General features: G+C 69.4%; 52 protein-coding genes (2 of these 52 cut by a window edge). 32 read left to right on the top strand and 20 right to left on the bottom strand.

The genetic code is table 11. The features are described from left to right. The 4 genes in view from ACWAUG_RS04985 to ACWAUG_RS04970 are tightly spaced (at most 26 nt apart) and all read left to right on the top strand, a layout consistent with a single transcriptional unit that may run on beyond the window. A protein-coding gene (locus tag ACWAUG_RS04985) for a shikimate dehydrogenase (RefSeq protein ID WP_460801665.1) crosses the window boundary here: on the top strand, positions 1-371 show its end. 547 nt of this gene lie to the left of the window's left edge; 371 of the gene's 918 nt are visible here — the last part of the coding sequence; its start codon lies beyond the left edge, outside the window; its stop codon occupies positions 369-371. A 26-nt stretch (positions 372-397) separates the two neighbouring features. Continuing rightward, a complete protein-coding gene (locus tag ACWAUG_RS04980; RefSeq protein ID WP_460801663.1) occupies positions 398-1420 on the top strand; it encodes a DctP family TRAP transporter solute-binding subunit in 1023 nt (340 codons plus the stop codon). A 9-nt stretch (positions 1421-1429) separates the two neighbouring features. Continuing rightward, complete coding sequence (locus tag ACWAUG_RS04975) at positions 1430-2404, top strand: phosphotriesterase family protein (protein WP_460801661.1); 975 nt, start codon at positions 1430-1432, stop codon at positions 2402-2404. A 13-nt stretch (positions 2405-2417) separates the two neighbouring features. Then, a complete protein-coding gene (locus ACWAUG_RS04970; protein ID WP_460801660.1) occupies positions 2418-3056 on the top strand; it encodes a TetR/AcrR family transcriptional regulator in 639 nt (212 codons plus the stop codon). A gap of 16 nt (positions 3057-3072) precedes the next feature. Here the strand turns inward: ACWAUG_RS04970 and ACWAUG_RS04965 are convergent, their stop codons facing one another. The 3 genes from ACWAUG_RS04965 to ACWAUG_RS04955 are packed head-to-tail and all read right to left on the bottom strand — an operon-like array spanning position 3073 to position 4945. Beyond that, positions 3073-3771 (bottom strand): ribonuclease H family protein, encoded by a 699-nt coding sequence (locus tag ACWAUG_RS04965; protein ID WP_460801658.1) that lies wholly within the window; start codon positions 3769-3771, stop codon positions 3073-3075. Positions 3772-3818: 47 nt separating this feature from the next. Next, complete coding sequence (locus tag ACWAUG_RS04960) at positions 3819-4034, bottom strand: hypothetical protein (protein ID WP_298041260.1); 216 nt, start codon at positions 4032-4034, stop codon at positions 3819-3821. An 8-nt stretch (positions 4035-4042) separates the two neighbouring features. Continuing rightward, positions 4043-4945, bottom strand: a complete 903-nt coding sequence (locus ACWAUG_RS04955) for a VOC family protein (protein WP_460801656.1) — start codon at positions 4943-4945, stop codon at positions 4043-4045. Between the two features lie 103 nt (positions 4946-5048). Between ACWAUG_RS04955 and ACWAUG_RS04950 the strand changes: the two genes are divergently transcribed. Further along, the gene (locus ACWAUG_RS04950; RefSeq protein ID WP_460801655.1) at positions 5049-6119 is read left to right on the top strand and encodes a mechanosensitive ion channel family protein; all 1071 of its coding nucleotides are present in this window, start codon (positions 5049-5051) and stop codon (positions 6117-6119) included. Between the two features lie 30 nt (positions 6120-6149). Then, positions 6150-7667, top strand: a complete 1518-nt coding sequence (locus ACWAUG_RS04945) for an SDR family NAD(P)-dependent oxidoreductase (RefSeq protein ID WP_460801653.1) — start codon at positions 6150-6152, stop codon at positions 7665-7667. A 119-nt stretch (positions 7668-7786) separates the two neighbouring features. Here the strand turns inward: ACWAUG_RS04945 and ACWAUG_RS04940 are convergent, their stop codons facing one another. From ACWAUG_RS04940 to ACWAUG_RS04930, 3 genes are all read right to left on the bottom strand, one after another. Next, complete coding sequence (locus ACWAUG_RS04940; protein ID WP_460801652.1) at positions 7787-10291, bottom strand: DEAD/DEAH box helicase; 2505 nt, start codon at positions 10289-10291, stop codon at positions 7787-7789. A 141-nt stretch (positions 10292-10432) separates the two neighbouring features. Continuing rightward, positions 10433-10957, bottom strand: coding sequence for a DNA alkylation repair protein (locus tag ACWAUG_RS04935; protein WP_460801650.1), 525 nt, complete (start codon positions 10955-10957; stop codon positions 10433-10435). Positions 10958-11117: 160 nt separating this feature from the next. Further along, a complete protein-coding gene (locus ACWAUG_RS04930; RefSeq protein ID WP_460801649.1) occupies positions 11118-12149 on the bottom strand; it encodes an FUSC family protein in 1032 nt (343 codons plus the stop codon). Positions 12150-12212: 63 nt separating this feature from the next. On the opposite strand from ACWAUG_RS04930, the gene ACWAUG_RS04925 reads away from it, so the two are divergent. From ACWAUG_RS04925 to ACWAUG_RS04860, 14 genes are all read left to right on the top strand, one after another. After that, the gene (locus ACWAUG_RS04925) at positions 12213-14069 is read left to right on the top strand and encodes a helix-turn-helix domain-containing protein (RefSeq protein ID WP_460801648.1); all 1857 of its coding nucleotides are present in this window, start codon (positions 12213-12215) and stop codon (positions 14067-14069) included. Positions 14070-14180: 111 nt separating this feature from the next. Further along, positions 14181-15446, top strand: a complete 1266-nt coding sequence (locus ACWAUG_RS04920; RefSeq protein WP_460801646.1) for a hydroxymethylglutaryl-CoA reductase, degradative — start codon at positions 14181-14183, stop codon at positions 15444-15446. Beyond that, a complete protein-coding gene (locus ACWAUG_RS04915) occupies positions 15446-16390 on the top strand; it encodes a hydroxymethylglutaryl-CoA lyase (protein WP_298041190.1) in 945 nt (314 codons plus the stop codon). The genes ACWAUG_RS04920 and ACWAUG_RS04915 overlap by 1 nt, the downstream gene beginning before the upstream one ends. Before the next feature lie 12 nt (positions 16391-16402). Next, on the top strand, positions 16403-16837 hold the full coding sequence (locus tag ACWAUG_RS04910) for a hypothetical protein (protein ID WP_298041188.1): 435 nt from the start codon (positions 16403-16405) through the stop codon (positions 16835-16837). Beyond that, on the top strand, positions 16837-18222 hold the full coding sequence (locus ACWAUG_RS04905; RefSeq protein ID WP_298041186.1) for a tripartite tricarboxylate transporter permease: 1386 nt from the start codon (positions 16837-16839) through the stop codon (positions 18220-18222). The genes ACWAUG_RS04910 and ACWAUG_RS04905 overlap by 1 nt, the downstream gene beginning before the upstream one ends. A gap of 165 nt (positions 18223-18387) precedes the next feature. Next, complete coding sequence (locus tag ACWAUG_RS04900) at positions 18388-19422, top strand: iron-siderophore ABC transporter substrate-binding protein (protein ID WP_460801644.1); 1035 nt, start codon at positions 18388-18390, stop codon at positions 19420-19422. Then, positions 19419-20483: a FecCD family ABC transporter permease gene (locus ACWAUG_RS04895; RefSeq protein ID WP_460801643.1), complete on the top strand. Its 1065-nt coding sequence runs from the start codon at positions 19419-19421 to the stop codon at positions 20481-20483. The genes ACWAUG_RS04900 and ACWAUG_RS04895 overlap by 4 nt, the downstream gene beginning before the upstream one ends. Before the next feature lies 1 nt (position 20484). Then, on the top strand, positions 20485-21555 hold the full coding sequence (locus tag ACWAUG_RS04890) for a FecCD family ABC transporter permease (RefSeq protein WP_460801642.1): 1071 nt from the start codon (positions 20485-20487) through the stop codon (positions 21553-21555). After that, positions 21552-22352 (top strand): ABC transporter ATP-binding protein, encoded by an 801-nt coding sequence (locus ACWAUG_RS04885; RefSeq protein WP_460801640.1) that lies wholly within the window; start codon positions 21552-21554, stop codon positions 22350-22352. Before ACWAUG_RS04890 ends, ACWAUG_RS04885 begins: the two co-directional genes overlap by 4 nt. Further along, complete coding sequence (locus ACWAUG_RS04880; RefSeq protein ID WP_298041584.1) at positions 22342-23286, top strand: siderophore-interacting protein; 945 nt, start codon at positions 22342-22344, stop codon at positions 23284-23286. Before ACWAUG_RS04885 ends, ACWAUG_RS04880 begins: the two co-directional genes overlap by 11 nt. Before the next feature lie 45 nt (positions 23287-23331). Next, complete coding sequence (locus ACWAUG_RS04875; RefSeq protein WP_298041580.1) at positions 23332-24387, top strand: DUF998 domain-containing protein; 1056 nt, start codon at positions 23332-23334, stop codon at positions 24385-24387. Between the two features lie 118 nt (positions 24388-24505). Further along, a complete protein-coding gene (putP, locus tag ACWAUG_RS04870; RefSeq protein ID WP_460801638.1) occupies positions 24506-26041 on the top strand; it encodes a sodium/proline symporter PutP in 1536 nt (511 codons plus the stop codon). A 50-nt stretch (positions 26042-26091) separates the two neighbouring features. Next, positions 26092-27195, top strand: a complete 1104-nt coding sequence (locus ACWAUG_RS04865; RefSeq protein WP_298040876.1) for a VanZ family protein — start codon at positions 26092-26094, stop codon at positions 27193-27195. After that, positions 27192-27884: a GTP pyrophosphokinase gene (locus ACWAUG_RS04860; protein WP_298040878.1), complete on the top strand. Its 693-nt coding sequence runs from the start codon at positions 27192-27194 to the stop codon at positions 27882-27884. Before ACWAUG_RS04865 ends, ACWAUG_RS04860 begins: the two co-directional genes overlap by 4 nt. Before the next feature lie 12 nt (positions 27885-27896). Here ACWAUG_RS04860 and ACWAUG_RS04855 read toward each other — a convergent pair whose 3' ends face one another. Next, positions 27897-29111: an amidohydrolase gene (locus tag ACWAUG_RS04855; RefSeq protein WP_298040880.1), complete on the bottom strand. Its 1215-nt coding sequence runs from the start codon at positions 29109-29111 to the stop codon at positions 27897-27899. A gap of 83 nt (positions 29112-29194) precedes the next feature. On the opposite strand from ACWAUG_RS04855, the gene ACWAUG_RS04850 reads away from it, so the two are divergent. Next, on the top strand, positions 29195-30685 hold the full coding sequence (locus ACWAUG_RS04850; RefSeq protein WP_460801635.1) for a SulP family inorganic anion transporter: 1491 nt from the start codon (positions 29195-29197) through the stop codon (positions 30683-30685). 25 nt (positions 30686-30710) lie between these two features. On the opposite strand, the gene nhaA is transcribed toward ACWAUG_RS04850, so the two are convergent. The 6 genes from nhaA to ACWAUG_RS04820 all read right to left on the bottom strand — a co-directional run bounded on the left by nhaA (position 30711) and on the right by ACWAUG_RS04820 (position 36471). Continuing rightward, positions 30711-32009 (bottom strand): Na+/H+ antiporter NhaA, encoded by a 1299-nt coding sequence (gene nhaA / locus ACWAUG_RS04845; protein WP_460801633.1) that lies wholly within the window; start codon positions 32007-32009, stop codon positions 30711-30713. 105 nt (positions 32010-32114) lie between these two features. Next, positions 32115-33773, bottom strand: coding sequence for a glycoside hydrolase family 13 protein (locus tag ACWAUG_RS04840; RefSeq protein WP_460801631.1), 1659 nt, complete (start codon positions 33771-33773; stop codon positions 32115-32117). Between the two features lie 37 nt (positions 33774-33810). Continuing rightward, positions 33811-34737: a 2-hydroxyacid dehydrogenase gene (locus tag ACWAUG_RS04835; protein ID WP_460801630.1), complete on the bottom strand. Its 927-nt coding sequence runs from the start codon at positions 34735-34737 to the stop codon at positions 33811-33813. A 178-nt stretch (positions 34738-34915) separates the two neighbouring features. Next, a complete protein-coding gene (gene purQ / locus ACWAUG_RS04830; RefSeq protein ID WP_298040888.1) occupies positions 34916-35623 on the bottom strand; it encodes a phosphoribosylformylglycinamidine synthase subunit PurQ in 708 nt (235 codons plus the stop codon). Beyond that, positions 35620-35868, bottom strand: coding sequence for a phosphoribosylformylglycinamidine synthase subunit PurS (purS, locus tag ACWAUG_RS04825; RefSeq protein WP_460801628.1), 249 nt, complete (start codon positions 35866-35868; stop codon positions 35620-35622). Before purS ends, purQ begins: the two co-directional genes overlap by 4 nt. Positions 35869-35940: 72 nt before the next feature. Then, the gene (locus ACWAUG_RS04820; RefSeq protein WP_298040891.1) at positions 35941-36471 is read right to left on the bottom strand and encodes an adenine phosphoribosyltransferase; all 531 of its coding nucleotides are present in this window, start codon (positions 36469-36471) and stop codon (positions 35941-35943) included. Positions 36472-36545: 74 nt separating this feature from the next. Between ACWAUG_RS04820 and ACWAUG_RS04815 the strand changes: the two genes are divergently transcribed. Beyond that, a complete protein-coding gene (locus ACWAUG_RS04815) occupies positions 36546-37997 on the top strand; it encodes a GH1 family beta-glucosidase (RefSeq protein ID WP_298040893.1) in 1452 nt (483 codons plus the stop codon). 21 nt (positions 37998-38018) lie between these two features. Next, positions 38019-39014, top strand: coding sequence for a LacI family DNA-binding transcriptional regulator (locus ACWAUG_RS04810; protein WP_460801625.1), 996 nt, complete (start codon positions 38019-38021; stop codon positions 39012-39014). A 10-nt stretch (positions 39015-39024) separates the two neighbouring features. On the opposite strand, the gene ACWAUG_RS04805 is transcribed toward ACWAUG_RS04810, so the two are convergent. Both ACWAUG_RS04805 and ACWAUG_RS04800 read right to left on the bottom strand, forming a co-directional pair. Beyond that, entirely contained in the window at positions 39025-39888 is an 864-nt protein-coding gene (locus tag ACWAUG_RS04805; RefSeq protein ID WP_298041559.1) for a VOC family protein, read from the bottom strand. A 28-nt stretch (positions 39889-39916) separates the two neighbouring features. After that, a complete protein-coding gene (locus tag ACWAUG_RS04800; RefSeq protein WP_298041561.1) occupies positions 39917-40564 on the bottom strand; it encodes a GntR family transcriptional regulator in 648 nt (215 codons plus the stop codon). Between the two features lie 107 nt (positions 40565-40671). Between ACWAUG_RS04800 and ACWAUG_RS04795 the strand changes: the two genes are divergently transcribed. The 6 genes from ACWAUG_RS04795 to ACWAUG_RS04770 all read left to right on the top strand — a co-directional run bounded on the left by ACWAUG_RS04795 (position 40672) and on the right by ACWAUG_RS04770 (position 48936). Next, positions 40672-42699, top strand: a complete 2028-nt coding sequence (locus ACWAUG_RS04795) for an FUSC family protein (RefSeq protein WP_460801623.1) — start codon at positions 40672-40674, stop codon at positions 42697-42699. A 137-nt stretch (positions 42700-42836) separates the two neighbouring features. Beyond that, positions 42837-44096 carry an NRAMP family divalent metal transporter gene (locus tag ACWAUG_RS04790; protein ID WP_460801621.1) on the top strand — a complete coding sequence of 420 codons (1260 nt, stop codon included), beginning with the start codon at positions 42837-42839 and terminating at the stop codon, positions 44094-44096. A gap of 2 nt (positions 44097-44098) precedes the next feature. Continuing rightward, on the top strand, positions 44099-44875 hold the full coding sequence (locus ACWAUG_RS04785) for a LamB/YcsF family protein (RefSeq protein ID WP_460801620.1): 777 nt from the start codon (positions 44099-44101) through the stop codon (positions 44873-44875). A 1-nt stretch (position 44876) separates the two neighbouring features. Then, positions 44877-45677 (top strand): putative hydro-lyase, encoded by an 801-nt coding sequence (locus ACWAUG_RS04780; RefSeq protein ID WP_460801618.1) that lies wholly within the window; start codon positions 44877-44879, stop codon positions 45675-45677. After that, positions 45677-47227 (top strand): 5-oxoprolinase subunit B/C family protein, encoded by a 1551-nt coding sequence (locus ACWAUG_RS04775; RefSeq protein WP_460801616.1) that lies wholly within the window; start codon positions 45677-45679, stop codon positions 47225-47227. The genes ACWAUG_RS04780 and ACWAUG_RS04775 overlap by 1 nt, the downstream gene beginning before the upstream one ends. Beyond that, positions 47224-48936 (top strand): acetyl/propionyl/methylcrotonyl-CoA carboxylase subunit alpha, encoded by a 1713-nt coding sequence (locus tag ACWAUG_RS04770; protein ID WP_460801615.1) that lies wholly within the window; start codon positions 47224-47226, stop codon positions 48934-48936. Before ACWAUG_RS04775 ends, ACWAUG_RS04770 begins: the two co-directional genes overlap by 4 nt. Positions 48937-48959: 23 nt before the next feature. Here ACWAUG_RS04770 and ACWAUG_RS04765 read toward each other — a convergent pair whose 3' ends face one another. Together ACWAUG_RS04765 and ACWAUG_RS04760 are read right to left on the bottom strand one after the other, a co-directional pair. Further along, positions 48960-49625 carry a LuxR C-terminal-related transcriptional regulator gene (locus tag ACWAUG_RS04765; protein WP_460801613.1) on the bottom strand — a complete coding sequence of 222 codons (666 nt, stop codon included), beginning with the start codon at positions 49623-49625 and terminating at the stop codon, positions 48960-48962. After that, positions 49612-50802 (bottom strand): ATP-binding protein, encoded by a 1191-nt coding sequence (locus ACWAUG_RS04760; protein WP_460801612.1) that lies wholly within the window; start codon positions 50800-50802, stop codon positions 49612-49614. Before ACWAUG_RS04760 ends, ACWAUG_RS04765 begins: the two co-directional genes overlap by 14 nt. Positions 50803-50907: 105 nt before the next feature. Here ACWAUG_RS04760 and ACWAUG_RS04755 point away from each other — a divergent pair, with 105 nt between their 5' ends. Both ACWAUG_RS04755 and ACWAUG_RS04750 read left to right on the top strand, forming a co-directional pair. Further along, on the top strand, positions 50908-52656 hold the full coding sequence (locus tag ACWAUG_RS04755; RefSeq protein WP_460801610.1) for a PspC domain-containing protein: 1749 nt from the start codon (positions 50908-50910) through the stop codon (positions 52654-52656). Next, complete coding sequence (locus tag ACWAUG_RS04750) at positions 52653-53006, top strand: hypothetical protein (RefSeq protein WP_460801608.1); 354 nt, start codon at positions 52653-52655, stop codon at positions 53004-53006. Before ACWAUG_RS04755 ends, ACWAUG_RS04750 begins: the two co-directional genes overlap by 4 nt. 192 nt (positions 53007-53198) lie before the next feature. Here the strand turns inward: ACWAUG_RS04750 and ACWAUG_RS04745 are convergent, their stop codons facing one another. The 3 genes from ACWAUG_RS04745 to ACWAUG_RS04735 form a co-directional block, all read right to left on the bottom strand. Further along, positions 53199-54539, bottom strand: coding sequence for a uracil-xanthine permease family protein (locus tag ACWAUG_RS04745; protein WP_298039240.1), 1341 nt, complete (start codon positions 54537-54539; stop codon positions 53199-53201). Between the two features lie 83 nt (positions 54540-54622). Then, positions 54623-55483: a phosphoribosylaminoimidazolesuccinocarboxamide synthase gene (locus ACWAUG_RS04740; protein WP_460801606.1), complete on the bottom strand. Its 861-nt coding sequence runs from the start codon at positions 55481-55483 to the stop codon at positions 54623-54625. A gap of 68 nt (positions 55484-55551) precedes the next feature. After that, entirely contained in the window at positions 55552-56388 is an 837-nt protein-coding gene (locus tag ACWAUG_RS04735) for an Ltp family lipoprotein (protein WP_460801604.1), read from the bottom strand. A 132-nt stretch (positions 56389-56520) separates the two neighbouring features. On the opposite strand from ACWAUG_RS04735, the gene ACWAUG_RS04730 reads away from it, so the two are divergent. Further along, positions 56521-57671, top strand: the 5' portion of a protein-coding gene (locus tag ACWAUG_RS04730; protein WP_460801603.1) for a sensor histidine kinase. Its footprint extends 103 nt past the window's final position; only the first 1151 of its 1254 coding nucleotides appear in the window; the start codon lies at positions 56521-56523; the stop codon falls past the right edge of the window.

The following is a 57671-nucleotide window of genomic DNA, read 5'->3' as shown; positions in this document are numbered from 1 at the left end:
TCGGCCGCGCGGTGCGCACCGTCGCCCCCGACTCCCTGCCCGACGAACTCGCCGGCGCCGACCTCGTCGTCAACGCGACCCCCGTCGGCATGGCCGCCCACCCGGGCACTTCGTTCGACCCGGCGCTGCTGCCCACCGGCATCCGCGTCGCCGACATCGTCTACCGACCCGTCGACACCGCACTGCTGCAGGAGGCCCGCACCCGCGGCATCCGCACCATGTCCGGATTGGGCATGGCCATGCACCAGGCGGCCGATGCCTTCGAGATCTTCACCGGAGAGCGCGCAGACCGCCAGGCCATGCTCGCCGACCTCGACGATCTCGTCGCCGCCGAGGCGGCCGAAAAAACGCTCGAACCGCACCACCCCTGAAACAGCACCCGAAAGAGGAGAGAACCATGGATGCACGACGCACCCGGCGAACGATGTGGCTCGCCGCCCTTGCTGCACCGGCAATGATGCTGGTCGCCTGCTCCGGAACCGGAGACGGCGCCACCGGCGACGCGACCAGCACGCAGAAGCTGACGCTCGCCCACAGCTACAACGAGGACCAGCCCCAGCACCGCTGCGGCGCGCAGGTCCTCGCCGATGAGGTCAACGCCGCCGGTGTCGGCCTCGAGGTCGAGATCTTCCCGTCGAGCCAGCTCGGCGGCGACGCCGACCGCATCGCCTCGGTCGCCTCGGGCGACATCGACATCGACATCCAGGGCGCCTCGGCGCTCGGCGCGGTCTACGAGCCCATCAGCGTTCTCGACGCGGCGTACGCCTTCGACGACGCCGAGCACCTCGCCCGCTTCATGGACAGCGACGCCTCCGACACGGTGGTCGACGCCTTCGCCGACGCGACCGGCGTGCGCACGCTCGGCGCATGGTCGGCCGGCGCCCGACAGTTCACCGCGAACACGGCGATCCGCACCCCCGATGACCTGTCGGGTCTGCGCATGCGCTTCCCCGGATCGCCCCAGTTCCTCATGAACGCGAAGGCGCTCGGCGCGCAGGCGACCGAGGTCGCCTACGAGGAGCTATACCTGGCTCTGCAGCAGGGCACGGTCGACGGCCAGGAGAACCCGATCACCAACATCGTGGCCTCCAACCTCCAGGAGGTTCAGGACTACGTGAGCATGAGCTCGCACCAGCTCAACACCAACCTGGTCATCATGAGCGACATCTGGAACGACCTGAACGAGGAGCAGCAGGAGGCGCTGACCGCGGCGACCGATAAGGCGATCGCCGAGGTCACGGCGTGCGTGGCATCCGATGAGGAGGAGATCCTCGAGGAGTGGCGCACCGGAGGCAACTGGGAGGTCGTCGAGGACGTCGACCGCGATGCGTTCAGCAAGCAGGCCGAGGAGTACCTCTCGGGTGTTCTGACGGGCGACTCGCTCACGGTCTACGAGGCCATCCGCTCCACTTCGGAGTGACGCTGCCCCATGGTGCATTCGATCCCGACGTTCACGGGCGATGTGGACGCAGACGAGCTGGGGATGACCCTCATCCATGAGCACGTCTTCGTCACCGATCCCGAACTCGACGTCAATATGCCGCATCCGGAATGGGATGAGCGGCAGATGATCGAACGCGCCGTGCAGACGCTCACCGATCTGCACGCCCGCGGCGTGCAGACGGTGGTCGATCTGACAGTTGTGGGTCTCGGCCGCGATGTGCGCCGAGTCGCCGAGGTCGCCGCACGGGTTCCCGTTCGGCTGATCGCGGCGACCGGATGCTACGCGGCCGAGACCCTGCCCACCTTCTTCCGTCTGAACGGTCCGGGGCTCGTCGTCGACGGCCCCGACCCGCTCGTCGAGCTGTTCGTCGGAGACATCGAACGGGGCATCGCGGGCACCGATATCCGAGCCGGCATCATCAAGATCGCGACGGATGCCGCGGGCCTGACACCCGACTCCGCACGGGTGTTCGCGGCCGCCGCCGAGGCGCATCGGCGCACCGGCGTTCCGATCACGACCCACTCGCATGCTGCATCCGGCGGAGGCGCCGATCAGCAGGACGAGCTCGAGCGGCTGGGGATTCCGCTCGACCGGGTCGTGATCGGACACAGCGGAGACTCCACCGACCTCGCCTACCTGCGCCGCATCGCCGATCGCGGGTCGTACCTCGGCTTCGACCGCTTCGGCATGGAGCACCTCGCCCCGGACGCCGACCGGGTGCGGATGCTGCTCCAGCTCCTCGACGCGGGCTATGCCGATCGCATCGTCCTCTCGCACGACGCCGCGGTCTTCAGCCGTGTCACGCCGCCGTCGTGGCGGGCGGAGCACGTGCCGAATTGGCACATGCAGCACCTCTTCGACATGATTCTTCCGACACTGAGCGATGCGGGCGTCGATGACGCGACCCTGCGCCGCCTCATGATCGACAACCCGCGCCGGGTCCTGACCGGCGCCGACTGATGGGGGAGTGGACATGACCGAACCCGTCGTCCGCAAACGCGACGCCGAACGTACCCGCGCCGATCTGCTCGCCGTCGCGACCGAGGCCTTCGCCGAATCCGGCTACGCGGGAACCCGGGTCGATGAGATCGCCGAGCGCACCCAGACGACGAAGCGGATGATCTACTACTACTTCGGCGGCAAGGAACAGCTCTACCTCGCCGTGCTGGAGAACGCGTATCGCGGCATCCGCGAACGCGAGCAGTCGATCCACGCCGGCGACCTCGCGCCCGTCGAGGCTCTGAGGCAGATCGCCGAGCTCACCTACGACCACCACCTCGATCACACGGCGTTCATCCGGCTCGTCTCGATCGAGAACATCCACCATGGCGAGTTCATCAAGCGACTCGATGGCCTGCGCACCCTCAACCAGCCCGCGGTCGCCGTGCTCGAAGAGGTGCTCGAGCGCGGCCGTGCCGAGGGCACGGTTCGCGCCGACGTCGACGCGCTCGACGTGCACCTGCTGATCAGCTCGTACTGCTTCTTCCAGGTCGCCAACCAGCACACCTTCGGCTACCTGTTCGGCCGCGATCTGCTCGCCGAGGAGCGCCGCGAGCACCTGCGCTCCATGATCGGCGACGTCGTCGTGGCGTGGATGACCGCGGGGCGCTGAACCGGTCCGGCGCCGCTCAGATGAGCCGGCGCAGCGCCTCGACGAGGGAGATGCTCTGCGCATCGGCGCGATCGCGCAGACGTGCGTGCTCCTCGGCGGTGAGCGTCAGCGAGAGATCGATGGGCTCTGCGGGAGCGGCGTCCCAGCCGTCGAAGAGATCGGATGCCTCGGCCCACAACGGTTCGGACGCGGGGGCTGCCGCCGCACTCGCGAGATCGCTCGCGGGGACCGTGGTTCCGGCATCCACCGAACCCATCGTGAAACCGGGCCCGCGGTTCGGCTCACGCTTGGCCTGATAGGCCTTGGAGGCGGCGTTCGCCCGCTGGTCGGCGGCCTCGTTCAGCTCGTGGCCGGCGTGCCCCTTCACCCAGACGAAGTCCACGTCACGCCCCTGCATAGCAGCGTCGAGCGCCTCCATGAGGTCGCGGTTCAGCACGGGGGCGCCGTCGGCCTTGCGCCATCCGCGGCGCTTCCATCCCGGCATCCACTTCGTGATCGAGTCGATCACGTACTTGCTGTCGCACATGATCTGCAACGGTTCGTCGACCTCGGCGGTCGCCCGCAGCAGCTCGAGCACCGCCTGCAGCTCGCCCTGGTTGTTCGTGCCATGCGGTGAGCCGCCCGCGGCCCAGTTCGCGTCGTCGATGTACCAGGCCCAGCCGTTGGGGCCGGGGTTTCCCAGAGCGGATCCGTCTGCCGCAGCGGTGATCGTCATCCCTCCAGGGTATCCGCGGGCCCGACATCGCCCGCGCGTCGGGATGCCTATTCGGCGCCGGCGTCCGTCCCGTCGCCGGTCGGAACGACGACATCCACAGAGATCGACACGGTCGAGCTCGTCTCGTCGCCCGGCAGCCCCAGTCCGAGCGGGTCGGCAACGGCATCCGGCAGGCGATCGACCGAACCGTCGCGCTCATCCGGCTCACCCGGCAGCGCCGCCCAGGCGCTCTTCTGCTCGGGCTTCTGCGTGAACAGTCCCATGGTCCCCCTCAGAAATCGGCGATGACGAGCTTCTTCATCTCCATCATCTTCTCGTACGCGCCCGGACGCTCCATCAGCGCGCCCATCGTCTCGGGAACGATCTGCCAGCTCAGACCATAACGATCGGTGAGCCACCCGCACTGCTCCGCCTCGGGAACGGCGGACAGCGCATCCCAGTACTCGTCGATCTCGGCCTGATCGGCGCATCGCACCTCGAGGGAAATCCCCGGAGTGAATGTGTAGTCCAGTGCGATGGCCGAGTCCATCATCGAGAACCACTGCCCGGCCAGACGGAACTCGCCGAACATGACCGTGCCCGGTTCTGCCGGCCTGGTCTGCACGCGATGCTCGGCGATGAACCCGACGCCCGAACCCGGAAGCACACCCGAGTAGAAAGACGCCGCCTCGCGCGATCGGTTCTGCACGGGTCCGCAGAACATGAGCTGCGGGATGACGAACGGCCGCGGCTCACCTTCGGGGTTGGTCAGCAGCAACTGCCAGCTGACTCCGAAGCGATCCTCGACCCAGCCGTAGTGGGGGCTGAACGGGTAGGCGTCGAGTGCCATGATGATCCGTCCGCCCTCGGCCAGGCGCGCCCAGGTCTCATCGAGGGCCGCCCGCGCGTCATCGGCGCTGCCGTCGAACATCAACGGATCGAAGTTCAGCATGAACGACATCGATGGGTTCGGGCTGAACTCGTCGCCCGCGTTGATCAGCGTGATCTGGAACCCATCGATCGACACGTCGACGGTGAGAGTCCTGCCCGCGAACTCGGCCTGCCAGTCGGGCAGCTCCATCGGGTAGCGGGCGCTGGTCTCCGCCGTCGTTCGCGGAAGCGCATCAGCATAGAATTCTCCGGCCTCATCGGCGTTTCGTGTGCACCAGATGTTTGGGACGATCTTCTGCGACATGGCTGCTCCTTTGCACCTCGACCCTCCTTCTCCATGGTGAGACGAGCGGATGCCGGATGCAAGAGGTTGCGTTCAGGGGCGGCCCCGTGCCTAGGGTGGTTCGATGGCTTCTCTCCTGGACATGGACATCTCCGGCGACACCTGGGTGGGAGCGCTCATCGGCGTTCTGATCGGCGTCGCGATCGCCGCGGCGGTCGTCATCGTCGTGCGCCTCGTCGTGGGGCGAGCGCGCGGCCGATCGGCCTGGCTGGCCGCGCTCGAGCGCCGATTGCGGGTTCCGGGGACCACCCTCGCCCTGCTGATCGCCCTGTGGGCGGCGTGCGCGGCGACCGCCCCGTCGCTCGAGCCGTGGTGGCCCGCGGCCGAGCGCGTCCTGCAGATCGTGGTCGTCCTCACCGGGGCCTGGATCCTGTCGATCGTCGTCACCTTCGGCATGGAGCGGCTCATGCAGTACGACGGCCAGCGCGACGGCACGAGCTTCGAGGCGCGCCGCCGCCGCACCCAGCTGACCGTGCTGAACCGTCTCGCGGTCGTGCTCATCGGAGTCCTCGCCGTCGGCGTCGTGCTGTTCTCGTTCCCCGAGGTGCGGGCCGTGGGCACCAGCATCCTGGCCTCCGCCGGCGTCGTCAGCATCGTCGCCGGCCTCGCGGCGCAGTCGACACTCGGCAACCTCATCGCCGGGATCCAGGTGGCCTTCACCGACTCGATCCGCGTCGGCGACGTCGTCGTCATCGAGGGCGAATGGGGCACGATCGGCGAGATCAACCTGTCGTACGTGGTCGTCTACATCTGGGACGAGCGGCGGCTGATCCTGCCCTGCACCTACTTCACGACGAACCCCGTCGAGACGTGGACGCGGCGCTCCGACAAGATCCTCGGCACCGTCTACATGGATCTGGACTGGCGGGTGCCGGTGGATGCCGTGCGCGCCAAGTTCGAGGAGATCATCGACGAGTCGCCGCTCTGGGACCGGCGTTCGGCGAACGTGCTCGTCACCGGTTCCGAGGGCGGGTACGTCTCTCTCCGCTTCAAGATCTCCGCCGCGAACTCCGACGATCAGTGGGATCTGCGGTGCCTCGTGCGGGAGAAGATCATGACGTGGCTGCAGCAGGAGCATCCCGAGGCCCTGCCCGTCACGCGCATCGCGCTCGAGGAGCGCACCGACGCCCGCTGATTCCCAGGTCGGTCGCGTAAAATCGGCCCAATGACTGATGTGTCCACCGATACCGCCGCAGATCTCGGCGACGGCCTCGACCCGAACGACCTCGAGACCACGCTGCGGGTTCTGGCCTCGATGGACAAGATCAGCGAAGAGCATCCCGATTACATCGCCGTGCGCCGTGCGACGGCCGCGATGTTCAAGGCCGTCAAGCGCGTGCGCCGCAAGGAGATCCGCGATGCGATCGCCGCCGCAGACAAGGCGGTCGTCGCCAAGACCGCGACCGGTGCGCCCGACCGCATCGACGACGAGACGCGCGGCCTCGACCTCGCCTCGAGCGTGGATGCCCCGATCGCCGGCGAGCTGCTCAAACCCCGCAACTGCTACATCTGCAAGCAGCCGTACACGATCGTCGATGCGTTCTACCACCAGCTGTGCCCCGAGTGCGCGAGCTTCAGCCACGGCAAGCGCAACGCGCGCACCGACCTCACCGGCCGCCGCGCGCTGCTCACCGGCGGCCGTGCGAAGATCGGCATGCACATCGCGCTGCGCCTGCTGCGCGACGGCGCGCACCTGACGCTCACGACCCGTTTCCCGCGCGACGCCGTGCGCCGCTTCTCCTCTCTGCCCGATTCCGCCGACTGGATCGACCGACTGCGCATCGTCGGCGTCGACCTGCGCGACCCCGCCCAGGTGATCGCGCTCGCCGACTCGGTCGCCGCCCAGGGACCGCTCGACATCCTCATCAACAACGCGGCGCAGACCGTGCGGCGCTCGCCGGGCGCCTACTCGCTGCTCGCGGATGCCGAGATGCAGCCCCTGCCCGACGGGCCCCTGCCCGAGATGGAGACCTTCGGGCACACGGTCGATCCGCACCCGCAGGCTCTGCAGGCATCCGTCGACGCGAACCCGCTGCTGTCGGTCGCGGCACTCGGCGGCACGGTCGCCGAGCAGGGCGGACAGGCCCTGACCGCAGAAGACCTCGCACGCCTCGCGATGGCTCCGGGTTCCTCGTCGCTCGCGAAGCACGCCGATGGCACCGCGATCGATGCCGGCGGCCTCGTCCCCGACATCAACACGGTCAACAGCTGGGTGCAGTCGGTCGAACAGGTCGACCCCCTCGAGATGCTCGAAGTTCAGCTGTGCAACACGACCGCGCCGTTCCTGCTCATCAGCCGTCTGCGGGCGTCGATGGCGGCATCCGATGCCCGTCGCAAGTACATCGTCAACGTCTCCGCCATGGAGGGGCAGTTCTCGCGCCGCTACAAGGGCCCGGGGCATCCGCACACGAACATGGCCAAGGCTGCGCTCAACATGCTCACGCGCACCAGCGCCGGTGAGATGTTCGAGACCGACCGCATCCTCATGACCGCGGTCGACACCGGCTGGATCACCGACGAGCGCCCCCACCAGACGAAGGTCCGCCTGGCCGAGGAGGGCTTCCACGCCCCGCTCGACCTCGTCGACGGCGCCGCCCGCGTGTACGACCCGATCGTGCAGGGTGAGGCCGGAGTCGACCAGCTCGGCGTCTTCCTCAAGGACTACAAGCCCAACCCCTGGTGAATCCGGGCGCGCCTGCCCGTTGCGCCTGACGGACGTTGTTGCACGTGGCGGACTTTTCGACGGGAATCATTCGCTGAGTGCAACAACCTCCGCTGTGCGCAACAGCGGGCCGGATGCCGCTACAGCCGGTCGACGCCCGTCACCGTCACGACGGCCTCGCCGGCCTCGTCGGATGCCGCGAGGTCGATGGTCGCCGAGATGCCCCAATCGTGATCGCCCGCGGGGTCGTCGAAGATCTGCCGCGCGGTCCACTCCGAGGCCCCCTCGGTGAGGATGAGCAGCTTGGCGCTGCGGGCATCCGGGCCGGTGAGGATCTCGTCGTGGTCGGCGAAATAGCCGTCGAGCGCGGCATCCCACCCATCGGCTCCGATGCCGGGATCGAGCTCGGCCAGGGCATCCACGTCCTCGCGGGCGGCGAGCTGCACGCGGCGGAACAGCTCATTGCGCACCAGGGTGCGGAAGGCGCGCACGTTCGACGTGAGGCGCTTGGGCGCGGGAGGAACGATCGCGGCCTCATCGGGGCGGTCGAAGGTGCCGTTGTCGACGCCGGCGCGCAGCTCCTCCCACTCGTCGAGCAGTGACGAGTCGACCTGGCGCACGAGCTCGCCGAGCCATTCGATGAGATCGCGCAGATCCTCGTTCTTCATCTCATCGGGGATCGTGTGCGCGGCGGCGCGGTACGCGTCGGACAGGTACCGCAGCACCACGCCCTCCGAGCGGGCGATCTTGTAGAACGCGACGTATTCCCCGAACGACATGGCCCGCTCGTACATGTCGCGCACGACCGACTTGGGGTGCAGTTCGAAGTCGCGGATCCAGGGCTGCGCGGCGCTGTACGTCTCGAACGCCTGCCCGAGCAGCTCGTCGAGCGGCTTCGGGTAGGTGATCTCCTCGAGCAGCTCCATGCGCTCGTCGTACTCGATGCCCTCGCGCTTCATCTCGGCGACGGCCTCGCCTCGGGCCTGGAACTCCTGCTGGCCGAGGACCGCGCGGGGATCGTCGAGCGTCGACTCGACGATCGAGATCATGTCCAGCGCGTAGGTCGCAGAATCGGGATCGAGCAGCTCGAACGCCGCCAGGGCGAACGGCGACAGTGGCTGGTTGAGCGCGAAGTTCGGCTGCAGATCGACGGTGAGGCGGATGCCGTCGGCGTCATCCTCGACGACGCCGGACTCCCGCAGCGTGCGGTAGATGCCCAGGGCCCGGCGGGCGAGTTCGAGCTGGCGCTTGCGCGGCTCGTGGTTGTCGTACACCAGTGCGCGCATATTGGCGAAGACGTCGCCGCCCCGGCCGATCACGTTCAGCATCATGGCGCTGGTGATCTGCATGTGCGAGGTCAGCGTCTCGGGCTCGGCGTCCACGATCTTGCGGAACGACGGCTCGCCCCACGAGACGAACCCGTCCGGAGCCTTCTTGCGGATGAGCTTGCGCTTCTTCTTGGGGTCGTCGCCGGCCTTCTTGATCGCGGCGGCGTTCTCCGACTCGTGCTCGGGGGCCTGGCAGACCACGGTTCCCGCGGTGTCGTATCCGGCACGGCCCGCGCGACCTGCGATCTGGTGGAACTCGCGGGCGTTCAACTGCCGCATCCGGGTGCCGTCGAACTTCGTCAGCGCAGTGAGCAGCACGGTGCGGATCGGCACGTTGATGCCCACGCCGAGGGTGTCGGTGCCGCAGATCACGCGCAGCTTGCCTCGTTGGGCGAGCTGCTCGACGAGACGGCGGTACTTCGGCAGCATCCCGGCATGGTGTACCCCGATGCCGGCTCGCAAGAACTTCGACAGCGTCTTGCCGAACGCCGTCGTGAAGCGGAAGTCGCCGATGAGCGCCGCGATCTCGTCGCGCTGCTCGCGGGTGGCGATCTTCATGCTCGACAGCGCCTGGGCGCGCTCCATGGCGGCCGCCTGCGAGAAGTGCACGATGTAGACCGGCGACTGGCCGGTGTTCAGCAGGTCCTCGATCGTCTCGTGGATCGGGGTCAGCTCGTAGAAGAAGTGTAGCGGGACCGGACGCTCGACTCCCGTCACCACGGCCGTCTCGCGCGAGGTGCGGCGGGTCAGGTCGGCCGAGAGCTCGGTGACGTCGCCCAGTGTCGCCGACATGAGAACGAACTGCGCCTGCGGCAGCGTCAGCAGCGGAACCTGCCAGGCCCACCCGCGATCCGGATCGGCGTAGAAGTGGAACTCGTCCATCACGACCTGGCCGACCGCGGCATCCGGTCCCTGGCGCAGCGCGAGGTTGGCGAGGATCTCGGCCGTGCAGCAGATGATCGGCGCATCCGGATTCACCGCCGAGTCGCCCGTGACCATGCCGACGTTGTCGGCGCCGAAGACGTCGACGAGCGCGAAGAACTTCTCGCTGACCAGGGCCTTGATCGGTGCGGTGTAATAGCTGCGGCGCCCCGCGAGGAGGGCTGCGAAGTGCGCGCCGATCGCGACGAGCGACTTCCCGGTGCCCGTCGGCGTCGACAGGATCAGGTTGTTGCCCTGGACGATCTCGATGACCGCCTCGTCCTGCGCCGGGTAGAGCTGGATGCCGGTGGACTCGGCCCACTCGACGAACGCGAGGTAGACGGCATCCGGGTCGGAACCATCGGGCAGGGTGGCCGGGTCGAGAAGAGAAGACATGGTCTTACGATCATCCCCCATCGCCGCGGCCGACACCTGTCAGTCAGGATGACGGATGTCGGCCGATTCGCTCGGATCGGGCTGACATCCGTCGAATCGACTGACAAGTGTCGGGTGGGCGCATTCAAGCGGGGAAACGGATCAGCCCTGTCGGCGCACCATCGCCTCGATCCAGATCGGGGCGAACGGCGACGTGCTTCCGGGAGCAGTGGGATAGTCAGCGAGAACCTGTAGCTCGTTCCCGATCGAGACGGCTCGGGCGCGCAGCTGCGGGTGATGGATGCCGATCTGCGCGAGCGTCTCGTTCATCGCCCACTGCGGCCGCAGCGGTGCCTGCTGCATATCCTGTTCGATGAGATCGAGCAGGGGCTCCAAATCCAAACCGTCTGGACGCTTCGCGACACGCTCCGCGGTGAGCGACCAGGCGGCCGCGGCGACCGTGGGATCGTCGTTTCCGAGCCAGCGTTCGCGCATCTCGTTCGCGCGCGGCGACTTCTTCGCCACGTAGTCGATGAACCACTGGTTGATTTTCGGGGGTTGTGTCTCACGCAGCATCCGGTCCAGCTCGTCCGCTGAGAAATCGCGGTGGTCGTCGCCGCGCTTGGCGTTCGCCGCGCGCATCTTCCGGTCGTCGAGTTCCGCCAGCGCGGCACGCAGTGCATCCACCGCTTGTCCATGCCCTCAGGATAGGTCCGGCATCCGTCGCGACACTTGTCGGTCTCGATGACGGATGTCAGCCGATTCGCTCGAATCGGGCCGACATGTGTCGAATCGACTGACAGGTGTCGGCGGAAGCGGGCGAACGGATGCTGCGGCATCCGGCCGACTACTCCTCGATGAGCTCCTCGCGGATGCGGCGCAGATCTTCCATGAGGGATCCGATGAGGATCCAGTGCCCGGATGCCGGGGGAGTGATGCGCAGCGGCGCGGTCAGCGCGGGGATCGCCGAGGTGAGCGTCTCGGGCTCGGGGGCGACGTCGGCGACCTGCACGGCGAGTCGGGCGTCATGAGCGGCCCGATGCAACTGCTCGGCGATCGCATGCACGGTCGGCTCGTCCGGCAGGGTTTCGTCGTAATGGTCGAAGTAGGCGCGGGTCATGCCGATGACCTGCGTGACGATGGGGCTCAACCGGCGCAGCAGCGCGCGCATCTCGGTGACCTCGCCGCGCGTCGAGCGGCGCGGGTTCAGGGTGAGGGACTCCTCGGCGGCGGTGACGGATGCTTCGGCGGCCACCTGCATCGGACGCAGCAGGCGCGCCTCGAGCATGATCTCCTGCAGCTGCTGCGGCGACCGCTCCACGGGCAGGGCCGCGGCGAGCCGGTCGAGGCTGGCGGCGATCTCCACGCCGAGCAGACCGAGGTCGCGCCGGGCGGGACCGGTGTGCACGGGCGGCACGATGAGCGCGTTGACGATGATTCCGATCACGACACCGATGAGGGTCTCGAGGATGCGGTCGACCGCGTACTGCGGGCTGTCGGCTCCGAGGGCGAGCACGAGCATCGCCGAGATCGCGACCTGGTTGCCCATGCCCGGCGTCGCCTTGAACGCCCACGCGGTGACCATCGCGACGACGATCGCGAGCAGTACGACCCAGCTCTGCGCCCCGAGCAGCAGGCTGAGGCCCGTGGCGATGACGACGCCGACGATCACGCCGATGCTGCGTTCGATGGCCTTCGTGAACGACTGGTTCACGCTCGGCAGCACCACCAGCAGCGCGGCGATCGCGGCGAACACCGGCAGGGGACCGGGGATCAGCCATCCGGCGATCATCCACGCGCCGATCGTCGCCGCGGCCGACTTGACGACCTGCAGCAGCGGGCCGCGCTTCGCGCTCCGCACCGCCGATGTCACTCGCATGCCTCAACGTTAGCCCGGTGGTCGCCGCCATCCCACCGCCGACGACCTGCGACGATGAATCCCATGGATTCCCCTCTCGCCGCACAGCTGCGTGCGCTGTCCGACGGCATCCGACTCGACCCGGCGCTGGTGAGCGCAGCGCTCGCCGCAGACCCTGCCGCGGCCGAGGCGATGCTGACGCTCGAGGGGCGCGTGGAGGGGCTGCGTCAGCGCAGCGCAGAGCTGCGAGCGGTGATGTCGTCGACGCGCGACCTGCTGTCGATGCCGGATGCCGACCTCATGCTGCAGCGCATCGTCGACCGCGCGCATGAGCTGGTCGACATCGACATCACCTATCTGTCGGTCTACGACGCCGATCACGATGAGCTGTATGTGCGCGCGGCGAGCGGCACGACATCCCCGCGGTTCCTCGCGATGGTCGTGCCCGCGGGCGTGGGCGTCGCGAGTCTCGCGGTGCACACCCGTCAACCCCAGTGGGTCGAGGATTACGCCTCGGTGACCTCGGTGCCGCACGATCCGACGATCGACGCGATCATCGGCGAGGAGCAGTTGCGTTCGCTGCTGGGCGCACCGCTCGTCGTCGGCGATGAGGTGCTCGGGGTGCTGTTCGCCGCGAGTCGGGATGCCCGAAGCTTCCGTCCGGACGAGGTGTCGCTGCTCGCGGAGTTCGCCGGCCACGCCGCCCTCGCCCTGCACTTCGCGCAGCTGTTGAAGCAGGCCCAGGATGCCACGGCCGAGGCGGCCTCCCGCCAGCGCGAGGCCGAGTGGGCGGCCGCGCTGCACGGCGAGCTGACCGGAATGGTCGTCGCGGGGCACGGAGCGGATGCCGTCGTCACAGCATTGGCGGATGCGCTCGGCCGTCGCGTCTGCTTCGTCGACGGGGATGCCGGGACCATCACCGACAGTCGGGCCGTGCCGACCGCGACCGAGTCCGATTCGGCCGAGGAACCACCCTTGACGGCGGCGGCCCGCCGCGGGCTGCGCCCGGTGATCGCGGCCGCGGCGGCGAGCGGCCGGGGCATCGATCTCGACGACGGCCCGATCTCCTTCGTGGCGCCTGTGGTGACGGCCGCCGAACGCGCCGGGGCACTGCTCATCCGCCGTTCCGGCCGCGATCTCTCCCCGGTCGAACGGCGCACGATCGAGCGCTCCGCGTCGACCCTCGCCCTGCTCATGCTGCGCCGGGACGCTCTGGCGGATGCCGAGGAGCAGGTGCGCGGAGAACTCGCGGCCGAGCTGCTGGACACCCCCGCCCGGCGTCGTGCGGCCGTGCGTCGCGCCGCTTCCCGCGGGCTCGGCGTCGATGAGCCGTGGATCGCGCTCGCCGTGCCGGCCGATGCGGAATCCCGGCGTCGGATCAGCGAGCGCGCCCGTCGCCGGGCGCACGCGCTCGTCGCCCCGCATCCGGACGGCATCACGGTGCTGCTGCCGGGTGCGCATGCCGTCGACCTGGAGATGCTGCTCGTCGACCTCTCGGCGCCGGTCGCCGCCGTGGCCTCGGCGGACGGGCTCGACGCGGCGGCGGCGCAGGCCGAGTCGCTCTGGCGGAGTGCGCGCATCGCGCAGGGCCTCGGTCTCACCGGCGCGGTGACGGGATCGGTTCTGGCCCCCTATGCGCTGCTCTTCGACGGGGATGCCGCGCGCCTGCGCGGCTTCGTCGACGGGATGCTGGGGCCGGTGCTCGAATGGGATGAAGCCCGCGGCACCGACCTCTTCGAGACGCTGTCCGCTCTGTTCGACGCGCACTGGTCGCCGGTCGCCGCGGCCCGGAGTCTGCAGGTGCACGCGAGCACCGTGAAGCAGAGGCTCCAGCGGTTGCGGCTGCTGCTGGCCGACGATCTCGACAGCGGCGAGGCCCGGTTCCGTCTGGAGCTCGCGCTGCGCATCGAGCGCGCGCGGCGCCTGCTCGAGAGGACATGATCAACCGCTGAACTGTGTCCGATCCGGACCTGCTCTGCGCCAGCATCCGCGTGGTTGGCTGTCCTCGGCACCGTGGCCTCCCCGGCCTGGCGCCGGGAAAGGACCCCGCACGTGGCAACCACATCTCGACTCAGCGGACTGCGCAATCTCTCGATCGAGGAGCGGCGCTCGGCCGTCGCCGAGGCGATCGGCGCGTCGGCCGATCTGCTCGCCCCCCTCTCCGGTTCCGGCCTCGCCGATGACCAGGCCGACCGCATGATCGAGAACGTCATCGGCCAGATCGGCATCCCGGTCGGCGTCGCCACCAACGTCATCGTCAACGGTCGCGAGGTGCTCGTGCCGATGGCGACGGAAGAGCCGTCCGTCGTCGCAGCCGCCAGCAACATCGCCCGCATGTCCCGGGCGCGCGGCGGCATCACCACGACCTCGACCGCCCCGATCATGCAGGCGCAGATCCAGCTACTCGACGTCGCCGACCCGCACGGCGCCCGCGCCCGCATCCTCGAGCGCCGCGACGAGGTGCTCGCCCTCGCCGATGCCCAGGACCCCAAGCTCGTCGAGTTCGGCGGCGGCGCCCGCGATCTCACGGTGCGCACCGTCCATGGACTGCTCGACGATCACCTCATCGTGCATCTGCTCGTCGATGTGCGCGATGCCATGGGCGCGAACGCCGTGAACACCATGGCCGAGGCCATCGCCCCGCTGCTGGCCGAGATCGCCGGGGGCCGTTCGCTGCTGCGCATCCTCACCAACCTCGCCGATCTGCGCCTCACCCGCGCCCGCATCGTGATCGGCGCGGACGAGCTCGGCGGCGCCCGCGTCGTGGACGACATGATCACCGGTGCCGCCCTCGCCTACGACGACCCGTACCGTGCGGCCACCCACAACAAGGGCATCATGAACGGCATCTCCGCCGTCGTGCTCGCCACCGGCAACGACACCCGCGCGGTCGAGGCGGGCGCGCACTCCTACGCCGCCCGCGACGGCCAGTACCGGGCCCTGTCGCGCTTCGAGAAGAATGCCGACGGCGACCTCGTCGCCACCCTCGAGCTGCCGATGGCCGTGGGCCTCGTCGGCGGCGCCACCAAGTCGCACCCCGCCGCCCGCGCCGCCGTCGCCCTCACCGAGGTGACGACGGCCAACGAGCTCGCCCAGATCGTCGTCGCGGTCGGCCTCGCGCAGAACGTCGCCGCCGTGCGCGCGCTCGCCGCCGAGGGCATCCAGCGCGGCCACATGGGCCTGCACGCCCGAAACGTGGCCGTGGCGGCCGGCGCGACCGGCGCCGAGGTCGATCAGATCGCCGCGGCGCTCGTCGCCGGCGGGGCCGTGCGCGCCGACGTCGCCGAGACGCTGCTCGCCGAGCACCGGAAGCGCTGATGGCCGGCATCCGGGGGCTGGGGCTTCCCGTCGTCGATCCGCTGCCGAAAGTTTCGGGCGACAGCGTCGAGATCTGGGAGGTGTCCCCGCGCGACGGCCTGCAGGCGGAGTCCCGCACGCTCGACGTCGACACCCGCGTGGCCCTCATCGAGCGCCTGGCGGCGGCCGGAGCATCCGTGATCGAGGCCGGCAGCTTCGTGCGCGCCGACCGGGTGCCGCAGATGGCCGGCTCCGATGAGGTGCTGCGCCGTGTCGCCCACCTGCCCCAGCGCACCCCCGTGCTCGTGCCCAACGTGCGCGGCTACGACCTGGCCCGCGCGGCCGGCGCCGACGACATCGCCGTGTTCCTCAGCGCGACCGAGAGCTTCTCGCAGGAGAACCTCGGCGCCTCGCGCGAGCGCATGGAGCAGCACGCCGCGGCCGTCGTCACCCGCGCCGCCGAAGACGGTGTGCGCGTGCGCGGCTACCTGTCGATGGTCTTCGCCGACCCCTGGGAGGGCGCGACACCCGTCGCCGACGTCGTGGGTCTCGCGACGCGGATGCGAGGATGGGGCGTGCGCGAATTGTCGCTGGGTGACACCATCGGCGTCGCGACTCCCGGCCAGGTGCGCACCGTGGTGCGTGCTCTGACCGATGCCGGCATCCCGGTCTCCGACCTCGCCCTGCACATGCACGACACGTACGGCATGGCAGCGGTGAACGTCTACGCCGGTCTCGATGAGGGCGTCCGCGTCTTCGACGCGGCGGCCGGCGGGGTGGGCGGATGCCCCTTCGCGAAGTCTGCGACGGGGAACCTGTCCACGGACGATCTCGTGTGGATGCTGGAGGGAATTGGCATCCGCACCGGAATCGATCTCGACGCCCTTGTCGAGACGAGCGCCTGGCTCGCACACGAGCTGGGCAAGAACCCGATGTCACGAGTGGCAACGGCGCTGACCCGGTAGAGAGGAAGAACCGTGCAAGAACAACGACTGCTGGAGGTGTGGGGGGATACGGTCGACGGCCGTCATCTGCTCGGCTCCATCGGACTGGGCATCGGCATCGCCGTCCCGGTCTTCCTGGTGGCGCAGTGGGGGTTCGGCGAGCTCACCGGCGGTGACGCGCTCGCCGATTCCTACGCGCTCGTGGCGGGGCTCGCCGCCTGCGTGCTCGCCGCGGTGATCGCCGCGAACATCTTCAAGCCCAAGCGCATCGTGACGATCGGCGAGAATCATGCCAGTTCGCGCGAAGCGGCCATGGATGCGATCGAGGACGAGATCGGGCCGCTCGGCGACCCCGACGAACTGCCCGCGGCCGTGCTCCGCGAAGTGAAGGAGCTCGGGCTGTACGACGACTTCGTCGCCCAGCACCGCAAGAACGTCGCTCGTGCCGAGGCGGGTGACAAGCTCTGATGGAGTCCCTCCTCGAACCCACCCTGTGGGCACTGGGCATGGCCCTGATCGGCACGATCGTCTTCGCCCTCATCGGCCTCGTCTCGGGCACGGATGAGACGGCCACGATCGCCCCGTTGACGCTGCTCGTCATCCTGCTGGGCGTGCCCCCTGCCGGCGTCTTCGCCTTCTTCATGGCATCCATCGCGGCGAAGCACATCACCCACGCGATCCCGACGACACTGCTGGGCATACCCGGCGATACGCTCGCGGCGCCCATGCTGCGCGATGCGCAGATGCTGCGCGAGCTCGGAGTTCCGCACATCGCGCTGCGCAAGGCGATCTCGGGCGGCGTCGTCGCCGCGATCATCGCCGTGCCGCTGGCGGTCTTCTTCGCCTGGGTGATCACTCCGTTCTCGGACGCGATCAGCGCTGTCGCGCCCTGGCTTTTCCTCGCCGCCGCAGCACTCATCGCCGTGCTGTCGAAGGGCCGCTGGGCGGCGCTGTTCGCCCTCATCCCGTTCGTGCTCATCGTCGTCGGCATGCAGAACTTCGCCACCGGCGCGCTCGGCAAGGGCCTGTCGGTGAGCTTCTTCCTCGGCATCGCGATCGGTCCGCTCATCGCGGACCTGTTCCTCGCGTCCAGCCCCATCGGCCGCAAGTCCATGATGCGCGACGCTCCCCGCGAGTTCGAGCTGGCCGCGGATGTGCGCACCTGGAAGGGGCGCATGCCCAACCCGGTGAGCGTGCTCGACCGCACACAGCTGAGCAGCACGGCCGGGGCCGCCGTGATCTCGAGCGCAACGTTCGTCTTCTCGCCGGTCGCCATGACGGTGCTCATGGGCGAGATGTTCGCCGGACGCATCAAGAACGGCTACCGGCGCCTGACCACGATGATGTCGGTGAAGAACGGAACGACCGAGTCGACGTACATCGCCGAGACGCTCATCCCGCTGATCGCGATCGGACTGCCGCTGTCGCCGATGGCCGCGGGCCCCGCGAACCCGCTGTTCAACGCGCCGCCGATCTTCACGATCGATGCGGAGACCGGGCAGACCAACAACCTGCACGACCTGCTCGCACCGTGGCAGTTCCTCGTCATCGGCCTCGCGGCCGTGCTGATCGCCCTGGCGATCACGTACCCGTTCGCGATGACGCAGGCGCACCGCGCGGCGGCCTGGATCATGAAGAAGATCTCGCACGAGGCGATCATCGGCGCCTTCGCCGGTCTCATCGCCGTGATCTGCCTGTACGAGGGCGGCGTCATCGCGCTGCTCGTGTCGGTCACGATCGGTCTCGTCGGCGGGCTGCTGAACAAGCTGTTCAACATGCACACCGGAGTCCAGTTCATGGGCTACTACGTGGCAGTCCTCACTGTTCCGGCGATCACCGCGCTCTTCGCCTGACAGCTGCCGGATCGGCTCAGGGCCGTCGTCCCCTCGGGGGCGGCGGCCCTTTCCGTCACAGAACGGCATCGATATATCAGGGCACCCTTACCCGGGTGTACATTAGGTCAGGCTTACCAAAGCTCAGCGGCTGTCGCCGCATCCTTCCCCCCGAACCCGAAAGGGATGACTGTGCGCATCTCCCGTGTCCTGAGCATCGGCGCCGTCGCGGCCCTCGCCCTCGGCCTCGCCGCCTGCTCCACCTCCTCCGCCGAGACCGATGGCGACGCCGGCGGGAGCGCGGCATCCGAGGGCGTCTTCCCCGTGACCGTGACGCACGCCCTCGGCGAGACGGTCGTCGAGTCCGCGCCCGAGCGCGTCAGCACGATCGGATGGGGAAACCAGGACGTCGCGCTCGCGCTCGGCATCGCGCCGGTCGGCGTCGACGACCAGACCTGGTCGATGGACGGCAGCGACGGCCTCGGCGTCTACGACTGGACTCTCGATGCGTACAAGGCCCTCGGCGCCGAGGAGCCGGTCGTGTTCTCGACCGCCGACGGCACCGACTTCGAGACGATCGCCGATACCGCCCCCAACCTCATCCTCGCCGGCTACTCCGGCCTGGACGCCGACAGCTACGCGACGATCAGCGAGATCGCGCCGACCGTCGCCTACCCGGACGCTCCGTGGATCACCCCGTGGCGCGATGTCATCCGCGTGGATTCGGCCGCCCTCGGCCTCGCCGATGAGGGCCTCGCGCTCATCGACGACCTCGAGGCGCAGATCGCCGACGCGACCGCCGACTCCGACTACACCGGCACGAAGGCCGCCTTCTTCTTCATGAACGCCGCCGACCTGTCGACGATCTCGATCTACGGTCAGGGCGACTCCCGCACGGCGTTCCTCCACGACCTCGGCTTCGAGCTGCCCGAACTCGCCGGCGGTCTCGACACGTTCTACGCCGACATCAGCGCCGAGAACGCCGACCAGATCGCCGACGTCGACATCATCGTCAGCTACGGCGATGGCGACGACCTGCTCAAGGCACTGCAGGCCGACCCGCTGTGGAGCACCCTCGACGCCGTCAAGAACGGTGCGGTCATCTCGGTCGGCACCGGTGATGCGTTCAGCGGTTCGGTCACCCCGACCGCCCTGTCCATCCCGTGGATGATCGAGGACTACGTCGCTCTTCTCGACGGCGCCGTCTCGTCGGTGAAGTGACCTCGACCCCGACGACGGTCGACGACCGGCGCCGCGACTCCGCCTCACAGGCGGGGGCGCGGCGCCGTGTCGTGATCGTCATCGCGGCGGTCATCGCCGTCATCATCGCGGTGCTGCTCTCGCTCGCCTTCGGTTCCCGGCCCGTGACCTTCGACGAGATCGTGGAGGGCATCGGCTCCTGGTTCCAGGGGAGGGTTCCCGACGAGATCGGGGCGATCGCCGTGCAGCAGCGCATCCCGCGCACGGTGCTCGCGGTCATCGCCGGCGCGGCCCTCGCCCTCTCCGGCGCGCTCATGCAGGCCGTCACCCGCAACCCGATCGCCGACCCCGGGATCCTGGGCGTCAACACCGGCGCTGCGCTCGCGGTCGTCTGCGGCATCGCGTTCTTCGGCATCACCTCCGCCTTCGAGTACCTGTGGCTGGCCCTTTTCGGCGCCATCGTCACGGCGATCTTCGTCTACATCGTCGGATCGGTCGGCCCGGGCGGATCGACGCCGATCAAGCTCGCCCTGGCGGGCGCCGCCACCACGGCGGCGCTGTCCTCGCTCGTCAGCGCCGTGCTGCTGCCGCGCCTCGCCGCCATGGACACCTTCCGCTTCTGGCAGGTCGGCGGCGTCGGCGGAGCCGACTGGGCCACGATGGGTCTCATCGCACCCCTCCTCGCCGTCGCGGCGGTCGCCGCCTTCATCTCCGCCCCCGCACTCAACGCGATCGCCCTGGGCGATGACGTCGCCGTCGGCCTCGGCGTGCGCATCGGCCGCACTCGGCTCATCGCCGCCGCCGCGGGCGTGCTGCTGTGCGCAGCGGTCACCTCGGTCGCCGGCCCCATCGCGTTCGTCGGGCTCATGGTTCCCCATGTCGTCCGGATGCTCGTCGGACCCGACCAGCGCTGGGTGCTGCCGATCTCCGCGCTCGGCGGGACCGTGCTGCTGCTGCTCGCCGACACCATCGGCCGCCTCATCGGCTACCCGGGAGAGACCGAGGCGGGCATCCTCACCGCCTTCGTGGGTGCACCCGTTCTCGTCATCATCGCCCGTCGCACCCGGATGAGGGCACTCTGACATGACGATCCTGCAGCCCCCGGCATCCGCCGCCGCCGACATCGCCGCCCGCATCGCGGTCGTCCGCGCCGGTCGCCGCCGACGTTCGCGCCGCCGCGTCATCGCGGTCACGGCGCTCTCCGTCGCACTCGTCGCTCTCATGGGCGCGATGATCATGCTCGGCAACACGATCTATCCGCTCTCCGACGTGCTCGCCGTCATGCGCGGCGAGACCGTGCCCGGAGCATCCTTCACCGTCGGCACCCTGCGCATCCCGCGGGCGATCATCGGCGCCCTCGCCGGTCTCGCCTTCGGCGCCGCCGGCGCGACGTTCCAGACCATGCTGCGCAACCCGCTCGCCAGCCCCGACGTGATCGGCATCAGCTCCGGCGCCAGCGCCGCAGCGGTCATCTCGCTCGTCGTGCTGCACTGGAGCGGGACGGCGACCATGCTCGTCGCCCTCATCGCCGGCATCGTCACCGCCGCGCTCATCTACCTCGCCGCCCGCGGCGGGGAATCCACCGGCGGCCGGCTCATCCTCATCGGCATCGGCATCGGCGCGATGCTCGAAGCCGTCGTGTCGTACACGATCCAGCGCGCCGCCGAGTGGGATGTCGCGGTCGCCATGCGCTGGCTCACCGGCAGCCTGAACGGCGTGCGCTGGGAGAGCGTCGTGCCGCTGGGGCTTTCGGTGCTCGTGCTGCTGCCCGTGCTCGTGCTGCTCTCGCGCGACCTGCGCGCCCTCGAACTCGGCGACGCCGCGGCATCCGCCCTGGGCGTGCGCGTCGATCTCGTGCGCGTTCTCCTCATCATCTCGGCGGTCGCGCTGACCTGCTTCGCGACGGCGACCACGGGGCCGATCGCGTTCGTCGCGTTCCTCGCCGGGCCCATCGCCACGCGCATCGTCGGTCATGGCGGAACGGTCACGGTGCCGGCGGCGCTGACCGGTGGATGCCTCGTGCTCGCGGCCGACCTGATCGGCCAGTTCATGTTCGACACGAAGTTCCCGGTCGGTGTGATCACCGGCATCCTCGGCGCTCCGTTCCTGCTCTACCTGCTCATTCGCACATCCCGACGCGGAGGATCCTCATGACCGCCCAGCATCTGCTCGCCGCCGAGGGGCTCTTCTCGGGCTACGGCGGGCGAACGATCGTCGACGGCATCGACCTCGAGGTGCCCGCGGGGCGGATCACCGTCATCGTCGGCGCGAACGCCTGCGGCAAGTCCACGCTGCTGAAGACCCTGTCGCGTCTGATCAGCCCGAGCGGCGGCGCCGTGGTGCTCGACGGCAAGAAGATCACCGAGGTGCACACCAAGGAACTCGCCCGCACGCTCGGCCTGCTGCCGCAGCAGCCGATCGCCCCGGAGGGCATCGCCGTCGCCGATCTGGTCGGCCGTGGACGCCACCCGCACCAGAAGATGTTCCGCTCGTGGGATGCCGACGACGATCGCGCGGTCGTCGAGGCGCTGCAGGCGACCGACACGATCGAGCTCGCCGACCGCAGCGTCGACGAGCTCTCCGGCGGTCAGCGCCAGCGGGTCTGGATCGCGATGGCACTGGCGCAGGAGACCGACATCCTGCTGCTCGACGAACCGACGACGTTCCTCGATGTGGCGCACCAGGTCGAGGTGCTCGACCTGCTCACCGACCTCAACCGCCGCCGCGGCACGACCATCGTCATGGTGCTGCACGACCTGAACCTGGCGATCCGCTACGCGGACTGCATCGTCGCCGTGAAGGACGGCCGCCTGCACGCGATGGGCGATCCGGCCGATGTCGTCACGGCCGACCTCATCGAGGAGGTCTTCGGACTTCCCAACACCATCACCACGGACCCGGTCTCCGGCAAGCCGATGGTCACCCCGATCGGAAGGCATCATGTCCGCTGAGACCCAGACCCGCTCCCCGTTCATCCTCGCCCGCGCAGAGGTGCGCGCCGTCGAGAGGGTGTCGCCGAACTTCGTGCGCATCACGTTCGGCGGTGACGACTTCGACCGCTTCGGCACCCCCGGCGACGTCTACGACGTGCGCATCAAGATCGTCTTTCCGCCGGCATCCGGTGCGCTCCCCGCGATCGATCGCGACACGGATGACTGGTGGGGCGCCTACCAGGCCTTCGGCGAGGAGGAGCGCGGGTCGATGCGCACCTACTCGGTGCGCGAGCTGCGCGTGAACCCCGAGGGCACCGAGGTCGTCGTCGACTTCGTGCTGCACCTGGAACCCGGACTCACGGGCCCCGCCTCGCTGTGGGCGAGCGCCGCGCAGGCCGGCGACGAGGTGCTGATCGTCGGTCCGCGCCGCGGGCGCGAGAGCCGCGGCGGCATCGAGTACGCGCCGGGCGAGGCGTCGAAGATCGTGCTCGTCGGCGATGAGACCGCGGCTCCTGCGATCGCGCGCATCCTCGAGGATGCTCCGCGCGACACCCGCGGCATCGCGTTCATCGAGGTGCCCGTGGCGGAGGACGAGTTGCCGATCGACGCGCCCTCGGGCGTCGAGGTGCACTGGCTGCCGCGCGGCGGCGCCGCGCACGGACAGCGGCTGCTCCCCACCGTGCTCGACTTCCTCGGCGACACGGGGCACCAGGAGATCGTGGTGCAGGATGCCGAAGGGGAGGACCTCGTCTGGGAGACGCCGATCTACTCCGGCAGCGGCGAGGATCTCGCCGACGATGCCGGCACGCACGGCGACCGCTACTTCTGGATCGCGGGGGAGAGCGGCGTCGTCACGACGCTGCGCCGCCACCTCGTCAAGGACCTCGGCATCGACCGCGCACAGGTGGCGTTCATGGGCTATTGGCGCCGAGGCGTCGCGATGCGCGGCTGAGTCTTCGGCGTCATCGGTGTCGGTGGCTCGTGGTTCGATAGAGGAATGGATGATGACGACCGGATGCTGCGGGAGAGCCGTGCCATCTGGGCGACGCTCATCTGCTTTTTGATCAGCGCATCGGCCGGGGCCTTCGTCCTCTGGGGAGGAGCGCCGCGCCCGATCGTCGGCGAACGATCCATCGGCCTGCCCGCTGCGATCGTGGGCGGCCTCGTGGCCGCCGGAGCGTTCCTCATCAGCAGCTTCCTGCACCGGCGCGGCGAGACCGCGGCGATGCCGCGCTGGCAGGTGCTCGTCTCGGCTTTCTCGTCGCTCGCGCTGACGATCGCCTTCGCCGGTGTGACCGCCTTCGGCGTCCTCGTCGCCGGTGAAGTGCTCGGCGTCGGTCTTCACGGATTGCAACTGCCGCCCCTCGGAGGCGGGATCGTGATCGGCATCGCCGGCGCCATCGGCGGACGCCTCGCCTTCGAAGCCGGCACTGGACTCTCCACGGGCGATCTCGCGAACCTGCTGTTCAGCTACCTCGTGCTCGGCACACTGTTCGCGATGCTCACGGCAGCCGACCCCGCCTGGTGGCACCTGAACTTCTCGCAGCTGGGCATCGGAGACGACGCCTGGGTGTTCAACGGAACGCTCATCGTCGGCGGACTCCTCATCGCCACCGTCGGGTTCTACATCGGCCGCGACCTGCACCGACTCCGCGGCGACGGCTGGTTCGGGCGGATCGTCGCCGTCGTCCTCCTGTGGGCTGCCACCGGCGTCGCGCTCGCCGAGGTCGGGCTCTTCCCGCTCGAGCGCAATCTGCTGATCCACAACATCGCGGCCGTGTCGACGCTGGTGCTCTTCATCGCGGCGGGAACCGTGACGACGTTCATGATGCCGGGCCCGCCGAAGCCGCTGGTGGTGACGTCTGCCGGAACCGTCGTGCTGCTCGTGGTCGCCTTCGTGCTCACCGACCGGTTCCACATCTTCTCGCTCACGGTGCTCGAAGCCATCGTCATCGGGATGGGGCTGCTCTGGCTCACCACGCTCGTGCGCATCCTCGCCGTGCTCGCACCGGTCGACGCGCGACCGGCCGAGCGCGGGTTGCTGCACGCCTGATCGCGGCATCCCGGAATTCCGGTCGGCGCGCCCCGTGAGGTGTGGATAACTCTGGCGTGGGGTCGGCATCTCTGTCAGGCTCGGGGCTACACCGCACCATAAGTACGGAGGGACGACGATGTCCGACCAGATATTCATCTTCATCGCGCTGGCGCTGTATTTCGCCGCCATGCTCGTGATCGGCTACGTGGCGTTCCGGCGCACGAAGAACCACGAGGACTATATGCTCGGCGGGCGCGATCTGCCGCCGGGCGTGGCCGCGCTCAGCGCCGGTGCGAGCGACATGTCGGGCTGGCTGGTCATGGGCCTGCCCGGTGCCATCTACCTCTCCGGACTCATCGAGGCGTGGATCGCGATCGGCCTGACGATCGGCGCATATCTGAACTGGTGGCTCGTCGCTCCGCGACTGCGGGCCTACACAGAGGTCTCCCGAAACTCCATCACGGTGCCGAGCTTCTTCGAGAACCGGCTGCGCGACTCGTCGCGACTGCTGCGCATCCTCGCCGGCATCGTCATCCTCGTCTTCTTCACGCTCTACATCTCCAGCGGCATGGTCGCCGGAGGCGTCTTCTTCGAGAGCTCCTTCAACTCGGACTACCTGCTCGGCATGGCGCTCGTCGCCGGGGTCACCCTGATCTACACGCTTTTCGGCGGCTTCCTCGGAGCCTCGTTCACGGACGTCGTGCAGGGCCTCATGATGGTCATCGCCCTCATCGTCGTCCCCGTCGCGGCGGTCATCGCGGTCGGCGGATTCGACGAGGTCGGCACCTACATCGACGACCTCGCCCCGAACCACCTGTCGCTCATCGGCGGCACGGCGATCACCGGCGGCACGGTCCTCGCGATCGTCTCGGCGCTCGCCTGGGGGCTCGGCTACTTCGGCCAGCCGCACATCATCGTGCGCTTCATGGCGCTGCGCAGCCCGCGTGAGGCCAAGAGCGCTCGCCGCATCGGCATGTCGTGGATGATCCTCTCGCTCGCCGGCGCCGTCTTCTCGGGCATCGTCGGCATCGCCTACATGGCGCAGAGGGGCATCGACCTGGGCAACCCCGAGACCGTGGTGCTGGTCATGTCGCAGACGCTGCTGCACCCGTTCATCGCCGGTCTTGTGCTCGCCGCGGTTCTCGCGGCCATCATGAGCACCGTGTCGAGCCAGCTGATCGTCTGCTCCTCGGCGCTCGTCGAAGACCTCTACAAGGTCATGAAGAAGACTCCGCCCGAGGGCAAGCGCATGGTGATGCTCGGCCGTGTCGCGGTGCTCATCATCGCAATCATCGCCGCCGTGCTCGCGCTCGCGCCCGACGACACCATCCTCGGGCTCGTGTCGTTCGCCTGGGCCGGTTTCGGCGCGGCGTTCGGCCCGCTCATCCTGCTCAGCCTGTTCTGGCGCAAGCTCACCAACTGGGGCGCTCTGGTCGGCATGTTCGTCGGTGCGGCGGGAGTGTTCATCTGGGATGTCGTCTGGCCGGAGATGTATGAGCTCCTGCCGGCCTTCGTCTGCGCGCTCGTCGTGGCGGTCGTGGTCAGCCTGATCACCTACCGGCCGGGCTCCGAGCGGCAGAACGAGATCCTGCAGGAGTTCACCGAGACGGGCACACTGCTCACGGTCAACGGCGTCGGCCGAGCCGCTCGCACCGACCGCATGAACCGCTGACCCGATAGGCTGTGCTGTCCCGCGACCGGTCACCCGGATAAGATCTCCGGGTGACCGGTCAGATGTTCTCGGGGGCTGTCGCGATCGGGCTGGGTCTCGTCGTCGGCTTCCTGCTCTTCGTCCCCTTCGTCGCGATCGCCTATCGGCGCCGCGGGCATCTGTCCTTCGGCCGGCTGCTGCTGTGGGGCGCGGCGCTGATCTACTTCTGGGCGATCTGGACGTACACGCTCCTCCCGCTGCCGGACGGCGACGACATCCGCTGCGTCGGCATGGTGACCGATCCGCTGGAGATCGTGCGCGAGCTGCGCGGAACCCTCTCGCAGGGCTCCCGCTTCGTCAGGGATCCGGCGTTCCTGCAGATCGCCCTGAACGTCGTGCTTTTCCTGCCGCTCGGCTTCTTCGTACGGGTGCTCGGCGGCCGAGGGATCTTCGTCGCGTTCGCCGCCGGGCTCGGGCTCTCGATGTTCGTCGAGACGACGCAGCTGACGGGCGTGTGGGGCCTGTACCCGTGCGCCTACCGGGTGTTCGACGTCGGCGACCTCATGACGAACACGCTCGGCGCGCTCGTCGGCTCGGTCATCGGCTTCATCGTGCCCCGAGTGCATCGCGGGTCGGCGAAGGCATCGGATGCCGACGCTCCGCGTCCGGTGACGAAGGGGCGCCGCGCGCTGGCGATGCTCTGCGACGGGATCGCGTTCGCACTGATCGGCTATGTGGCGGGCGTGGGCGTCGCCGCGGTCCGCCTGTACCTGCTCGAGCTGCCGCAGGATGCGAGCGACGGGACGCTCGTGTCGTTCTGGTCGACGCTCGGCACCGCCGCGATCTGGCTGATCGTCGTGCTCGCCACCGGTCAGACGATCGGCGATGCGACAGTGCGCCTGCGCTACCGGGGCGGACGGGTTCCGCAGCCGATCGCGCGCCTGCTGCGCTGGGCCGCGGGCTATGCGGGGATCTCGCTGCTCGGGCTTTTCGTCCCCCTCGCCGTCCCGGCGCTCGTGTTCGCCAGCATCCTGCTGCTTCTGTTCACCCGGCGCGGCCGGGGCCTGCCCGGTCTCGTCTCGGGGCAGCAGCTCACCGATTCCCGCGAGAAGCCGGCACCGGCGCCCGAGCACTCAGCGGATGCCGAACCCGACCGCGTAACGTCGATGTCATGACGACCATCGAGGTCAGCGAAGACGACATCAGCCAGGCGAAGGAGCTGCGCGATCAGTTCCAGCGTTTCCTGCGCGGGTACGAGTTCGGCATGCGCGAGGTCGAGACGAAGATCTCGATCCTGCGCGACGAGTTCCTCCACGACCACGACTACAACCCGATCGAGCACGTCACGAGTCGGTTGAAGACGCCCGATTCGATCGTCGAGAAGATCGCCCGGAAGGGCATCGAGCCCGACTTCGAGCGCATCCGCGATGAGATCACCGACATCGCCGGAATTCGGGTCACCTGCAGCTTCGTCACCGACGTCTACCAGCTGTTCGATCTGCTCACCGCGCAGGACGACATCACGGTGCGCGTCGTCAAGGACTACATCGCCCAGCCCAAGGCGAACGGCTACCGCAGTCTGCACGCGATCATCGAGGTGCCGGTGTTCCTGTCGACGGGGCAGCTGTGCATCCCCGTCGAGGTGCAGTTCCGCACCATCGCGATGGACTTCTGGGCGAGTCTGGAGCACAAGATCCACTACAAGTTCCAGGGCCAGGTGCCGGGGCACCTCGTCGACAGCCTCACCGATGCGGCGCACGCCGCGGGCGAGCTCGACGCGCGCATGGAGCGCATCCACCGCGAGGCGCACGGCACGCGGCCGGCGCTGCCCGCACCGATCGATCCGCGCATCGTCGAGGTCTGAGCGCCCGCTCTCTCAGGCGAGGAACTCCCGCACGGCGATCGCCATCGCGGCGACGCCCGTCTCGAGCGTCGGGTGGATCTCCGGCGCGTAGTAGGGGGAGTGGTTGGTCGGGATGTCCTCCGCGACGGTTCCGGATGCCTCGGCCGCCGCATACGCTTCCGGGGCCACGCCGCCGAAGAACCAGAACACGAGTGGAACATCCGCGTCGCGGGCGAACCAGGAGACGTCCTCGCTGCCGGTGAACATCCCGGGATCGACGACGGTTCCGGCGCCGAGGTCGCGGTTGATGGCCGCGGTGACCCGGGCCGTTGCGGCCGGGTCGTTGATCGTCGGCGGCAGGGTGTGCGCCGTGCGGAATTCGGGTTCGCGCTCGGCGCCGGATGCTGCGGCCTCGGCTCGCACGATGCGCTCGACGCCCGTGAGGATCTTGTCGCGCATCTCGTCGGTCGAGTAGCGCAGGCTCAGCTCGAGCGTCGCCTCGGCGGGGATGATGTTGTTCTTCGTGCCGGCGTGGATCGAGCCGACCGTGACGACGCCGACCTCGCGCGGATCGATCTCGCGCGAGGGGATCGTCTGCAGGCGCATCACGGTGGCGGCGGCCATGACGACCGGGTCGATCGTCGTGTGCGGGCGCGAGCCGTGACCGCCGCGACCGTGCAGGGTGACGGTGATCCCGTCGGCGGCGGCCATCTGCGGGCCGGGCCGCATGCCGATGATCCCGGCGGGAAGCGGCGTGACGTGCTGGCCGAGCACGATGTTCGGGCGGGGCACGCGCTCGAGCAGCCCGTCGTCGAGCATGGCGCGGGACCCGGCGCCGTACTCTTCAGCGGGCTGGATGATCACGACCAGGGTTCCCGACCACTCCTCGCGTTCGGCGACGAGGCGCTCGACCGCGCCGATCATCGCGGTCACGTGCATGTCGTGGCCGCAGGCATGCATCACCGGGACGGTGTTCCCCGCCGGGTCGATGCCCGTCACAGTGCTGGAGTACGGGAGGCCCGTGAGCTCCTCGACCGGGAGGCCGTCCATATCTGCGCGCGCCCAGACGACCGGTCCGTCGCCGTTGCGGAGGACTCCGACGACGCCCGTGATCCCGATCCCCTCCTCGACCTCGAGGCCCAGGTCGCGCAGGTGGCCGGCGGCGATGCCGGCTGTGCGCGTCTCCTGGAAGGACAGCTCGGGATGCCGGTGCAGATCGATGTACAGCGCTTCGAGGTCGATGCTCATGGCCACGACTCTAGTGTCGACCGCCCCGCGGCTACAGTTGATCTGCCTCCCGTCTTCGTCGAGGCATCCCCTTTGGAGCATCCATGACCATCGACGACCGCACCCGCTACCGGTCGAATCCCTCCGTCCTCACGGCGCTGAAGACCCCGCGCATCCTCACCCGCGAGGTGCTCGCGGGGCTCGTCGTGGGGCTCGCGCTCATCCCCGAGGCGATCGCCTTCTCGGTCATCGCGGGCGTCGACCCGAAGGTCGGCCTGTTCTCGTCGTTCATCATGGCCGTCTCGATCGCGTTCCTCGGCGGACGCCCCGCGATGGTCACCGCCGCCACCGGTGCCGTCGCCCTCGTCATCGCCCCGGTCGCCCCGACCTACGGGATCGACTACTTCATCGCGACGGTGCTGTTGGCCGGTGTCTTCCAGATCATCCTCGCGGTGTTCGGCGTCGCGAAGCTCATGCGCTTCATCCCGCGCAGCGTCATGACCGGGTTCGTCAACGCGCTCGCGATCCTCGTGTTCATCTCGCAGGTGCCGCACATGTACGACGTGCCGTGGCTCGTGTACCCGCTCATCGTTCTCGGCATCCTCATCATGGTCTTCATGCCGAAGATCACGAAGGTGATCCCGGCGCCCCTCGTCTCGGTCATCATCGTCACTGCCGTCGTGCTCGCGTTCGCCCTGAAGGTGCCGACGGTCGGCGATCAGGGAGAGCTGCCGCGGAGCCTGCCCGAACTGTTCATCCCGAATGTGCCGTTGACCTGGGAGACCTTCACGATCATCGCGCCGTTCGCACTCGGTGTCGCACTCGTCGGCCTCATGGAATCGCTCATGACCGCGAAGCTCGTCGACGAGATCACCGACACCCACTCCCGCAAGACCCGCGAGGCGTGGGCGCAGGGCGCATCGAACATCCTCTCGGGCATCTTCGGCGGTATGGGCGGCTGTGCCGTGATCGGGCAGACGATGATCAACGTGAAGTCGGGGGCGCGCACCCGCATCTCGACGTTCTGCGCCGGGATCTTCCTGTTCCTGCTCGTGGTCGTCTTCGGAGACTTCGTCGCGACGATCCCGATGGCCGCTCTCGTCGCCGTGATGATCATGGTCTCGATCGGTGCGTTCGACTGGCACAGCATCCGGCCCGCGACCCTCAAGCGCATGCCGAAGAGCGAGACGTTCGTCATGGTCGCGACGGTCATCATCGTCGTGCTCACCGAGAATCTCGCGATCGGGGTCGTCATCGGCGTTCTCATCGCCTCGGTGCTGTTCGTGCGCCGCGTCGCGCACGTCGTGACCGTCACCCGGGTGCTCGGCGACGACACGGTGCATTACACGGTCGACGGGCAGCTGTTCTTCGCCTCCAGCAACGACCTCACGACCCAGTTCGAGTACACGGCGGACCCGCAGCACGTCGTGATCGACATGTCGCGCTCGCACGTGTGGGATGCGTCGACCGTTGCCGCGCTCGACGCGATCGAGACGAAGTACGCCCACCACGGCAAGACCGTCGAGCTCATCGGCCTCAACGACGCGAGCGGCGTGTTCCACGGGCGGCTGAGCGGCGGCTTCCCGCCCGCGTGACGGCCGATGAAAGCGCCCGCCGGCCTCAGGGCTCCGGCGTGATCGAGGACTGCCGGCGGCAGCGCCGGTTGCGGATGCTGAGAAGAACGGATGCCACGACCGCCGCGATGACGGATGCCGTGAGGATCGCGACCTTCGCGTGATCGTGCGCCGGGCTTCCCGGTGCGAAGCTCAGCTCGGCGACGAGGAGCGACACGGTGAAGCCGATTCCGGCGAGCATCCCGATCCCGGCGATGTCGACCCACCGCAGAGCCGGGTCGAGGCCGATGCGCCGCACCCGGGTGATGACCCAGGTCGCGAGCGTGATGCCGAGCGGTTTTCCGACGACGAGAGCGACGACGATGCCGAGCACGACAGGGTCGGCGAAGGCCGAGACGAAGCCCTCGCCGCCGCCGATCGCGACGCCGGCGGAGAAGAACGCGAAGATCGGTACCGCGACTCCGGCGGACAGCGGACGGAAACGGTGCTCGAAGACTTCGGCGAGCCCGGGTCCGTTCTCCGAGGCGCGGTCGGCCTTCTTATGCAGCACGGGAATCGTGAATCCGAGGAGCACCCCGGCGATCGTCGCGTGGATGCCGGAGGCATGGAGCAGGGCCCAGGCGACGACGCCGATCGGCAGGAGGATCAGCCAGGCGGCCGTCGGGCGCAGATGGAAGAACGTGCGGAACCGCTGCGCGATCAGGCCGTAGACGGCGATCACGGCGAGCGCGAGCAGCAGGGGCGTGACGGCGATGCTCTCGGTGTAGAAGACCGCGATGATCGTGATCGCGATGAGATCGTCGACCACGGCGAGGGTGAGGAGGAAGATGCGCAGCGCGCTCGGCAGGTGCGAGCCGATCAGTGCGAGCACGGCTACGGCGAACGCGATGTCCGTGGCTGTGGGGATCGCCCACCCCCGGGATGCCTCGGCGTCGCCTGTGACGATCGCCGTGTAGATGACGGCGGGCACGATGACTCCGCCGACGGCAGCCGTGATCGGGATGACGGCCGTGCGGAAGCGGCGCAGGTCGCCGGCGACGAACTCGCGTTTGAGTTCGAGGCCGACGAGGAAGAAGAAGATCGCGAGCAACCCGTCGGCGGCCCAGGCGCCCAGGCTCAGACGCAGATGCCAGGGCTCGTACCCGATCTCGACGTCGCGCAGGGCGAAGTACGAGTCCGCCCAGGGCGAGTTCGCCCACACGAGGGCGAGGGCGGCGAAGGCGACGAGGAGGATGCCGCCGACGCTCTCCTTGCGCAGGATCTCGCCGATGCGCCGAGATTCGCCGCGCGATGCGGTCGGGAAGATGTCGGGGTCGTGCTCGGGGCGGGGAGGAGTCGGGGCCACGGGAGGAACTCTCTGTCGTCGGAAAGGACACCGTCGACCAGGCTTCCCGACACTCCGCCCACCACTGTACCCGGCAGCGGCGCACTGCCGGGTCGTTCGCCCGACTCAGTCGGTGACGAACCAGGCCGCCGTGTCTGTCGGCAGCGCAGTGCCTTCGAACGGTTCGCTCTGGGTCAGGAATGTCACATCACCGAGCTCGATCGGCTCGGCGCCGAGGTTCGCGACGACGTGCAGGTCGCCGCGGCGGAACGCGATCGCCTCCTCTCCGCGGTCCTCCCAGACGAGCGATCCGACACCCAGTGCCCGCTCGCGGCGCAGCCGCAGCAGCGTCCGGTAAAGATGGAGAGTGGATGCCGCATCCGCCGTCTCGGCATCGCGCGCGAACCGCGCCCACTCCTCCGGCTGCGGCAACCACGAGGCGCCGGTGTCGTTGAAGCCGTAGGCGGGGGCATCCGCCTCCCAGGGGATCGGCACGCGGCATCCATCGCGTCCGTACCGCTCGCCCTGCGAGCGGAACCATGTCGGATCCTGCCGCAGGTCGTCGGGGATCTCCATCGCCTCGGGAAGCCCGAGCTCCTCGCCCTGGTAGAGGTACGACGACCCGGGGAGCGCGAGCATCACGGCTGTGGCCGCGCGGGCGCGGGAGAGCCCGACGGCCGGATCGGGCTTGCCAGCCGAGAGGGGGCCGAGCCCATCGCCCTGCGGGTTCTCGACCGTCACCGCCAGACGCGTCGCGTGCCGCACGACATCGTGGTTCGACAGCACCCACGTGCTCGGGGCGCCGACCGCCCCGAACTCCGCCAGCGATTCGCGGATCACGTCGCGGATGCTCGCGGCATCCCACGCGGTCATCATGTAGGGGAAGTTGAACGTCTGGTGCATCTCATCGGGACGCACCCACAGCGCCGTCTGCTTCAGCGTCGGAAGCCACGCCTCGCCGCAGAGGGCCCGGTCGCCGTCGTACTCGGCGAGCACCCGATGCCAGTCGCGGTAGATGTCGTGCACGCCGTCCTGGCCCCAGTACGGCACATCGGCTTCGCCGCCGCCCATCGAATCGGCTTCGACCGGCGGCATGTAATCGGGCAGCCCGTCGGTCTTGATCATGCCGTGCGCGACGTCGACCCGGAAGCCGTCGACGCCCCGGTCGAGCCAGAACCGCAGCACCGAGCGGAACTCCGCCCGCACCTCGGGGTTCGTCCAGTCGAAGTCGGGCTGGGTGACGTCGAAGATGTGCAGGTACCACTGGCCCGGCGTGCCATCGGCCTCGACGACGCGCTCCCACATGCCGCCGCCGAAGACGCTCTCCCAGTTGTTCGGCGGCAGGTCTCCGTTCTCGCCGCGGCCGTCGCGGAAGATGTAACGGGCGCGCTCGGGGCTTCCGGGCCCGGCTGCCAGGGCCTGCTGGAACCACGGATGCCGGTCGCTGGAATGGTTCGGGACGAGGTCGACGATGACCCGGATGCCGCGGGCATGCGCCTCGGCGAGCATCGCATCGAAGTCGTCGAGCGTGCCGAACAGCGGGTCGACGTCGCGATAGTCCGCGACGTCGTAACCGGCGTCCTTCTGCGGGCTCGTCATGAACGGGCTCAGCCAGATCGCGTCGACGCCCAGCTCCTCGAGGGCCGCGAGACGGCTCGTGATACCCGGAAGGTCGCCGACGCCGCTCCCCGTCGAATCCGCGAACGATCGCGGATAGATCTGGTAGATCACGGCGCTGCGCCACCACTGGGCGCCGGGGGCTGCGAACTGCTCGAGGCCTGTCATGCCGATGAGCCTAGGGCACCCGGCGCCGCGATGGGGCTCAGCCGGGGATGACGATGTTCGCGGGGGTCTCGCCGCGCAGCATCCGCTCGATCTGCTTGCGGATCAGGCGGGCGATGCGCGGGTTCATCGCGGTGGACGCGCCGCCGATGTGCGGCGAGATGAGCACGCCGGGCGTCGACCACAGCGGATGGCCCTCCGGAACCGGTTCCGGGTCGATCACATCGAGCGCCGCCCGGATGCGGCCGTTCTCGGCGACCAGGGCATCGGTGTCGATGAGGGTTCCGCGGCCCACGTTGACGATGAGCGCACCGTCGGGCAGCAGCGACAGCATCCGCTCGTCGAAGAGCCGGTGCGTCTCCGCACCGCCGGGAAGTGCGAGGATCACGATCTCCGCATCCGGGAGCAGGCCCGCGAGCTCGTCGATCGCATGCACCTGCACGCGGCCGAGACGCTCGTGCCAGACCGGGCGCGCGGTGCGCGCGACGACCGTCAGATCGATCTCGAACGGCTCCAGGCGCAGGGCGATCGCCTCGCCCACTCCGCCGAATCCGACCAGCAGAACCTTGCGATCCGCCAGGCTCTCGGCGAAGACCGGCGACCACTGGCCCTGCTGCTGGGCCAGCACGAAACGGGGGAACTGCCGCTGAGCGGCCAGCGTCAGCGCCAGCGCGATCTCGGCGGTCGAGGTCTCGTGCACGCTCGAAGCGTTCGCGAACGGGATGCCCGCCGGCAGAGCATCCGCGACCCCGTCGTAACCGATCGACTGGCTCTGCACGAGGCCGACATCGACGCCCTCGAGGGCGCCCAGCACCTTCGTCGCACCCATGTACGGCGGCACGACCAAGTCGATGCGCTCGCGCGGGGCCGGGGACGTCATGTCCCAGATCTCGAGCTCCGCGCCCTCGGGCAGCGGGCCGATGTTCTCGGCGAGGCGGGCGGTGGGAACGGTGACGAAGCGGCTCACATCCCGAGCCTATCGAGCCGGGTGGGCGTTGCGCCCGACGGAGGTTGTTGCCCGTGGCGGAGGTTTCGCGGAAGAACCTCCGCGGTGCGCAACAACATCCGCTGCGTGCAACAGACGAAGACGCCCGGGAACGACGAAGGGCCGGATGCTGAAGCATCCGACCCTTCGTAGAAGAACTTTAGGCGGCGACGCGGGCGACCGCGGCGATCGCGCTCGTGAAGAACGCGAGACCGTCGGTGCCGGAGCGCATCGCGGAAGCCGTGTCGGGGCCGAAGCCGGCCTCGGTGGCGTGCTCGGGGTGCGGCATGAGGCCGACCACGTTGCCCGCGGCGTTCGTGATGCCGGCGATGTCGCGCAGCGAGCCGTTCGGGTTGACGCCCGCGTAGCGGAAGGCCACGAGGCCCTCGCCCTCGAGGCGGTCGAGCGTCTCGTCATCGGCGATGTAGCCGCCCTCGCCGTTCTTCAACGGGATGACGATCTCCTGGCCCTGCGCGAACTCGTTGGTCCACGCGGTCGAGGTGTTCTCGACGACGAGCTTCTGGTCGCGGCGGACGAAGTGCTGGTGGTCGTTGCGGATCAGTCCGCCGGGCAGCAGGTGCGCCTCGACGAGCATCTGGAATCCGTTGCAGATGCCGAGCACGGGCATGCCCGCGGCGGCGGCCGTCTTGACCTCGGCCATGATCGGCGAGAGCGCGGCGATCGCGCCGGAGCGCAGGTAGTCGCCGTAGCTGAAGCCGCCGGGAAGGACGAGGGCGTCGACGCCCTCGAGGTCGTGGGAGCCGTGCCAGAGGGCGACGGGCTCGGCGCCGGCGAGACGCACGGCGCGCTGCGCGTCGCGGTCGTCGAGGGATCCGGGCCAGGTGATGACCCCGATGCGCACGGTCATTCGACGACCTCGATGCCGACGACGTCTTCGATGACCTGGTTCGACAGGACCTCTTCGGCGATCTTCTTCGCCTCGGCGAGGACCGCGTCGGTGACCTCGCCGTCGACGGTCAGCTCGAAGCGCTTGCCGATGCGGACATCGCTGAAGCTCGTCACACCGAGGCGGGCGAAAGCGCCGGAGACGGCCTTTCCCTGCGGGTCGAGCAGCTCGGACTTGGGCATGACGTCTACGACGATGGTCGGCATGGGAGGCTCCGGATTTCGCGGGAAGGCGGGCACGCCCAGTCTAGTGCGACGACCGGGCGTGCCGATCCGCGTTCAGGAGTGGAAGACGGTGTGCAGATCGCCGATGAGCTCGCGGCCGCCGAGGCCGTCGATCTCGAAGAGCACCGAGATGCCCGCGACGTGCGATCCGAGGCGCTCGATGAGCTGGCGGCCGGCGGCGAGGGTTCCTCCGGTGGCGAGCACGTCGTCGATGAGGAGGACGCGGGATCCTGCGGGGATGTCATCGTGCATCTCGATCGTCGCGGTGCCGTATTCGAGGGCGTAGTCGACGGATGCCGCGGGGCGCGGGAGCTTGCCGGCCTTGCGGATCGGGATGAGGCCGACGCCGGCGGAGAGCGCGGCGGCGCTGGCGATGAGGAAGCCGCGGGCCTCGAGGCCCGCGATGTAGTCGAACTTCCCGGCGAAGGGCTCGATGATCGCCTCGACGGTGGCGCGCAGCGCCTCGGCGTCGGCGAGCAGCGGTGTGATGTCGCGGAACAGGATGCCGGGCTGCGGGTAGTCCGGGATGCTGCGGATCAGTGCTTCGGCGCGGGCGAGAGCGGGGGAGAGTTCAGGGGAGGGCACTGCTCGATGGTACCCGGGGTGCCTGTGAGGCCCTTCCCCGCAGGCGTCTCCCGGTCTACGCTGGGAGCGCTCCCATGATCGCCGTCGACGACAGGACGCCCACGATGCCCCGCAGTTTCCCCGATGACTTCCTCTTCGGAGCGGCCACCGCCGCCTATCAGATCGAGGGCGCGGCCCAGGAGGGCGGCCGCACCGACTCGATCTGGGACGCCTTCGCGCGCGTTCCCGGAGCGGTGATCGGCGGAGATGACGGAGCCAAAGCCTGCGACCACTACCACCGCTACCGCGACGACGTCGCCCTGATGAAGAACCTCGGGCTGCAGACCTACCGGTTCTCCACCTCGTGGTCGCGCGTGCGTCCCGACGGGGGAGCGGTGAACCGGGAGGGCGTCGACTTCTACAGCCGTCTCGTCGACGAACTGCTCGGCGCCGGCATCCTGCCCTGGCTCACGCTCTACCACTGGGATATGCCGCAGGTGCTCCAGGAGCGCGGCGGCTGGACCGAGAGGGACATCGTCGAGCGTTTCCGCGACTACGCCGCCACGGTGCACGATGCGCTCGGCGACCGGGTGAAGGTGTGGACGACGCTGAACGAGCCGTGGTGCTCGTCGTTCCTCTCCTACACGGGCGGCGAGCACGCCCCCGGGCATCAGAGCATCGCCGAGGGGCTGCTCGCCGCCCACCATCAGCTGCTCGCGCACGGTTCTGTGATCCGGGATCTGCGCGGCCGCGATGCGACGCTCAACCTCGGCATCACCCTGAACCACACGGTCGCCGATCCGGCCGATCCCGAGAACCCCGCCGATGTCGATGCCGCGCGGCGGGTCGACGGGCAGTTCAACCGGTGGTTCCTCGACCCGATACACCGGGCCGCGTACCCGGCCGACATCATCGAGGACATCCGCGCGGTCGACCCGGACGCGGTCTCCCGCTTCGAGGAGGCGATCCACGACGGCGACCTCGAGCTCATCGCGCAGCCCATCGACACCCAGGGCGTGAACTACTACCACGGTGATCTTCTCGCCGGCATCGCCCCCGAGCATCCGCCGGTCTCGGGAACCCCCGGAACGTCCCGGCAGGTTCGCAGCCCCTACCCCTCGGATGCCGGCATCCACGCCATCGAGCGGGGGCTCCCGCGCACGGCGCAGGGATGGGAGATCCAGCCCGAAGGACTGACCCGCCTTCTGCGCCGACTTTCGGACGAGTACACCGCCGAGCGCGGAATCGCCCTCTACGTCACCGAGAACGGGGCGGCCTTCGACGATGTCGCAGCCGCCGACGGCAGCGTCCACGACGACGAGCGCGCGGCTTTCGTGCGCGCCCACCTGGGGGCGGTTCTGGATGCCGCGGATGCCGGCGTCGACGTGCGGGGCTTCTTCTACTGGTCGCTCATGGACAACTTCGAATGGGCGTGGGGCTACGACAAGCGCTTCGGGATCGTGCGGGTCGACTACGACACCCAGCAGCGCACGATCAAGCACAGCGGTCACGAGTACGCTCGCATCATCGCCGCACGCTCCCTCTGAGCCCGGCGAGGAGGGAGAGTCGTGGCGGTACGGGCGACCATCGAAGAGGTCGCGGCCTCGGCCGGAGTCTCACGCTCGACCGTCTCGCGCGTCGTCAACGGCGCGAGCGCGGTCAGCCCCGAGGCCGTCGTCGCGGTGCGCGCCGCGATCGAACGGCTGGGATACGTGCCCAACCGGGCCGCCCGCTCCCTGGCGTCGCGCCAGACGCACGCGATCGCGCTGATCGTCCCCGAGGACACCACCCGCTTCTTCGGCGACCCGTTCTTCGCCGAGATCGTCGCCGGCATCACGGGGGCGCTCGCCGGATCCGACTATCTGCTGAACCTCCTCGTGGCGGGCGACGACCCGGGCGGCAAGATGACCGGTTTCGTGCGCAACGGGGGCGTCGACGGCGCGCTGATCGTCTCGCACCACACCGACGACGCTTTTGTGGAGCGCATCGCCGAGGCGGTGCCCGTGGTGTGGGGCGGCCGGCCCATGCGTCAGGGCGCGAGCGAGTTCGTCGTCGACGTCGACAACGTCGCCGCGGCGCGCACGGCGACCGAGCACCTCATCAGCACGGGACGCACCCGCATCGCAACGATCACGGGGCCCGATTCCATGCTCGCCTCCGTCGACCGGATTGCGGGTTTCCGCTCTGCGCTGGCGGATGCCGGACTCGCGCCCGCCGGGGAGGAGGTCGGGGACTTCTCCGAGAGGAGCGGGGCGGATGCTGCTCGCCGACTGCTCGCGGAGGCAACGCCGGACGCGATCTTCATCGCGAGCGACCTCATGGCCCGGGGTGCCCTCGGCGTGCTGCGGGCAGCCGGGCTCCGCGTGCCCGAGGATGTCGCGATCATCGGCTTCGACGACTCCGCCATCGCCGTCGCGACCGACCCTCCGCTGACGACCGTGCGCCAGCCCATGTACGCGATGGGCGAGACCATGGCCGGCGTGCTCATGGCGCGGCTGCGCGGCGAGGAGCCGCCATCGGTCACGATCCTCGGCACCGAACTGGTGGTACGGGCCTCGGCGTGACGCCTGGGCGTCAGCGCGCGAGTTCCGCCGTCAGCGTGTTGTTCCACGGGTCGGTGAAGGTCAGCGTTTTCCCGTCGTCGGCGACCTGATTGCCGAAGTGGGCGAGGCGCTCGCCGAGCTCTCCGAGGGCGTCGGCGTTCGGCAGGGCGAGGTCGACGCGGCCGAGGCCGAGGGCGGGCATGCGGGGGCCGGCGCCGCGGGAGTTCCAGATGTTCATGGCCATGTGGTGGTGGTATCCGCCGGCGCTGACGAACAGCGCCTGGTCGGCCATCGACAGGGTCGCCTCGAAACCGAGCTGGCGCACGTAGAACTCGCGCGCGGTCTTCACGTCGCCGACGGAGAGGTGCACATGGCCGATCTGGGCGGCATCCTTCGCGGTGCTGCCGGCGGCGGCCTCCTCGGTGAGATGCTCCTGGAGGAAGGTGTTGGGGTCGAGGTAGAGCGTCGCCATCTCGACCTGTCCGTGCGTCCATGACCACTCCGAGCGGTCGCGGTCCCAGTACAGCTCGATGCCGTTGCCCTCGGGGTCGTTGAGGTAGAAGGCCTGGCTGACGAGGTGATCGGCGCTGCCGGTGAAGTACTGCGGTGCGCGCTGGGCGACCGACAGGAGGGCGGCGGCGAGGGCCGTCTGCGACTCGAAGAGGATCGCGGTGTGGAAGAGGCCGGCGGATCCCGCGGCGGCGGTCTTCAGTCCCGGTTCGTGCTGCAGGATCACGATGGGGATGCCGGCGCGGCCGAGCACGACGGCGTTGCCCTCGGCGCTGAGCACCTCAAGGGTGACGACATCGCGGTAGAAGGCCGTCATCGCATCGAGGTCGGCGACGAAGAGGGTGACGGCTCCCATGGTCGTTGCCGCGGCAAGTTTTTCATTCATGATGGATGGAACCCGCGGCATCCGGGATCTATTCCCGCTGACCGCGACCCATTCTCGAGAACGCCCCGAGCACGACCCGCTCCGACGATACGAGGTACCCCTCGAGGGCCGTGGCCGCGGCATCCGGTCCCTGCTCGAGCAGTGCCGTCAGCACCGTGCGATTCTTGCGGACGAAGGGCTCGTGCAGCGCGCGCGGGTCGTCGATCTCCAGGAAGACGAGGCGCATCTCGGCGGCGAGGTCGCGATAGATGCGCGCGAGGCGCGCGCTGTCGGCGAGATCGACGATCGCCTCGTGGAACGCCATGTTCGCGCTTCCCACCAACCGCCAATCACCGGCGGCGAGGTGGCGCTCGGCATCATCGAGAGCGTCGCGCATGCGGAGGACGGCCGGATGCTCCGGCTCGCACTGGCGCAGGGCCGTGGACTCGATCACGCGGCGGGCTCGGTAGATGTCGATCACGGCGGCCATGTCGGGCGAGGCCACCGATACGCCGCGATAGGGGACGTGCTCGATCAGGCTCTGCTCGGCGAGCACCCGGAACGCCTCGCGCAGGGTGTTGCGCGAAACGGCGAACCGCTCGCACAGGGCCGATTCCGAGAGGCGGGATCCCGGTGCGAATTCGCCATCGATGATGCTCTGGCGCAGCACATCCGCCAAGGGGCCCTGTTGGTTCACGCATTCATGTTAGACGCCGTGCGAATTCTCGTAGCATTTGCGTAGCCGTCGGCCCGTACTGGGTTCCTCGGCGACGACGCATACGCGGCAGTACGGGGGAGAAGAAGATGGGGCGCATCTCGGACGTCATCGGTGCGCGGGACCCCGGTCGGGCTCGGCTCGTATCCGCCGTCTCCGTGGTCACGGGCGTGCTCGCCAGCGCCCTCTTCGCCTCGTCCGTCATCCGCGTCCTCCACGCGGATGGGGCGTTCCTCGTCATGGGCGTCTTCCTCTCGATGCTGGCGGGCAACGTCGTCAAGGGGCCCAGCCCGGCGAGCCGCTCGGTCACGGCCGCTCTGCTTCCGCCGGTCATCGTCGCCACCGTCCTGGTCGCGTCGTCTCTTTCGGCATGGCGCCCCGCCATGATCGGGGTCTTCGTCCTGCTCGCCGGGATATCGATGTGGTTGCGGCGATTCGGCCCGCGGGCCACCGCCATCGGCACCATCGCTTTCTTCACCTTCTTCTTCACCCTGTTCATGCACCCCACGGCGGCAGAGCTGCCCGTGTACTGCCTGATCGCGGCGGGTGCGGCCACCACGCAGCTCCTCGTGCGCCTGTTCCTGATGCTCCGCCGTCCCCGCCGTCAGCTCGAGGTGCTGCTCGCCGAGCTGCGAGTGGCCTCCGCGGCGGCGCTCCACGCCGCGACCCGCCCCGAGCATCGGCGCACGGTGCGCCGGCGCTTGGCTCGCCTGGATGCCGTCGGCCAGGCGATCACGACCTGGCAGCACGACTATCCCACCGCCCGCTACACGGATGTCTCCGAGCGGGATCTGGGTGAGCTCGCTCTGGATGCCCGGGCCTATGTCGAGGAGGTGTGCGACGAACTGGTCCGCGGGGGATCGGCCCCGCCGACGCTCCCGTCCCTGCTCGCTGTGCTCGATCCGCACGCTGCACCCGGCCGGGTAGCCGCTGCCGGTGCATGGGCGGAGCGCGCGGAGAACGGCGGCGACCTGATCGCCCAGAGCACCCGGGCGCATTTCCGGCTGCGTGCGATCGAGGTCTCCGGCGACCGCCAGTCCGCGATCGAGCCGCAGCCCGAACGGGCGCCCGTGAGCACCGCGAACGCCGAGCCGTCCGCGAGTTGGAGGGCATGGCGGCAGTGGGCACCGACCACGCGGTTGGCGGTGCAGGCCTCGATCGCGGCACTGATCGCGACCGGCGTCGGCGAAGCCATCTCGGCATCCCGGTGGTACTGGGCCGTGCTGACCGCATTCCTCGTCTTCATGACCGCCACCACGCGTAGCAACATCCTCACCCGGGCCTATCGTCGGATCATCGGAACGGTGCTCGGCATCGCCGTCGGTGCGCTGCTCGCCTACCTGGCGCACGGCAACAGCATCGGCATCATCGCGATCTGCGCCATCGCCATTTTCGGGATGCTGTATTTCGGCCCGCTCAACTACGCGTACTCGTCATTCTTCGTGACCGTGATGCTCATCGCCCTGTTCGACATGCTCGGGGTTCTGAACCGTTCCCTTATCGAGCTGCGCATCGAGGAGACCGTCGTCGGCGCGGTGATCGGCGTGCTGTGCGCCTACCTGATCCTGTCGTCGAGCTCGAAGCCCGCGCTGCTGACGAAGATCGGTGCCTACTTCGACGCCCTCGACGACCTCCTGCGCGCCGGCGACGACACGATCGCCGCGCGTGCGTCCAACGGGGGCCGGCTCGCATCGGTGCGTGCGCTCGACGCGGCGCAGGCCGGCCTCGATCAGACCGTGGCGGCGATGTCGACGGCATTCCTCGTGGGCCGCAGGCAGGCTGTCGAGGAATCGGCGCTCCACCTCATGCACTTCACGACGCTATCGGCCACGCGCTTCTCCCAGCTCGTGCGCGAGGGGAAGCCCGGACCCGTGGCCGACGCGTCGGCGGTGCGGGAAGCGATCACTGCGGCGCGCGCCGCGGCGGAGCGGACGCGCGCCCGCCTGGAGCGCGGTCGCGATGACGCAGAAACGGTTCCCGCGGCAGTCGAAGAGCGCCGTGACGATCGTCGCGACGGATCTCCCGCGATCATGGCGCTCACCCGCATCGAGTGGGCGATGACGCGCATGAGGGCGATCGTCGACGACGGAGGGTCTGCCGCGCGCGAGAGACGCTGACGGCGGTGGGACGGGCATGTTAGACACCGTGTGAATTCTCGTAGCATGCCGGAAACATTGTTGTAGAACAATCGGCCTCAGCATGTTCTACACTCGGTGTCATCCGACACCCAACAGAGACGATGGGATCACCTCCAATGTCAGAGCAGACACAGACTGACGCGCAGCTCGCCGCAGTCAAGAAGCGCGTAGGCCGCAGCGCCGTCATCGGCGCGATCTTCCTGATGGCCACCAGCGCCATCGGTCCCGGCTTCATCACCCAGACCGCGACGTTCACCGCGACCATGGGGGCATCCTTCGCCTTCGCGATCCTCGTGTCGATCATCATCGACATCGCCGTGCAGCTGAACATCTGGCGCATGATCACCTCGTCCGGCAAGCGCGCCGGCGAGCTCGCCAACTCGGCGATCCCCTACTCGGGACACGTCATCGCCATCCTCGTCGTCATCGGCGGCCTCGCCTTCAACATCGGCAACATCGCCGGTGGCGGCCTGGGCCTGAACGCCCTGCTCGGCGTCGACCCGAAGATCGGCGGCCTGCTGACCGGTGCGCTCGCGATCATCATCTTCCTCATCAAGAAGGCCGGGAAGGTCATGGACATCGTCCTGGTCATCCTCGGCATCGGCATGATCGCGATGACCGTGATCGTCGCGATCATCGCCCAGCCCCCGGTCGGCGACGCCCTGCGCCAGACGTTCGTCCCCGATGAGCTGAACTTCGCCACCATCACCACGATCGTCGGCGGCACGGTCGGCGGATACATCACCTACTCGGGCGCCCACCGCTACCTCGACTCCGGCCAGGTCGGCCCGAAGCACGCCCCCGGTGTCATGCGCGCAGCCCTCAACGGCATCCTCATCATCGGCGTCATGCGCTACGTGCTCTTCCTCGCGATCCTCGGCGTCGTGGCATCCGGCGTCGCGCTCGACCTCTCGAGCCAGGCTGCGAACCCGGCCGGTCAGGCCTTCGGAGTGGTCCTCGGCGACGCAGGCCTGCGCATCTTCGGTGCGATCTTCTGGGCCGCGGCGCTCAGCTCCGTCATCGGCGCGGCGTACACCTCCGCGACGTTCCTGTCGACGTTCAACAAGAAGATGCTCGGCGGCTGGCCGCTGCAGATCGGCACCGTCGCGTTCATCGTCGTCTCGTTGATCGTCTACCTGCTCATCGGCACCGCACCCGCGGCGATCCTCGTCTTCGTCGGTGGCTTCAACGGCCTCATCCTGCCGATCGGTCTCACGGTGTTCATGTACATCGGCTGGTTCCGCCGCGACTTGCTCGGCGCCCGCAAGTACCCGATGTGGCTGCTCATCGCCGGCACCCTCGTGACTCTGCTCACCTGGTACATGGGCATCGTCTCGGTCGGCCCGATCTTCGCCTTCCTCGGAATCGGAGCATAAGCATGGCCGTCATCGACCTGAACTCCGACCTCGGCGAGAACGTGCCCGACCGCATCGTCAGCGACGATGCCAGCATGCTCGAGATCGTCACCAGCGCCAACGTGTCGTGCGGATTCCACGCGGGAAGCCCCGAGGGCATCCGCGAGACGCTCGCCGCGGCCGTCGCCGGCGGTGTCGTCATCGGCGCGCACCCCGGCTACCGCGACTACGAGAACTTCGGTCGCACGAAGGTGGACATCGACTCGGCCACCCTGCAGGCGCACGTCGAGTACCAGCTCGGCGCGCTGATCGGCCTCACCTCGGCCGTCGGCGGTGCGGTGTCGTACGTCAAGCCGCACGGCGCGCTGTACAACACCATCGCCCGCGACGAGCGGCAGTCGAAGGACGTCGTCGCCGCCATCAAGGCCATCGACCCGAACCTCGTGCTGCTCGGCCTCGCCGGCGGCGTCGTGCTCGACGTCGCCGAGCGCGCCGGTCTCGAGACCGCCGCCGAGGCGTTCGCCGACCGCGCCTACCAGCCGGACGGACAGCTCGTCTCGCGCGCCGAGGCGGGCGCCGTCCTGCACGACGCCGACGCGGTCGCCGAGCGCATGGTGCGCCTGGCGTCCGAGGGCGTCATCCGTGCGATCGACGGCACCGACGTGCGCGTCGACGCCCAGTCGATCTGCGTGCACGGCGACAGCCCCGGATCCATCGCGATGGCCGCCGCCACGAAGAGGATGCTCGAGGCCGAGGGAATCCGCATCGCCCCCTTCGCCGGACCCGGAGCAGGAGCCTGACATGACCGTGCTCGCCACCCCCGCCCAGCTCGCCGCGGCCCGCGCAGCGCGCGCCGCCTACCGTGCCGGCGAATCCGCACCGACCAGCGGGGTGGCGACCGGTCTCACCCAGGCCAACCTCATCGCCGTCCCCGCCGACTGGGCCTTCGAGACGCTGCTGTACACGCAGCGCAACCAGAAGGCCTGCCCCGTCATCGACGTCATCGAGCAGGGCGCCGTCGAGTCGGCGCTCGCCCCCGGCAGCGACATCCGCACCGACATCGGCAGCTACCGGATCTGGCGCGACGGCGTGCTCGCCGAGGAGACCACGGACGCCCGCGCCGCGTGGGCGGAGCACCCGGATCTCGTCGCCTTCCTCATCGGATGCAGCTTCACGTTCGAGACCGGCCTCACCGAGGCCGGCATCCCGATCCGCCACCAGGAGCTCGGCCGCAACGTGCCGATGTACCGCACGAACATCGAGTGCACGCCTGCCGGACGCCTCCGAGGCGAGATGGTCGTCTCCATGCGTCCGATCCCTGCGCGGCAGGTGGCGGATGCCGTGCAGATCACCGGCCGCACCCCCGCGGTGCACGGCGCTCCCGTGCACGTCGGCGACCCCGCATCGCTCGGCATCGTCGACCTGTCGAACCCCGATTTCGGCGACGCCCCCGTGGTCCGCGACGGCGAAGTGCCCGTGTTCTGGGCCTGCGGCGTCACCCCGCAGGCGGCGATCATGGCCTCCCAGCCACCGTTCGCCGTCACCCACTCGCCCGGGTACATGTTCATCACCGACGTGCCGGATGCGGAGTACATCGTCTGATGCGCATCCTCACAGCATCCGACCGCGCCCTCCTCGTCGAAGCCGCCGACCTCGACGAGGCGATGCGCTTCCACCTCGCCTGGGACAGCGTGCCCGGCATCATCGAGCGCATCCCCGGCGCACGCACCGTGCTCGTTCGCTTCGACCCCGTGCGCACCTCGGCCGCGGCGCTCGCCGCAGCCCTCGAGGCGATCGAGGTCGACGGCGAGCACGAGCAGACGGCGGGCGAGGTCGTCGTGCCCGTGCACTACGACGGGGAGGACCTCGACGAGGCCGCGGGCCTGCTCGGCGTCTCCGCCGAGGAGCTCGTCTCCCGCCACCTGTCGGCGAACTGGCGGGTCGCGTTCTCGGGCTTCGCGCCCGGATTCGGCTACATCGTCGGCGACGACCCCCTGTTCGAGGTGCCCCGGCGCTCCTCGCCGCGCACCCGGGTGCCGGCCGGGTCCGTCGCCCTCGCCGGCGCCTTCACGGGCGTCTACCCGCGCGAGAGCCCCGGCGGCTGGCAGCTCATCGGCCGCACGGATGCCGTCATGTGGGACATCGACCGCGACCCGCCGGCGCTGCTCGCACCGGGGACCGTCGTGCGGTTCGAGCGGGCCGTGCGCGGCTCGTCTTCGCACCCGGTGGCGAGCGAGACGAAACGGCGTGAGCGCATCGAAGGCGCCTCCGCCGTCGAGGTCGTCCGCCCGTCCCTCCAGCTCCTCATTCAGGACACCGGCCGCCCCGGCCACGCCGCCCTCGGCGTCTCGGCATCCGGCGTCGCCGACCGCACCGCCATGCGCGACGCGAACCGCGCGGTCGGCAACGACCCCGCCGCGGCCGTGCTCGAGAGTGTGGGGGCCGTGACGCTGCGCTGCCATGGAGACGGCGTCGCCGCGGTCACCGGAGCGGTCGGCGAGATCACGGTGACGGATGCCGCGGGCCTGGGCCGCAGCATCCCGCACGGCATCCCGTTCGCCACCGTCGACGGCGACGAGATCTCGCTCGCGCACCCGACCCGCGGCATGCGCTACGTCCTCGCCGTCCGCGGGGGAGTGGATGCGGCATCCGCTCTGGGCAGTGCCGCCAGCGATACGCTCGCCGGCCTCGGACCCGCACCGCTCGTCGCCGGAGACATCATCGCGATCGGCGATCGCGCCCGTGGCGCCGTCGACCCGGTTGCGGCGGAGCGGGACCTCCCGGCATCCGGCGACCTCGTCGACCTGACGATCACCCTCGGCCCGCGCGACGACTGGTTCACGCCCGCCGCCATCGAGACGCTGATCACGCAGGAATGGCTGGTCACGCCGCGTTCCGACCGGGTCGGCATCCGCATCCAGGGCGAGGTCGCGCTCGAGCGCGCCCGCAACGGCGAACTGCCCAGCGAGGGCGCCGTGACCGGCGCCATCCAGGTGCCCGCCGACGGACAGCCCGTGCTGTTCCTGCCCGACCACCCGCTCACCGGCGGCTACCCCATCATCGGTGCGCTCACCGACCGCAGCCTGGACCTCGCCGCCCAGCTGCCACCGGGCGCCCGCATCCGTTTCCGCATCGAAGAAGGTCTGTCATGAAGAAGGTTCTGATCGCCAACCGCGGCGAGATCGCGGTCCGCGTGATCCGCGCATGCGCCGAGGCGGGCTACGGCTCGGTCGCCGTGTACGCCGACCAGGATTCCGAGGCCATGCACGTGCGCCTCGCCGACGAGGCCGTGGGGCTGGGCGGGGCGACCGCCGCCGACACGTACCTGTCGATCGACGCGCTGCTGGATGCGGCTCGCCGCTCCGGCGCGGACGCCGTGCACCCCGGATACGGATTCCTCTCCGAGAGTGCCGCATTCGCGCGCGCCGTCGAGGACGCAGGCCTCACCTGGATCGGCCCGACGCCGGCGAGCATCGACGCCCTGGGCGACAAGATGACCGCTCGCCGCATCGCCCAGAAGGTCTCCGCGCCTCTCGCCGCCGGCACCGATGAGCCGCTGGCCGGCCCCGCCGAGGCCGTCGCATTCGCCGAGCAGCACGGCCTGCCCATCGCGATCAAGGCCGCGTTCGGCGGCGGAGGACGCGGGCTCAAGGTCGTGCGCGAGCTCGACGAGGTGGCCGAGGCGTTCGACGCCGCCACTCGCGAGGCCGTCGTCGCCTTCGGACGCGGGGAGTGCTTCGTGGAGCGGTTCCTGGAGAGCCCCCGCCACATCGAGGTGCAGGTCCTCGGCGACGGCACGGGCACCGTGGTCGTCGTCGGCGACCGGGACTGCTCGATGCAGCGCCGCAACCAGAAGCTCATCGAAGAGGCGCCGGCGCCCGGGCTCACCGAGGCGCAGCGCGCCGAGATCCACGACGCCGCCCGCCGGGTGTGCGGCGAGGTGTCGTACCGGGGCGCGGGAACCGTCGAGTTCCTGCTCGCCGCCGACGGCACGATCTCGTTCCTCGAGGTGAACACGCGCCTGCAGGTCGAGCATCCGGTCACCGAGCTCGTCACCGGCGTCGACCTCGTGCGCGAGCAGTTCCGCATCGCGAACGGCGAGGGCATCTCGTTCTCCGCGACTCCTGAGCCCGCCGGTCACGCGTTCGAGTTCCGCATCAACGCCGAGGACCCGGGCCGCGGCTTCCTGCCCAGCCCCGCCGTCGTCACCGTGCTGCGGGTTCCCGGCGGCCCCGGTGTGCGCTGGGACAGCGGCATCGAGGCGGGAGACGCCGTACAGCCCGCGTTCGACTCGATGATCGCGAAGCTCATCGTGCACGCGGACTCCCGCGACGCCGCGCTCGTGCGCGCCCGCCGTGCGCTGCGCGAGCTCTCGGTGGAAGGACCCGCGACCGTCATCGGCTTCGACCGCCTCGCGATCGACCAGCCCGAGTTCGCCACCGACGGCTTCGCCGTGCACACGCAGTGGATCGAATCGGCCCTGCTGCCGCGGCTCGAGCCGCAGCTGCGCCCCGCACCCGTGGAGGACACCGGCCTGCAGCGCTTCGGCGTCGAGATCGACGGCCGCCGCGTGGTGCTCGGGGTTCCGGCCGCGCTGCTGCGCGGATTCGCCGCGGGTGCTCCTGCCGGTGAAGCGCCTGCCGCGGCCGACCCCGCCGAGCTGCGCACGCCCGCGCCCGGCAGCCTCGTGCGCTGGACGGTCGACGACGGAGCATCCGTCGCCGAGGGCGATACGGTCGCCGTGCTCGACGCGATGAAGATGGAGACCCCGGTCGCCGCCCACCGCGCCGGTGTGCTGAGCCAGTCGGCCGCCGTCGGCGACATGGTCGCCGCGGACGCCGTGATCGGCCGCATCGGCTGAGGCAGGACCGGCGGATGGCCGCCTCAGAGCAGTCGTCGCGCGGTCGCCCAGGCGGTCAGCTCGTGCCGTGACGACAGCTGCAGTTTGCGCAGCACCGCGGATACGTGGGTTTCGACGGTCTTGACCGAGATGAACAGCTCTGTCGCGACCTCCTTGTAGGCGTATCCGCGGGCGATGAGGCGCATGACCTCCTGCTCGCGGCTCGATAGACGGTCGAGTTCGTCGTCTGCGACAGCGGTCTCACCGGACGCCGCGCCGAACGCGTCGATGACGAATCCGGCCAGCCTCGGTGAGAACACCGCGTCTCCCGCGGCGACGAGGGCAGCGGCGTCGGACACCTCGCGGCCGGACGCGCCCTTGGTGATGTAGCCGCGGGCACCGGCACGGATGACGCCGACGACATCCTCCGCGGCGTCGGAAACGCTCAGAGCGAGGAACCGGGTCGAGGGCGCATCGGGTCCGGCACGTCGGATCACCTCTTCGCCTCCGGTGCGTCCGGCGGGGCCGCCGGGCAGGTGCACGTCGAGCAGCACGACGTCAGGCTGCGTCCGCGTGATGGTCTCGATGGCGCTCGGCACGTCGTCGGCCTCGCCGAGCACGGTCAGGGCGGGGTCGAGGTCGGCGCGCAGCCCGGATCGGAAGATGGAGTGGTCATCGATGATGACGATGGTCAGCTCAGGCACGGGCACCTGCCTGAGCGTAACGGATGCGCACCTGCCTGCCGGTGCCGCCGGGGCCCGGGCCGACGGCCGCTGATCCGCCGGCTCGCTGCATCCGCCCGATGATCGATTCGCGCACGCCGAGACGGTCGGATGGCACGGCGGCGAGGTCGAATCCCGCACCGCGGTCGCGGATGAAGACCTCCACCGTCCCGGGGGAGCCCTCGATGTAGACGGACAGCTCGCCGCCGGCGTGACGGGCGGCGTTCAGCATGGCTTCGCGGGCGGCGGCCGCCACCTCGCCGCTTGCGCGCTCGGAGATCGTTCCGGCCGAGACGACGGTGACGGCGGTCTCGAAGTCGAGCTCGAGCGCGTTGGCGAAGTCGCGCAGGTCGGTGGCGAGGTCGCTGTCGGCGACGTCGTCTCCTTCGTACAGCCAGGAGCGCAGTTCGCGCTCCTGTGCGCGGGCGATGCGGCCGACTTCGCTCGATGCGCCTGCCCGGTTCTGGATGAGCGCGAGGGTCTGCAGCACGGAGTCGTGCAGGTGCGCGGCCATGCGGGCGCGCTGCTCTTCGCGGATGCTGTGCACCCGGGCATCCTGCAATTCACGGAAGCGCGCCATCCAGGTGGCGGACCAGACCAGCCCCGTGCCGATGGCGGTGAGGAGGACGATTCCGAGCGCCGCGCCCCAGACGGATGTGCGTGCCTCTTGCGGAACGACGAGAACGACGAGTGCCGCGATCGCGGTGAGCACGGCGGTCGCGACACCGCGGACGATGAGGTCCTGCTGCGGTCCGCGGGCCGGGTCGCTTCGATCGAGGATACCGGACCAGACGCCGGCCGCGGAGGCGAGCACGACGGGCAGGACGAAGGGCGTCAGCGCCATCGGAGCACGAAGCCCCGCGGATGCTGCGGCTGAGACCTCGACGCCGATGACGAGCAGTGCGGCCATGGCGGATGCGAGCAGGATCCATGCGACCGGAGCCCGCCTCGTGACGTGTTCCGTGCCGTCGCGGAGAGGGGTGAACGCCCAGATCCACAGGTACAGCAGCGCCCCGGATCCGAACACCGCGGTGCCGGCGACGAACATGACCCGCACGGCTGAGACCCGCCACCTGTGCTGCGCGGCGATGCCCTCGGCGACGCCGGCGACCGTGCTCGAGCGTGTGCGCTCGAGGCGCGGCATCCCGAGCTGTGAGGTGGTCATGTCCTCTATGTAACCACCGGCATGCGTCCCTCATCGTCGAAGCCAGGGTTCGATCAGGGGGATCCCCCATGGCGACGGATGAGCGGATGCCGGGAGGATCGAAGCATGGAAAAAACGTTGACCTCGGATGCCCCGCCGCCGAGCCCTCCGGACACCGGATTCTTCGCCTGGGTGCGTTCACTCGGCTTCGTGCGCACGGAGGGCTGGATCGCCGGCGTCTGCTCGGCCGTCGCCCGGCGCACCGGTACGGATACGATCATCATCCGCGGCATCTTCGTGGTGGCGGCTGTACTGGGCTTCCCGATCGCCTGGGTGTACGCGATCGCCTGGGCGCTGATGCCTGATGGTGAGGGACGCATCATCGCCCGGTTGCGGCACGGCTCGGCGCCGGGGGCGCTCGGCGTCGTGATCACCGCCGGGTTCGCGCTGATCGCGGGCTGGGCGGGCGCATCGGTGTTCGGCGCTGTCGTGGCCGCTTCACGGCCGGAGGAGATCGGCTGGAACGCGGGCGCCCTCGGCGCCTGGCTCGTCGTGATCGCGGCGGTCGTGATCGGGGTCGCGTGGCTGCGCCGTCGCCCATCACCCGCCCGTCCTCACGGCGCCGGCCGTGAGCGGCTCAGCGCGGGTGGACGCTTCGGGGTCGTCGCGCTGAGCATCGGGCTCGGCATCCTCCTGCTGATCCTGTTCGGGATTCTTGCCCCCGCCATCTTCGGGTACGACGCGGGAGGCGCCGGGTCGGCGCTGGCCATGCTCGTCCTCCTGGCCGCCGCATTCGGCGCGGTGCAGCTCGTGCGCACCGTCGTGCGGCGTCGCCGGCATCCAGCCCCGTCATTCGCCCCGGTGTCCGCGCTGTCCGTGCGCAACATCGACGGCATCGCCGGCGAATTGGATGCTGGAGAGCCGGGTTCCGAGGCTCGGACCGAGGGTGCAGCATCCGCCGACGATCCGGAAATCGCGACCGACTCCGACTACGACGCCTGGCGCCGCGGTCAGGACGAGTGGCGCACCGGGAGCGACGAGTGGCGTCGCGAGCAGGCCGACGCGCAGCGCATCGTCCGCGAGCAGCAACAGGCCGAAGCGCGCGCATTCGCGCAGGAGGTCGCGCGTCGACGGGCAGAACGCCGGGCCGCACGGCCGCGGATCCCGTTCGCGTTCGGCGCGGTCGTGATCGGCCTCGCGATGCTCATGGCCGCGGCTGCAGGGCTCTTCGCGCTGCAGGATGAGGGGTGGGGCACCGAAACATACCGGGCGCTCGGCGCCTTCAGCGGCGCGCTGTTCGCCTTCGCCCTGGTGTGCGCCATCGGCATGATCGTCGCGGGTTCCCTGCGCCGCCGCAGCGGATTCCTCGCCGCCGTCACCACGATCGCCCTGCTCATCGGAGGCGGGACGGCACTCGGAGCCAACGGTGCCCTCGGCGCCACGACACGGGGAACGATGGTCACCGCGGGCAACGAAGAAATCGTTCAGGCCTATGGGGCGCTGTACCTCGAACTGCCGTCCCTGGGAGACGATGACGCGAGCATCGACGTGCAGCGCCGCCGCGGATTCACGAAGATCACCGTGCACCCCGACGTCGCCGCCGAGCTGCGACTCGACGTCGATTCCGAAACCCTGGTCACCATCATGGGGACCGACGACGACGGCTGGTACGTCGAAACCGAGCGGTTCCCGGCGACCGACGGGGTGATCACCTGGTCGAACGGACAAGCAGATCCGGCTGCGCCGGTGCGCACGGTCGATCTCACCCAGATCGACGGCGGACACATCACCATCTACGTGATGGAGAGCGCAGACGACGGAACACCGGACGACGCAGCCGATGCCACGACGACCGATGAAGGAGACACGGAATGAACGACACCGACGAGATGGACCTCGCACCGGTCGAGCCGCCGCTGTTCCACCCGGCGCCCGGACAAGAGGTCGAGGGGCCGCGGATCCGGTGGGCGGCGATCATCTGGGGTGCTGTGTTCGCGGCGCTCGCCGCATGGGGGCTCTGGCACACGGCTGGGGCCGGACGCTTCGGGGCCCTGCAGGAGAACATCGTTTCGTTCCTCATGCTGGCGGACGCCGCGACCATCACGATCGGGGTGATCCTCACCATCGGAGCCGTGGTCCTGATCGTCGGTCTCGTCGGCATCGCCCGGCAGCTGCAGAAGCGGACGTCACCCGGCGATGTTGTCCCGCTCCCTCCTCGCGCATAACTCAGGAGATTTTCGCGGCACGGCCGGGGGCGGGCGCGGTTCTGCCGTGGATCCTCCCGTTTCTCCTGAGTTGTGCAAAGGAGAGCGCGAGCACTGGCTCCGGAATCGCGCACAGGGGCAGAAGAAGCACCGCAGCAACGCAGAAGGCCGGGCACCACGCAGGGGCCCGGCCTTCACGCCGACGTCGGAGGGTTACTCCGGGTCGCCGCCCATCTGGCCGACGGCGGGGATGGGGCCGCCGTCGTCCGCACCGGTCTTGCGGGCGCGGGCGATGGCGTTGCCCACGTGGTAGATGAGGATCGCGGCGACGGTGCCGAGCACGATCGCGCCGAGCTCGAAACCGCCCCAGTTCATGGTGTAGCCGCCGACGGCGAGCACGAACGACACGGCGACCGTGTACTGGTTGACGGGGCGCGAGAAGTCCACGCGGTTGTCGACCCAGATCTTGATGCCGATGACGCCGATGAGGCCGTACAGGGCGGTGGTGACGCCGCCGAGAACACCGGCGGGGATCGTGTTGAAGATGAAGCCGACCTTGGGCGAGAAGGCGAGCAGGATGGCTGCGGCGCCGGCGACCCAGTAGGCCGCCGTCGAGTAGACGCGGGTGGCGGCCATGACGCCGATGTTCTCGCCGTAGGTGGTGGTGGCCGATCCGCCGAAGCCGCCGGCGATCGCGGTGGCGACGCCGTCGGCGACGAGCGCGCGGCCGGTGTGCTTGTTGATCGACGGGTCGTTGGTCATGGTGGCGACGCCGCGCACGTGGCCGACATTCTCGGCGATGAGCACGAGCACGACGGGCAGGAACATGGGCACGTATGCCCACGCTGCCGGGTCGGTGAGGGCTGCGAGGTGGAAGTCGGGCAGGCCGATCCACGCGGCGTCCTCGATGCCCTCGAACTTCACCTGGTCGGTGAAGATCGCGACGATGTAGCCGACGATGACGCCGAGGAAGATGGAGATGCGCCCGAGGAATCCGCGGAACAGCACGCTGAACAGGATGACCGCGACGAGGGTCACGGAGGCGAGTTCGGGCTGGGCGTTGAAGTTGTTCCACGCGGCGGGGGCGAGGTTGAAGCCGATCAGCGCGACGATGGAGCCGGCGACGACGGGCGGCATGAACTTGTCGATCCAGCCGACGCCGACCGCCTCGACGATGAAGCCGATCGCGGCGAGCAGAACGCCGACGACGAAGATTCCGACGAGCGCCTGGGTGATCTGCTGCGGCGTCTCAAGGGCCTGACCCGCGTTGATCGCGGTGATCGGGGCGAGGAAGGCGAACGATGAACCCAGGTAGCTGGGCAGGCGGTTGCGGGTCAGCAGCAGGAACAGCAGGGTCCCGACGCCGGAGAACAGCAGGGTCGTCGAGACCGGGAAACCGGTGATGATCGGGACCAGGAAGGTGGCTCCGAACATCGCGACGATGTGCTGTGCGCCGATCGCGAAGGTGGCGGGCCAGTTCAGGCGTTCTTCGGGTTTGACGACCTGGCCGGGTGCGACGTTACGACCGTCGCCGTGGATCTTCCACGCGGGCATGCGGGTGCTCCTCATATTCGGGGTGGTGGGAGTGCTGAAAAAACACTACCGCCCCGGTGGGCATGCCCGAGTGCGGGCGGATGCTACGCGGTGAGCAGCTCGATCAGCTCGCGGTAGCGTGCGGCGGTGCGCTCGACGATCTCATCGGGCAGCACGGGCGGCTCGCCCTGCTTGTCCCAGTTCGCAGCGAGCCAGTTGCGGACGATCTGCTTGTCGAAGCTGGCCATGCGCTCATCGGGCGTCGTGCCCGTGCGCCAGGCCTCGGCTTCCCAATAGCGGGAGGAGTCGCTCGTGAGCACCTCGTCGGCCAGGCGCAGGGTGCCGGTGGCATCCGTGCCGAACTCGAACTTCGTGTCGGCGAGGATCACGCCCTTCGTCTCGGCGATCTCGGCGGCCTCGCCGTAGATGCGCAGCGAGACGTCGCGGAGCTCGGCGGCGCGGTCGGCGCCGACGAGTTCGACGGTCTGCTCGAAGGTGATGTTCTCGTCGTGCTCGCCCATGGGCGCCTTGTAGGCGGGGGTGAAGATCGGCTCGGTCAGGCGGTCGCCGTTCTGGAGCCCCGCGGGCAGCGGGATGCCGCAGACGGTGCCGTGCTCCTGATACTCGGTCCAGCCGGAACCGGTGATGTATCCGCGCACGACGCATTCGACGGGCAGCATGTCGAGCGACTGCGCGAGCATCGCGCGGTCGGCGACGGCCTCCGGGATCTCGCCGTCGGCGAGGTGGTTGGGGAAGTCGATCTGGTCGAACCACCAGCGGCTCAGCGTCGTCAGCAGCGCGCCCTTGGCGGGGATGCCGGGGGAGAGCACGAAGTCGAAGGCGCTCACCCGGTCGGATGCCACGACGAGGATGCGCGCGTCGGCGGCGTCTTCCGGGGCATACAGGTCGCGGACCTTGCCGGAGTAGACATGACGCCAGCCGGGGATGCTCTTCGCTTCGCTCACGTGAACATTATTGCGTGCCGGAGGGGGCGCTCGGACCGCGCTCCCTCCGGCATCCGCCCACCATGGGCTCAGTCGTTCAGATGGGCGATGGCGTAGTCGGCCTCGGATGCGGTGAACTTCTCGCCGAATTCGCTGGTGAGCTGGTCGCGGATCGCGTCCGGCGACATCGACATGAGGTTCTGGTAGTCCTTGGCCTTCGCGAGGGCATTGGCGTTCCAATCGGCGTCGATCGTGTCGATCGCGTACTGCCCGGCCTCTGCGGAGAACTTCTCGCCGTACTGGCTCGTGAGCTGGTCGTAGATGGCGGCCTTGCTCATGTTCATGAGGTCGGAGTACTGCTCGGCCTTGGTGAGCGCGTTGGCGTATTCGACGGGGACGGCGGGCTCGGCGGGCTCCTCCTGCTTCTCCTCGACCGGTGCGGCGGGCTCCTCCTCCGGCTCCTCGGCGACGGGTTCGGCGACGGTCTCGACGACGGCCGGCTCGTCGGCATCCGGTGCGGCGCTCGTGCCGGAGGAGCCGGTGACGATGCTCATCACGAGCCCGAGCGCGACGACCGCTCCGGTGACGATCCACGCGGTCTTCCGCTGCTGCTCGTAGCCGGCGAGGCGCTGTCCGCGGGAGTCGCGGGTCGCGCCGGTGAGCACGAGCACGAGGTCGACGAGCACCCAGATGCCGAGGCCGCCGAGGGTGATGAGTTTGAGGATGCCGGTGCCGATCTTGCCGAGGTAGAACCGGTCGACGGCGAAGAAGCCGAGGAGCATGGCGAACACCCAGGTGAGGATGAAGGACTTGTCGCCGGTGGTGAGCGGGGCGGATGCGGATGCCGGAACCGGCGGCGTCATGGCGGGCGGGGCGATCCCTGCCGGGGCTGCGGGCGGTGCGGGGGTGGAGTTGTCGAATGTCATGCTCTGAGTGTCTCGGTGCAGGATGCCGGGGCGGATCGGCCGGTCGGGCACAGTGTCCTCCGCCGATCGGCGGAGGCAGCCGCGGACGACCGGCCGACGCGCCGTGTCGGTGGTGCACCGTACTGTCGAACCATGACGAACACGACCAGCATCCGCCGTCGGATCACCCGGCGCGGGTGGTCCGTGCTGCTCGTGGTGCTCGGTTCGCTGTTCGATTTGTGCGCGGTCGTCAATGTGCCCGGCGGAGCCGCGCTGCCGGGCCAGCCCGGAGGGGAGGCCACGATCACCGGTTTCGGCGCGGTGCTCGGGCTTCTCGCGTTCGTGGCGTGGATGAGTGTGCCCTGGCGGCGCAGGCATCCGCTCGTGGTCCTCATCGCCGGGGGAGTGATCGCGCTCATCGGCATCTCCTATCTGCTGCTGCTGGTCGGGGCGGTGAGCACGATCCGTTGGCATCCCGACCGCCTGCGGCCGGTGTCCGCGGGCGTGATCGCTGTGGTCGCGATCTTCGTGATCCGCGAGACGGTGACGCCGTGGTGGGGCGCGGCCCTGCCCTGGTTCGCCTCCATGTCGACCGATCGGTCGGGCATCGGCTGGGCGATCGCATCCGTCGTCCTCGCGGTGGCGTCGCTGACCGTCGCCGGCGCGGTCGTGCTCTCGTCCCGTGCGCAGGCGCGCGCAGCGCTCAGCCGGGGGATCGCGGATGCGGAGCGCGAGCGGGCCGATGTGCTCGGCGAGGAGATGGTGCGTCAGGCCGAGCGCGAGCGCATCGCCCGCGACATGCACGACGCACTCGCTCATCGACTCTCGGTCGTGTCGCTGCATGCCGGCGCGCTGGAGATGGTGGCGGGTGACGATGCGGGAGGGATGGCCCGCACCGTGCGGGAGCAGGCGCATGCGGCGCTCGACGACATGCGCGGGCTCATCGGAGACCTGCGCACCGGCCCCGGGCAGGCGTCGCCGTCGACGATGCGGGCGATCGGCCCGTTGCTCGCCGAGACGCGGGCTGCGGGCGCGGTGATCGCCTCGTATGTGCTGATCGAGTCGCCCGAGCGGGCCGGCGCGCAGTTCGACAGCGCGGTTCACCGGATCGTTCAGGAGTCGCTGACCAATGCGCTGAAGCATGCGGCATCCGCTCCGATCGACGTGCACGTGCAGGTCGATCCCTCCGGCGGCGCGCGCATCCGTGTCGTCAATCCGCTGGTCGACGGGGGGAGGGCGGCCGCGCCGGTGGTGCCCGGTGGCGGCCACGGCGTGCTCGGCATCCGTGAGCGGGCGGCGGCACT

Source organism: Microbacterium sp. GXF6406 (assembly GCF_054798215.1).
The sequence above is the reverse complement of the archived record's forward strand: the minus strand, read 5'-3'. Positions and strand labels throughout refer to the sequence as shown.

Bases quoted from the DNA above. Each gene is read 5' to 3' on its own strand.
- ACWAUG_RS04750 (WP_460801608.1), top strand. From the start codon at position 52,653: ATGAACGACACCGACGAGATGGACCTCGCACCGGTCGAGCCGCCGCTG.
- ACWAUG_RS04790 (WP_460801621.1), top strand. From the start codon at position 42,837: ATGTCAGAGCAGACACAGACTGACGCGCAGCTCGCCGCAGTCAAGAAG.
- ACWAUG_RS04975 (WP_460801661.1), top strand. From the start codon at position 1,430: ATGGTGCATTCGATCCCGACGTTCACGGGCGATGTGGACGCAGACGAG.
- ACWAUG_RS04940 (WP_460801652.1), bottom strand. From the start codon at position 10,291: ATGTCTTCTCTTCTCGACCCGGCCACCCTGCCCGATGGTTCCGACCCG.
- ACWAUG_RS04755 (WP_460801610.1), top strand. From the start codon at position 50,908: ATGGAAAAAACGTTGACCTCGGATGCCCCGCCGCCGAGCCCTCCGGAC.
- putP (WP_460801638.1), top strand. From the start codon at position 24,506: ATGTCCGACCAGATATTCATCTTCATCGCGCTGGCGCTGTATTTCGCC.
- ACWAUG_RS04965 (WP_460801658.1), bottom strand. From the start codon at position 3,771: ATGACGATCACCGCTGCGGCAGACGGATCCGCTCTGGGAAACCCCGGC.
- ACWAUG_RS04745 (WP_298039240.1), bottom strand. From the start codon at position 54,539: ATGCCCGCGTGGAAGATCCACGGCGACGGTCGTAACGTCGCACCCGGC.
- ACWAUG_RS04770 (WP_460801615.1), top strand. From the start codon at position 47,224: ATGAAGAAGGTTCTGATCGCCAACCGCGGCGAGATCGCGGTCCGCGTG.
- ACWAUG_RS04855 (WP_298040880.1), bottom strand. From the start codon at position 29,111: ATGAGCATCGACCTCGAAGCGCTGTACATCGATCTGCACCGGCATCCC.
- ACWAUG_RS04905 (WP_298041186.1), top strand. From the start codon at position 16,837: ATGGAGTCCCTCCTCGAACCCACCCTGTGGGCACTGGGCATGGCCCTG.
- ACWAUG_RS04850 (WP_460801635.1), top strand. From the start codon at position 29,195: ATGACCATCGACGACCGCACCCGCTACCGGTCGAATCCCTCCGTCCTC.
- ACWAUG_RS04880 (WP_298041584.1), top strand. From the start codon at position 22,342: ATGTCCGCTGAGACCCAGACCCGCTCCCCGTTCATCCTCGCCCGCGCA.
- ACWAUG_RS04960 (WP_298041260.1), bottom strand. From the start codon at position 4,034: ATGGGACTGTTCACGCAGAAGCCCGAGCAGAAGAGCGCCTGGGCGGCG.
- ACWAUG_RS04780 (WP_460801618.1), top strand. From the start codon at position 44,877: ATGACCGTGCTCGCCACCCCCGCCCAGCTCGCCGCGGCCCGCGCAGCG.
- ACWAUG_RS04860 (WP_298040878.1), top strand. From the start codon at position 27,192: ATGACGACCATCGAGGTCAGCGAAGACGACATCAGCCAGGCGAAGGAG.
- ACWAUG_RS04930 (WP_460801649.1), bottom strand. From the start codon at position 12,149: ATGCGAGTGACATCGGCGGTGCGGAGCGCGAAGCGCGGCCCGCTGCTG.
- ACWAUG_RS04815 (WP_298040893.1), top strand. From the start codon at position 36,546: ATGATCGCCGTCGACGACAGGACGCCCACGATGCCCCGCAGTTTCCCC.
- ACWAUG_RS04875 (WP_298041580.1), top strand. From the start codon at position 23,332: ATGGATGATGACGACCGGATGCTGCGGGAGAGCCGTGCCATCTGGGCG.
- ACWAUG_RS04805 (WP_298041559.1), bottom strand. From the start codon at position 39,888: ATGAATGAAAAACTTGCCGCGGCAACGACCATGGGAGCCGTCACCCTC.
- ACWAUG_RS04775 (WP_460801616.1), top strand. From the start codon at position 45,677: ATGCGCATCCTCACAGCATCCGACCGCGCCCTCCTCGTCGAAGCCGCC.
- ACWAUG_RS04885 (WP_460801640.1), top strand. From the start codon at position 21,552: ATGACCGCCCAGCATCTGCTCGCCGCCGAGGGGCTCTTCTCGGGCTAC.
- ACWAUG_RS04970 (WP_460801660.1), top strand. From the start codon at position 2,418: ATGACCGAACCCGTCGTCCGCAAACGCGACGCCGAACGTACCCGCGCC.
- ACWAUG_RS04900 (WP_460801644.1), top strand. From the start codon at position 18,388: ATGACTGTGCGCATCTCCCGTGTCCTGAGCATCGGCGCCGTCGCGGCC.
- ACWAUG_RS04760 (WP_460801612.1), bottom strand. From the start codon at position 50,802: ATGACCACCTCACAGCTCGGGATGCCGCGCCTCGAGCGCACACGCTCG.
- purS (WP_460801628.1), bottom strand. From the start codon at position 35,868: ATGCCGACCATCGTCGTAGACGTCATGCCCAAGTCCGAGCTGCTCGAC.
- ACWAUG_RS04945 (WP_460801653.1), top strand. From the start codon at position 6,150: ATGACTGATGTGTCCACCGATACCGCCGCAGATCTCGGCGACGGCCTC.
- ACWAUG_RS04890 (WP_460801642.1), top strand. From the start codon at position 20,485: ATGACGATCCTGCAGCCCCCGGCATCCGCCGCCGCCGACATCGCCGCC.
- ACWAUG_RS04795 (WP_460801623.1), top strand. From the start codon at position 40,672: ATGGGGCGCATCTCGGACGTCATCGGTGCGCGGGACCCCGGTCGGGCT.
- ACWAUG_RS04915 (WP_298041190.1), top strand. From the start codon at position 15,446: ATGGCCGGCATCCGGGGGCTGGGGCTTCCCGTCGTCGATCCGCTGCCG.
- ACWAUG_RS04955 (WP_460801656.1), bottom strand. From the start codon at position 4,945: ATGTCGCAGAAGATCGTCCCAAACATCTGGTGCACACGAAACGCCGAT.
- ACWAUG_RS04950 (WP_460801655.1), top strand. From the start codon at position 5,049: ATGGCTTCTCTCCTGGACATGGACATCTCCGGCGACACCTGGGTGGGA.
- purQ (WP_298040888.1), bottom strand. From the start codon at position 35,623: ATGACCGTGCGCATCGGGGTCATCACCTGGCCCGGATCCCTCGACGAC.
- ACWAUG_RS04785 (WP_460801620.1), top strand. From the start codon at position 44,099: ATGGCCGTCATCGACCTGAACTCCGACCTCGGCGAGAACGTGCCCGAC.
- ACWAUG_RS04925 (WP_460801648.1), top strand. From the start codon at position 12,213: ATGGATTCCCCTCTCGCCGCACAGCTGCGTGCGCTGTCCGACGGCATC.
- ACWAUG_RS04840 (WP_460801631.1), bottom strand. From the start codon at position 33,773: ATGACAGGCCTCGAGCAGTTCGCAGCCCCCGGCGCCCAGTGGTGGCGC.
- ACWAUG_RS04735 (WP_460801604.1), bottom strand. From the start codon at position 56,388: ATGACATTCGACAACTCCACCCCCGCACCGCCCGCAGCCCCGGCAGGG.
- ACWAUG_RS04980 (WP_460801663.1), top strand. From the start codon at position 398: ATGGATGCACGACGCACCCGGCGAACGATGTGGCTCGCCGCCCTTGCT.